The 57671-nt window shown below is 68.0% G+C and carries 53 protein-coding genes and 1 pseudogene (2 of these 54 cut by a window edge); 20 read left to right on the forward strand and 34 right to left on the reverse strand.

Going from position 1 to position 57671, the window contains the following annotated elements; all coding sequences use genetic code 11:
* From ACQ260_RS12400 to groES, 6 genes are all read right to left on the reverse strand, one after another.
* Positions 1 to 246, reverse strand: the 5' portion of a protein-coding gene (locus tag ACQ260_RS12400; protein WP_432559766.1) for a GuaB3 family IMP dehydrogenase-related protein. 858 nt of this gene lie to the left of the window's left edge; the window shows 246 of its 1104 coding nt (coding positions 1-246); the start codon lies at positions 244 to 246; the stop codon falls past the left edge of the window.
* A 28-nt stretch (positions 247 to 274) separates the two neighbouring features.
* Positions 275 to 1813, reverse strand: coding sequence for an IMP dehydrogenase (guaB, locus tag ACQ260_RS12405; protein WP_432559767.1), 1539 nt, complete (start codon positions 1811 to 1813; stop codon positions 275 to 277).
* 81 nt (positions 1814 to 1894) lie between these two features.
* A complete protein-coding gene (locus ACQ260_RS12410; RefSeq protein WP_432559768.1) occupies positions 1895 to 2782 on the reverse strand; it encodes a TIGR01777 family oxidoreductase in 888 nt (295 codons plus the stop codon).
* Positions 2779 to 4356: a polyprenol phosphomannose-dependent alpha 1,6 mannosyltransferase MptB gene (gene mptB, locus ACQ260_RS12415; protein WP_432559769.1), complete on the reverse strand. Its 1578-nt coding sequence runs from the start codon at positions 4354 to 4356 to the stop codon at positions 2779 to 2781. Before mptB ends, ACQ260_RS12410 begins: the two co-directional genes overlap by 4 nt.
* Positions 4357 to 4540: 184 nt before the next feature.
* Entirely contained in the window at positions 4541 to 6148 is a 1608-nt protein-coding gene (groL, locus tag ACQ260_RS12420; RefSeq protein ID WP_432559770.1) for a chaperonin GroEL, read from the reverse strand.
* A gap of 25 nt (positions 6149 to 6173) precedes the next feature.
* Positions 6174 to 6470, reverse strand: coding sequence for a co-chaperone GroES (groES, locus tag ACQ260_RS12425; RefSeq protein ID WP_432559771.1), 297 nt, complete (start codon positions 6468 to 6470; stop codon positions 6174 to 6176).
* A 407-nt stretch (positions 6471 to 6877) separates the two neighbouring features.
* Here groES and ACQ260_RS12430 point away from each other — a divergent pair, with 407 nt between their 5' ends.
* The 3 genes and pseudogenes from ACQ260_RS12430 to ACQ260_RS12440 all read left to right on the forward strand — a co-directional run bounded on the left by ACQ260_RS12430 (position 6878) and on the right by ACQ260_RS12440 (position 10127).
* Entirely contained in the window at positions 6878 to 8122 is a 1245-nt protein-coding gene (locus ACQ260_RS12430; RefSeq protein WP_432559772.1) for a quaternary amine ABC transporter ATP-binding protein, read from the forward strand.
* Positions 8119 to 8976 (forward strand): annotated as a pseudogene (locus tag ACQ260_RS12435) (ABC transporter permease); the annotation flags it as partial. The gene ACQ260_RS12430 and the pseudogene ACQ260_RS12435, both read left to right, overlap by 4 nt.
* 104 nt (positions 8977 to 9080) lie before the next feature.
* The gene (locus ACQ260_RS12440) at positions 9081 to 10127 is read left to right on the forward strand and encodes a glycine betaine ABC transporter substrate-binding protein (RefSeq protein ID WP_432559773.1); all 1047 of its coding nucleotides are present in this window, start codon (positions 9081 to 9083) and stop codon (positions 10125 to 10127) included.
* Positions 10128 to 10228: 101 nt separating this feature from the next.
* Here the strand turns inward: ACQ260_RS12440 and ACQ260_RS12445 are convergent, their stop codons facing one another.
* The 4 genes from ACQ260_RS12445 to ACQ260_RS12460 are packed head-to-tail and all read right to left on the reverse strand — an operon-like array spanning position 10229 to position 15072.
* A complete protein-coding gene (locus ACQ260_RS12445) occupies positions 10229 to 11266 on the reverse strand; it encodes an alcohol dehydrogenase catalytic domain-containing protein (RefSeq protein WP_432559774.1) in 1038 nt (345 codons plus the stop codon).
* 25 nt (positions 11267 to 11291) lie between these two features.
* Positions 11292 to 12503: a class I SAM-dependent methyltransferase gene (locus tag ACQ260_RS12450; RefSeq protein ID WP_432559775.1), complete on the reverse strand. Its 1212-nt coding sequence runs from the start codon at positions 12501 to 12503 to the stop codon at positions 11292 to 11294.
* A gap of 56 nt (positions 12504 to 12559) precedes the next feature.
* Positions 12560 to 14134: an ABC transporter permease gene (locus ACQ260_RS12455; protein ID WP_432559776.1), complete on the reverse strand. Its 1575-nt coding sequence runs from the start codon at positions 14132 to 14134 to the stop codon at positions 12560 to 12562.
* Positions 14131 to 15072, reverse strand: coding sequence for an ABC transporter ATP-binding protein (locus ACQ260_RS12460; protein ID WP_432559777.1), 942 nt, complete (start codon positions 15070 to 15072; stop codon positions 14131 to 14133). The genes ACQ260_RS12455 and ACQ260_RS12460 overlap by 4 nt, the downstream gene beginning before the upstream one ends.
* A gap of 52 nt (positions 15073 to 15124) precedes the next feature.
* Here ACQ260_RS12460 and ACQ260_RS12465 point away from each other — a divergent pair, with 52 nt between their 5' ends.
* Together ACQ260_RS12465 and ACQ260_RS12470 are read left to right on the forward strand one after the other, a co-directional pair.
* Positions 15125 to 15709 (forward strand): TetR/AcrR family transcriptional regulator, encoded by a 585-nt coding sequence (locus ACQ260_RS12465; RefSeq protein ID WP_432559778.1) that lies wholly within the window; start codon positions 15125 to 15127, stop codon positions 15707 to 15709.
* Positions 15710 to 15751: 42 nt separating this feature from the next.
* Positions 15752 to 16717, forward strand: a complete 966-nt coding sequence (locus ACQ260_RS12470; RefSeq protein ID WP_432559779.1) for a CE1 family esterase — start codon at positions 15752 to 15754, stop codon at positions 16715 to 16717.
* Between the two features lie 33 nt (positions 16718 to 16750).
* On the opposite strand, the gene tsaD is transcribed toward ACQ260_RS12470, so the two are convergent.
* From tsaD to ACQ260_RS12495, 5 genes are read right to left on the reverse strand one after another with little or no spacing between them, the layout of a single operon-like run.
* A complete protein-coding gene (gene tsaD / locus ACQ260_RS12475; RefSeq protein WP_432559780.1) occupies positions 16751 to 17800 on the reverse strand; it encodes a tRNA (adenosine(37)-N6)-threonylcarbamoyltransferase complex transferase subunit TsaD in 1050 nt (349 codons plus the stop codon).
* A complete protein-coding gene (locus tag ACQ260_RS12480; RefSeq protein WP_432559781.1) occupies positions 17793 to 18236 on the reverse strand; it encodes a GNAT family N-acetyltransferase in 444 nt (147 codons plus the stop codon). Before ACQ260_RS12480 ends, tsaD begins: the two co-directional genes overlap by 8 nt.
* Entirely contained in the window at positions 18233 to 18913 is a 681-nt protein-coding gene (tsaB, locus tag ACQ260_RS12485; protein ID WP_432559782.1) for a tRNA (adenosine(37)-N6)-threonylcarbamoyltransferase complex dimerization subunit type 1 TsaB, read from the reverse strand. The genes ACQ260_RS12480 and tsaB overlap by 4 nt, the downstream gene beginning before the upstream one ends.
* Positions 18910 to 19797 (reverse strand): tRNA (adenosine(37)-N6)-threonylcarbamoyltransferase complex ATPase subunit type 1 TsaE, encoded by an 888-nt coding sequence (gene tsaE / locus ACQ260_RS12490; RefSeq protein ID WP_432559783.1) that lies wholly within the window; start codon positions 19795 to 19797, stop codon positions 18910 to 18912. Before tsaE ends, tsaB begins: the two co-directional genes overlap by 4 nt.
* Entirely contained in the window at positions 19781 to 22048 is a 2268-nt protein-coding gene (locus ACQ260_RS12495) for a DEAD/DEAH box helicase (protein ID WP_432559784.1), read from the reverse strand. The genes tsaE and ACQ260_RS12495 overlap by 17 nt, the downstream gene beginning before the upstream one ends.
* A gap of 389 nt (positions 22049 to 22437) precedes the next feature.
* On the opposite strand from ACQ260_RS12495, the gene ACQ260_RS12500 reads away from it, so the two are divergent.
* The 6 genes from ACQ260_RS12500 to ACQ260_RS12525 all read left to right on the forward strand — a co-directional run bounded on the left by ACQ260_RS12500 (position 22438) and on the right by ACQ260_RS12525 (position 29342).
* Positions 22438 to 23568 carry a glycosyltransferase family 4 protein gene (locus tag ACQ260_RS12500; protein ID WP_432559785.1) on the forward strand — a complete coding sequence of 377 codons (1131 nt, stop codon included), beginning with the start codon at positions 22438 to 22440 and terminating at the stop codon, positions 23566 to 23568.
* 168 nt (positions 23569 to 23736) lie between these two features.
* Positions 23737 to 25035, forward strand: a complete 1299-nt coding sequence (locus ACQ260_RS12505; RefSeq protein WP_432559786.1) for an extracellular solute-binding protein — start codon at positions 23737 to 23739, stop codon at positions 25033 to 25035.
* The gene (locus ACQ260_RS12510) at positions 25032 to 26033 is read left to right on the forward strand and encodes a carbohydrate ABC transporter permease (RefSeq protein ID WP_432559787.1); all 1002 of its coding nucleotides are present in this window, start codon (positions 25032 to 25034) and stop codon (positions 26031 to 26033) included. Before ACQ260_RS12505 ends, ACQ260_RS12510 begins: the two co-directional genes overlap by 4 nt.
* Positions 26033 to 26875, forward strand: a complete 843-nt coding sequence (locus ACQ260_RS12515) for a carbohydrate ABC transporter permease (RefSeq protein WP_432559788.1) — start codon at positions 26033 to 26035, stop codon at positions 26873 to 26875. Before ACQ260_RS12510 ends, ACQ260_RS12515 begins: the two co-directional genes overlap by 1 nt.
* Before the next feature lie 21 nt (positions 26876 to 26896).
* The gene (locus ACQ260_RS12520; protein WP_432559789.1) at positions 26897 to 28159 is read left to right on the forward strand and encodes an ABC transporter ATP-binding protein; all 1263 of its coding nucleotides are present in this window, start codon (positions 26897 to 26899) and stop codon (positions 28157 to 28159) included.
* 118 nt (positions 28160 to 28277) lie between these two features.
* Positions 28278 to 29342 (forward strand): NAD/NADP octopine/nopaline dehydrogenase family protein, encoded by a 1065-nt coding sequence (locus tag ACQ260_RS12525; protein ID WP_432559790.1) that lies wholly within the window; start codon positions 28278 to 28280, stop codon positions 29340 to 29342.
* 10 nt (positions 29343 to 29352) lie between these two features.
* Here ACQ260_RS12525 and ACQ260_RS12530 read toward each other — a convergent pair whose 3' ends face one another.
* Genes ACQ260_RS12530 through glmS form a run of 6 tightly spaced genes read right to left on the reverse strand, consistent with a single transcriptional unit; the run spans position 29353 to position 36264 of the window.
* A complete protein-coding gene (locus ACQ260_RS12530) occupies positions 29353 to 30468 on the reverse strand; it encodes an alpha/beta fold hydrolase (RefSeq protein WP_432559791.1) in 1116 nt (371 codons plus the stop codon).
* A complete protein-coding gene (gene alr, locus ACQ260_RS12535; protein WP_432559792.1) occupies positions 30465 to 31640 on the reverse strand; it encodes an alanine racemase in 1176 nt (391 codons plus the stop codon). The genes ACQ260_RS12530 and alr overlap by 4 nt, the downstream gene beginning before the upstream one ends.
* Positions 31637 to 33070 (reverse strand): NAD(P)H-hydrate epimerase, encoded by a 1434-nt coding sequence (locus ACQ260_RS12540; protein WP_432559793.1) that lies wholly within the window; start codon positions 33068 to 33070, stop codon positions 31637 to 31639. Before ACQ260_RS12540 ends, alr begins: the two co-directional genes overlap by 4 nt.
* Entirely contained in the window at positions 33067 to 33417 is a 351-nt protein-coding gene (locus ACQ260_RS12545) for a holo-ACP synthase (RefSeq protein WP_432559794.1), read from the reverse strand. The genes ACQ260_RS12540 and ACQ260_RS12545 overlap by 4 nt, the downstream gene beginning before the upstream one ends.
* A gap of 46 nt (positions 33418 to 33463) precedes the next feature.
* A complete protein-coding gene (locus ACQ260_RS12550) occupies positions 33464 to 34423 on the reverse strand; it encodes an extracellular catalytic domain type 1 short-chain-length polyhydroxyalkanoate depolymerase (protein ID WP_432559795.1) in 960 nt (319 codons plus the stop codon).
* Positions 34420 to 36264, reverse strand: a complete 1845-nt coding sequence (gene glmS / locus ACQ260_RS12555) for a glutamine--fructose-6-phosphate transaminase (isomerizing) (RefSeq protein WP_432559796.1) — start codon at positions 36262 to 36264, stop codon at positions 34420 to 34422. Before glmS ends, ACQ260_RS12550 begins: the two co-directional genes overlap by 4 nt.
* A 45-nt stretch (positions 36265 to 36309) precedes the next feature.
* On the opposite strand from glmS, the gene coaA reads away from it, so the two are divergent.
* The 4 genes from coaA to ACQ260_RS12575 all read left to right on the forward strand — a co-directional run bounded on the left by coaA (position 36310) and on the right by ACQ260_RS12575 (position 39710).
* Positions 36310 to 37365 carry a type I pantothenate kinase gene (gene coaA, locus ACQ260_RS12560; RefSeq protein WP_432559797.1) on the forward strand — a complete coding sequence of 352 codons (1056 nt, stop codon included), beginning with the start codon at positions 36310 to 36312 and terminating at the stop codon, positions 37363 to 37365.
* A gap of 78 nt (positions 37366 to 37443) precedes the next feature.
* Entirely contained in the window at positions 37444 to 38712 is a 1269-nt protein-coding gene (gene sqr, locus ACQ260_RS12565) for a type III sulfide quinone reductase, selenoprotein subtype (RefSeq protein ID WP_432559798.1), read from the forward strand.
* Positions 38713 to 38741: 29 nt separating this feature from the next.
* Positions 38742 to 39059 carry a TusE/DsrC/DsvC family sulfur relay protein gene (locus ACQ260_RS12570; protein ID WP_432559799.1) on the forward strand — a complete coding sequence of 106 codons (318 nt, stop codon included), beginning with the start codon at positions 38742 to 38744 and terminating at the stop codon, positions 39057 to 39059.
* A 24-nt stretch (positions 39060 to 39083) separates the two neighbouring features.
* Positions 39084 to 39710 (forward strand): DsrE/DsrF/DrsH-like family protein, encoded by a 627-nt coding sequence (locus ACQ260_RS12575; protein ID WP_432559800.1) that lies wholly within the window; start codon positions 39084 to 39086, stop codon positions 39708 to 39710.
* A gap of 91 nt (positions 39711 to 39801) precedes the next feature.
* Here the strand turns inward: ACQ260_RS12575 and glmM are convergent, their stop codons facing one another.
* From glmM to ACQ260_RS12600, 5 genes are all read right to left on the reverse strand, one after another.
* Positions 39802 to 41151, reverse strand: a complete 1350-nt coding sequence (gene glmM / locus ACQ260_RS12580) for a phosphoglucosamine mutase (RefSeq protein WP_432559801.1) — start codon at positions 41149 to 41151, stop codon at positions 39802 to 39804.
* 4 nt (positions 41152 to 41155) lie between these two features.
* Complete coding sequence (gene rpsI / locus ACQ260_RS12585) at positions 41156 to 41686, reverse strand: 30S ribosomal protein S9 (RefSeq protein ID WP_432559802.1); 531 nt, start codon at positions 41684 to 41686, stop codon at positions 41156 to 41158.
* 17 nt (positions 41687 to 41703) lie between these two features.
* Complete coding sequence (gene rplM / locus ACQ260_RS12590; RefSeq protein ID WP_432559803.1) at positions 41704 to 42147, reverse strand: 50S ribosomal protein L13; 444 nt, start codon at positions 42145 to 42147, stop codon at positions 41704 to 41706.
* Between the two features lie 301 nt (positions 42148 to 42448).
* The gene (locus tag ACQ260_RS12595) at positions 42449 to 43732 is read right to left on the reverse strand and encodes a citrate synthase (RefSeq protein WP_432559804.1); all 1284 of its coding nucleotides are present in this window, start codon (positions 43730 to 43732) and stop codon (positions 42449 to 42451) included.
* Between the two features lie 240 nt (positions 43733 to 43972).
* Positions 43973 to 44386, reverse strand: coding sequence for a YccF domain-containing protein (locus ACQ260_RS12600; protein WP_432559805.1), 414 nt, complete (start codon positions 44384 to 44386; stop codon positions 43973 to 43975).
* Between the two features lie 164 nt (positions 44387 to 44550).
* On the opposite strand from ACQ260_RS12600, the gene trmB reads away from it, so the two are divergent.
* From trmB to ACQ260_RS12625, 5 genes are all read left to right on the forward strand, one after another.
* On the forward strand, positions 44551 to 45306 hold the full coding sequence (gene trmB, locus ACQ260_RS12605) for a tRNA (guanosine(46)-N7)-methyltransferase TrmB (protein WP_432559806.1): 756 nt from the start codon (positions 44551 to 44553) through the stop codon (positions 45304 to 45306).
* Complete coding sequence (gene truA, locus ACQ260_RS12610; protein WP_432559807.1) at positions 45303 to 46115, forward strand: tRNA pseudouridine(38-40) synthase TruA; 813 nt, start codon at positions 45303 to 45305, stop codon at positions 46113 to 46115. The genes trmB and truA overlap by 4 nt, the downstream gene beginning before the upstream one ends.
* Positions 46112 to 46708, forward strand: coding sequence for a class I SAM-dependent methyltransferase (locus ACQ260_RS12615; protein WP_432559808.1), 597 nt, complete (start codon positions 46112 to 46114; stop codon positions 46706 to 46708). Before truA ends, ACQ260_RS12615 begins: the two co-directional genes overlap by 4 nt.
* 94 nt (positions 46709 to 46802) lie before the next feature.
* Positions 46803 to 46985: a CsbD family protein gene (locus ACQ260_RS12620; RefSeq protein WP_432559809.1), complete on the forward strand. Its 183-nt coding sequence runs from the start codon at positions 46803 to 46805 to the stop codon at positions 46983 to 46985.
* Between the two features lie 227 nt (positions 46986 to 47212).
* Entirely contained in the window at positions 47213 to 47821 is a 609-nt protein-coding gene (locus tag ACQ260_RS12625; RefSeq protein ID WP_432559810.1) for a superoxide dismutase, read from the forward strand.
* A gap of 269 nt (positions 47822 to 48090) precedes the next feature.
* On the opposite strand, the gene ACQ260_RS12630 is transcribed toward ACQ260_RS12625, so the two are convergent.
* The 8 genes from ACQ260_RS12630 to ACQ260_RS12665 all read right to left on the reverse strand — a co-directional run.
* The gene (locus ACQ260_RS12630) at positions 48091 to 50097 is read right to left on the reverse strand and encodes an acetoacetate--CoA ligase (protein ID WP_432559811.1); all 2007 of its coding nucleotides are present in this window, start codon (positions 50095 to 50097) and stop codon (positions 48091 to 48093) included.
* Between the two features lie 37 nt (positions 50098 to 50134).
* Complete coding sequence (gene fahA / locus ACQ260_RS12635; protein ID WP_432559812.1) at positions 50135 to 51331, reverse strand: fumarylacetoacetase; 1197 nt, start codon at positions 51329 to 51331, stop codon at positions 50135 to 50137.
* Positions 51328 to 52203, reverse strand: coding sequence for a hypothetical protein (locus ACQ260_RS12640; protein WP_432559813.1), 876 nt, complete (start codon positions 52201 to 52203; stop codon positions 51328 to 51330). Before ACQ260_RS12640 ends, fahA begins: the two co-directional genes overlap by 4 nt.
* Complete coding sequence (locus ACQ260_RS12645; protein ID WP_432559814.1) at positions 52200 to 53465, reverse strand: homogentisate 1,2-dioxygenase; 1266 nt, start codon at positions 53463 to 53465, stop codon at positions 52200 to 52202. Before ACQ260_RS12645 ends, ACQ260_RS12640 begins: the two co-directional genes overlap by 4 nt.
* Positions 53466 to 53550: 85 nt before the next feature.
* The gene (locus ACQ260_RS12650) at positions 53551 to 54198 is read right to left on the reverse strand and encodes an arylamine N-acetyltransferase (RefSeq protein ID WP_432559815.1); all 648 of its coding nucleotides are present in this window, start codon (positions 54196 to 54198) and stop codon (positions 53551 to 53553) included.
* Positions 54199 to 54251: 53 nt separating this feature from the next.
* Complete coding sequence (locus ACQ260_RS12655) at positions 54252 to 55436, reverse strand: glycosyltransferase (protein WP_432559816.1); 1185 nt, start codon at positions 55434 to 55436, stop codon at positions 54252 to 54254.
* A 14-nt stretch (positions 55437 to 55450) separates the two neighbouring features.
* A complete protein-coding gene (locus ACQ260_RS12660) occupies positions 55451 to 56749 on the reverse strand; it encodes a glycosyltransferase family 4 protein (protein ID WP_432559817.1) in 1299 nt (432 codons plus the stop codon).
* A gap of 220 nt (positions 56750 to 56969) precedes the next feature.
* Positions 56970 to 57671, reverse strand: partial view of a glycoside hydrolase domain-containing protein gene (locus tag ACQ260_RS12665; RefSeq protein WP_432559818.1) — the 3' end only. The gene runs 1503 nt beyond the window's last position; the window shows 702 of its 2205 coding nt (coding positions 1504-2205); the start codon falls outside the window, past its right edge; the stop codon is at positions 56970 to 56972.

The raw sequence follows: 57671 nt of genomic DNA on the forward strand, positions 1-57671 counted from the left end.
GCGGGTCCACAGACCCTCGAGATTGAGCACGCCGAGGCCACCGCACCGACCGACGGTGATCGCGGTCTCGGGCGACATGATCGAGTCCATGGGTGCCGCCAGCATGGGGAAGTCGAACTCGACGGCGTCGATCTTCCAGGCCAGCGACACCTCTTCCTGGCCCCGGGTGCGTCGGGACGGAACGATCGTGATGTCGTCGAAGTTGAACGCCTGTTTGGCCCGCTTGCTGCGGCCGATGTCCTGCATGCTCAGCTCTCTCGCTCGGATCTCTCGCTCAGTCCTTGGCCGAATAGTTCGGCGCCTCGACGGTCATCTGGATGTCGTGCGGGTGGGATTCTCGCAGACCGGCCGAGGTGATGCGGACGAACCGGCCCTTCTCGTGCAGCTCGGGGATCGTCGCGGCTCCGGTATAGAACATCGACTGCCGCAGGCCGCCCACCAACTGATAGGCCACCGCGGCGAGTGGGCCGCGATAGGGCACCTGACCCTCGATGCCTTCGGGCACGAGCTTGTCGTCGGAGGTGACGTCGCCCTGGAAATAGCGGTCCTTGGAATAGGAGGCCTTGCGGCCGCGGGCCGCCATGGCACCCAGCGAGCCCATGCCGCGATAGGTCTTGAACTGCTTGCCGTTGATGAACGTGAGTTCACCGGGCGATTCCTCGCAGCCCGCGAGCAACGACCCGAGCATGACGGTGTCCGCGCCGGCAACGAGGGCCTTGGCGATGTCCCCGGAATACTGCAAACCGCCGTCACCGATGACCGGCACCCCGAATTCGCGGGCGGCCCGCGCGGCGTCGTGGATGGCGGTCACCTGCGGCACGCCAACGCCGGCGACCACCCGCGTCGTGCAGATCGAGCCCGGACCGACGCCGACCTTGACACCGTCGGCCCCGGCCTCGCACAGCGCCTTGGCGCCGGCGAAGGTCGCGACGTTGCCGCCGATGATGTCCACGCCGGCGGCGAGCGGTTCCGCCTTGAGCCGGCGGATCATGTCCATCACCCCGTGGGAGTGGCCGTGCGCGGTGTCGACCACCAGGCAGTCGACGTCCTGCTCGACGAGCGCCATCGCGCGCTCCCAGGAGTCGCCGAAGAAGCCGATCGCCGCGCCCACGCGGAGGCGGCCCTGGTCGTCCTTGCTGGCCATGGGGTATTTGTCGGACTTCACGAAGTCCTTGAGCGTGATCAGACCGGTGAGCCTGCCGTCGGAGTCGACCAGCGGGAGTTTCTCGATCTTGTTCTTCGCGAGCAGCGCGAGGGCCTCCTCGGGCGGGATTCCCACGCGGCCGGTCACCAGCGGCATCGGTGTCATGACGTCCTGGACCAGCCGGCCGGGGTCGGTCTCGAAGCGCATGTCCCGGTTGGTCACGATGCCGAGCAGCATCTGGTTCTCGTCGACCACCGGCACACCGGAGATGCGGAAGTGTCCACACATCTCGTCCACCTCGCCGATCGTGGCCTGGGGCCCGACGGTGATCGGATCGTCGATCATGCCCGCCTCGGACCGCTTGACCTGGTCGACCTGCGTGGCCTGTTCCTCGATCGGCATGTTGCGGTGCAGGATGCCCATGCCGCCCTCGCGCGCCATGGCAATCGCCATGCGGGCCTCGGTCACGGTGTCCATCGCGGACGACAGCAGCGGGACTCGGACCGAGATGCGCCGTGAGACCCGAGAGGTGGTGTCCGCGGACGACGGGATGACGTCCGATTCGTTGGGCTGCAACAGCACGTCATCGAACGTGAGCCCGATCTGCTCGAATTTCCACGGCACGCCCGCAGGTGAGATTTCGTTCGACACAGAGAGCCTTTCGCGCATGGACTTCCCGGGACAGACCGTCATGCTACTCGGGCACGCGAACCGCGGCGCCGCAGTGACCAGAACCGGACCGCGGCGGCGTCAGCGTTCGAGTGCTGCGGAGAGCGCCGAGGGCAGTGTCCAGTGCGAGAACTCGAAACCTGACTCGAGGAGCTTTCCCGGCACCATGCGGTTGCTCGCGAGCAACGCCTCCTCGACGAGTTGACCACCGAAGATCGCCCGCAACGCAGGCAGCGGCACCGGCAGTTTCGTCGGCCGGCCCAGCTGGCGGCCCAACTCCGCGGTGAACTCTGCGTTGGTCACGGGACTGGGCGCTGACAGGTTCACCGGTCCGCTGATGTCCTCGGTCAGCACATGCGCGACGGCATTGACCCAGTCCTCCAGCGCGATCCAAGGCAACCAGTGCTGTCCATCGCCCATGGGGCCGCCGAGGCCGAGCCGGAACAGCGGCAACTGCTTGCCCAGAAAGCCACCTGCCCGATCGAGGGGGAGGCCGGTGCGCAGGTGCACCGTGCGCACGCCCGCGTCCGCCGTCGCGGCCTCCCACTGGCGACACAGATCCGCGAGGAAACCGGTGCCCGCTGGAGCGGTCTCGTCGATGACATGGTCGCCCGTCGAGCCATAGAAACCGACGGCCGAGCCTGACAAGAACAGCGCGGGCCGGTCCTCGGCGGCGATGAGGCGCGCAAGCGTGCGGGTGGCACGGACGCGAGACGCGAGCAGTTCGCGGCGCCGTGCCTCCGACCACCGACGGTCCGCGATGCCCGCGCCCGACAGGTTGACAACCGCATCAATGTCAGTGAGACCCAGCGATTCGATGAACCCGGCTTCCGGGTCCCAGCGGCGCTCCAGAGGAGATCGCGCCGGGCGTCGCACCAACCTGATGATCTCGTGCTCGCCCTCGAGTCGCTCCACGAGAGCCGCACCGAGGAACCCGGACGAGCCACTGATCGCAATGCGCATGGTCATGCTGCCTGTGCCGCCTTCGCTTCCGCTGCATCGTCGGGTGCCGGCTCACGGACGATCTGAAGCCGGGATGAGTTGACCCAGAATATCCACGCCAAGGCGATGCCCAAGAGATAACCGGGGATGGGACGAAGCGAGAAATATTCCAGGCCGCCTTCGACCACGACGAAGGCGATCATCACGGCCACGAATCCTCGAAACATGCGATTGCCATAGCGCAGCAGACCGAGATAAATGCCTCCCCACAGCAGATACCACACATGATATCCCGCCCCACCGAACGCCAACGCGGTGAACGACCAAGCCAACCAGCGCAGCGGATAGTCCCGCCAGCCCCGATCGTCGTCCGGCACTTCTCCCCCGGGAACGACGTGCACCGACCGCGGCCGGATTTGCCGCCGACCGACTCGATCGGCGAAGAAATAGCGCCATGCGATCACGGCGCCCGCAAGCACGCTGGTGATGGTCGCGACCCGGGAGAGAAACGGCAGCAGGCCGTGCCGGATCCCGATCGCATTGATCACCGGGCCGATGAACTGTTCCACCATCGACGCCGGTGACATCCCCCACGTGCTCTCGTGAATGCTGGTCGCCTTGGCCCAACCGAGGAATTCGTAGCCGATCGCGAACGACACTCCCACGAAAACGCCGACCGCGATCGCGAGAGCGGCCACCGCATGCACCGCCATGGCGCCCACCCGGCGCCCCAGCGAAAGGTGCTTGAGCCGCCCGGCCACCGGCAGCAGACCGACCGCAATGGCGGCTGCGATGCCGGGCTGTTTGAAGGCGGCGCCGACACCGACGAGGGCCGCACCGACGAGCATGCCGGACACCCCGAAACGCAAGGCCAGGAAGACCGCGACCAGCACCAGGGCGACCATCCACGCGTCGTTGTGCACCCCGCCCACGAAGTGGAGGATCAAGAGCGGATTGAGGACCGCGAACCACTTGGCGAGCTCGGGATCGACTCTCAGCAACCGGGCGAGACGGGGCACGAACGCGACGATCACGACAACCGCCAGGACGGCCGGAATCCGCATCGCGATGACCGACCACCAGCTGTGGTATCCCGTCAATTCGACGACCAGATATTGCACCAGCAGCGCGGCCGGCGGATAGACGGCCGTGGTGTTCGACCACACCCAGTGCACATTGTCGGCGAACGGCCCGCCGGCCTCGGTCAACCCAACCTGATATGGGTCGAATCCCTGGCTGATGATCCAGCCCTGGTCGGCATAGAGAAATGCATCCGAGGAGAACACGGGTGGTGCCAGCAGGATCGGCAACGACCACAGCGCGAGGATCAACCCGTGGTTGAGCCGCAGGTGCAGGGCGGGGCGGAGCTTGAGCCAGGCCCAGAAGAGCAGTGCCAGACCGACGACCATCAGGACGCGGCCCACCTGGAACTGCAGCACCCAGCGCAGGGCACGCAGCGCGCCGACCCGGTCCAAATGGTGATTGGGCACGAAACCCGGAGTCATCACGGCGACCGCGATCAACAACATGGCCAGCATCCCGAGGAGGACCCCGGGTGTGCGCAGCGTCGTCCCGACGGCCCCCGATCCGGATCGCGCCACGTTGTCCTCCCTCACCATCGGCCCCGATGCTATCCACCCCGACCGACAACGGCCTGACCCAGCGGTTCACCGACGCGAACCGTAGCCGTAATGCAACCCCGAACCCTCGTGGTGGGCAGAGAAAACGGCCGAGGCCCCCGCCCGAAAAGGGCGGAGGCCTCGGTTTTTCGAAGCAGATTCAGCGTCAGTGGGCGTGGCCCGCGTGCGCGTCCTCTTCCTCCTCCGGCTTCTCGACGACCAAGGTCTCGGTCGTCAGGAGCAGCGCGGCGATCGACGCCGCGTTGGCGAGCGCGGACCGGGTGACCTTGACGGGGTCGAGGACACCGGCGGCGAAGAGATCGCCGTATTCACCCGTCGCGCCGTTGTAGCCCTGGCCCGGCTCGAGCTCGGCGACCTTGGCCACGACGACGTAGCCCTGCTCGCCGCCATTCTCGGCGATCCAGCGCAGGGGCTCCACGACGGACTTCTCGACGATGCGAACACCGACGCGCTCGTCACCCGAAAGCCCGAGTCCGTCCTTCAGGACCCGTGCGGCGTGGATGAGAGCGGAGCCGCCACCGGCGACGATGCCCTCCTCGATCGCAGCGCGGGTGGCCGAGACTGCATCCTCGATGCGGTGCTTCTTCTCCTTGAGCTCGACCTCGGTGGCCGCGCCCACGCGGATCACGCAGACTCCGCCGGCGAGCTTGGCAACCCGCTCCTGGAGCTTCTCGCGGTCCCAGTCGGAGTCGGTCCGCTCGATCTCCTGGCGGAGCTGAGCGACCCGGCCCTCGACCTCGGAGCTGTCGCCCGCACCGTCGACGATCGTGGTGTTGTCCTTGGTGACGACGACGCGCTGTGCGCGACCGAGCACTTCGAGCCCGACCTGGTCGAGCTTGAGGCCGACCTCGGGGGCGACGACCTGGCCGCCGGTGAGGATGGCCATGTCCTCGAGCATCGCCTTGCGACGGTCACCGAACGCCGGGGCCTTGACAGCCACGGAGGTGAAGGTGCCGCGGATCTTGTTGACGACCAGAGTGGACAGCGCCTCACCCTCGACGTCCTCGGCGACGATGAACAGGGTGCCGGAGGCACCGATGACCTTCTCGAGCAGGGGGAGCAGGTCGTTCATCGAGGAGATCTTGCCGGCGTGCAGCAGGATGTAGGGATTCTCGAGCACCGCTTCCATGCGCTCGGGATCGGTCACCATGTAGGGCGACAGATAACCCTTGTCGAACTGCATGCCCTCGGTGAACTCGAGCTCGGTGCCGAAGGTCTGGGACTCGTCGACGGTGATGACGCCGTCCTTGCCAACCTTGTCGAACGCGTCGGCGATGAGGGCGCCGATCTCCTCGTCGCGCGAGGAGATCGTGGCCACCTGGGCCATGTCGGAGGTGGTCTGCACCTCGCGCGCGGTCCGGGCGAGCTCGGTCTCCACGGCCTGGACGGCCGCCTCGATGCCCTTCTTCAGGGCGATCGGGTTGGACCCGGACGCGACCGCGCGCAGGCCCTCGTGGACGAGCGCCTGGGCCAGCACGGTGGCGGTGGTGGTGCCGTCACCGGCGACATCGTTGGTCTTGGTGGCGACTTCCTTGGCGAGCTGGGCGCCGAGGTTCTCATAGGGGTCATCCAACTCCACGTCGCGGGCGACCGTCACACCATCGTTGGTGATGGTGGGCGCACCCCACTTCTTGTCCAGCACGACGTAGCGGCCCTTCGGGCCGAGGGTGACCTTCACGGTGTTGGCGAGGATGTCGACACCGCGCTCCAGCGAGCGGCGGGCCTCCTCGTCGAACTGAAGGATCTTGGGCATAGGTGTCAGCTCTCCTTGGGGGTCGTCACTTGGAGACGACCGCGAGGATGTCGCGGGCGTTGAGGAGCAGGAGCTCCTTGCCGTCGTACTTCACCTCGGTGCCGCCATACTTCGAGAAGATCACGACATCGCCCTCGGCGACGTCCATGGGCACGCGGTTGCCGTTGTCATCCACGCGGCCGGGACCGGTGGCGACAACCTGACCCTCCTGCGGCTTCTCCTTGGCGGTGTCCGGGATGACCAGGCCGGAGGCGGTGGTCTGCTCGGCTTCGAGCGGCTGGACGAGGACGCGGTCCTCGAGCGGCTTGATCGTGACTGCCACGTCAAACACCTTTCATAGTTTCAAAGGTTTCAAAGTTCGTTTCCGAGCCCGGGGCGTCGTCGCGGGTGCCGTCCCAAGCGTTGGCACCCACCGGGGGCGAGTGCCAGACTCGACACTATCGCGCCGTTAGCACTCGATCAAGCGGAGTGCCAAGCACCTGTTTCGGAAGGCCTTTCCCAGTCTCGGCAGTAACGAAACAGCAACTTTCACGCCTTCCGCAAAACCCCTAGCCACGGGAGGGATCCGAAGCAGTGATCGCGCCCATTCCCGGCGGAATCGACTCATCGCCACCGAGTGGCCGGCCGGTCCGCCGTTATGGTCGACGAAACGGGACTCCTGCGCACTCCCGCCGCCGAGGGCGCCTGGGGGCCGTTTGAACGAGCCGGCACCCAGTGGAGGACCAACTGATGACAGACCAGCGCGTCGCAGTGCGCGCGAGCCACCTGCACAAGGTTTTCTCCCCGGACGAGGCCCGGATCGGTGCCCAGCTCGCACGCGGGGAAACGGTCGATTTCGACCGGGTCCGCGGGACCGCTGCCGTGATCGACGCGGACTTCGAGGTGCGCAAGGGCGAGTCCTTCGTCGTCATGGGACTCTCGGGTTCCGGCAAGTCGACTCTCATCCGGATGCTCAACGGGCTGAACAAACCCACCGCAGGCACGGTCGAGATCAACGGCACGAACCTGACGGACGCCTCGCCCCAGGACGTGCGGCGCATTCGTCGCGACCAGATCTCGATGGTCTTCCAGCACTTCGCGCTCCTTCCCCACCGGACGGTGGCAGCCAACGTGGCGTACGGCCTGGAGGTGAAGAACGCCCCGAAAGATGAACAGCACGAGCAGTCACGCCACTGGATGGAGCGGGTGGGGCTCGGCGACGTGGGCGACAAATATCCCGATGAGCTCTCCGGCGGCATGCGCCAGCGTGTGGGGCTGGCGCGGGCACTCGCCGCCGGCACCGACATCTTGTTGATGGACGAGGCGTTCTCCGCCCTGGACCCGCTGATCCGTTCGGATCTTCAGACCCAGTTGGTGGAGTTGCAGGCAGAGCTCGGCAAGACCGTGGTGTTCATCACCCACGACCTCAACGAGGCGATGAAGCTCGGCGACCGGGTGGCGGTCATGCGCAGCGGCCGGATCGTCCAGATCGGCACCGCGCCCCAGCTCATCACCGAACCCGCGGACGACTACGTGGCCCGATTCGTCGGCGACGTGGACCGCAGCCGGGTGCTCACCGCCGGCATGGTCGCCGACACGACGGCACCGCAGGTGACCGCCACTGACACGACCGGCGCCGAGCTCGCCCGCCTGATGACGGAGAGCGGCCACACCGTTGCGACAGTCCTGGGCGACCGACGGCCGCTGGGGGTCGTTCTGTTGCAGGACGCCGAGGCCGAGCCCGCGCGCACTGCACGCGACCTGATCCTGACCGAACCGACCGTGCCGCGCATCACGCCGATCGGCGACCTGTTCGGTCTCGCCGCGCACCGCCGCGGGCCGGTCGTCGTCGTCGACCGCGGGGGCGCCCTGGTCGGGTTGCTCACCCAGGACCGGCTCCTCGCAGCGATGTCCGACGAGGGCCTCCGCGATCCGGCCGCGACGTCGCGCCCCTCGACCGACACCCAGCTTCTTGGCGCCGGAGGTGCACGATGAACTTCGACCCGCTCAACCCACGGATCCGGTTCGGCCGCTGGGTCGCGGACGGGATCGACTGGCTGCAGGTGCAGCTCGGATGGCTGTTCGACGCCGTGCAGGCGGGTCTGCACGCGGTCTATCAGCTCTTCACCGACATCCTGTCGGCCCCGCCCTATTGGGTGATCATCCTCGTCTTCGCCGCGATCGCCTGGAAAGCCTCGTCCTGGCGGCTCGCCCTGTTCACGGCCATCGGCTTCTATGTGATCCGCAGCTTCGATCTGTGGCTCCACTCGATGCAGACCATCTCGCTGGTGGTCCTCGCGGTCCTGTGCGCTCTGCTGCTCGCAATCCCGCTGGGCATCTGGGCGGCCCGGTCGAACACGGTGTCCAAGATCGTCAAGCCGGTGCTCGACCTTATGCAGACGATGCCCGCCATGGTCTATCTGATCCCGGCGATCACCATCTTCGGCATCGGCCCGACCCCGGGCGCGATCGCAACCCTGATCTTCGCGATGCCGCCGGGCGTCCGGCTCACCGAGTTGGCCATCCGCCAGGTCGACAAGGAACTGGTCGAGGCGGGGCATGCCTTCGGGGACACCCCCGGCCGCATCCTCCGCCAGATCCAGTTGCCGGTCGCGCTGCCGACGATCATGGCCGGCGTCAACCAGGTGATCATGCTGGCGCTCTCCATGGTCGTGCTCGCGGGCATGGCCGGGGCAGGCGGCCTTGGCGGCGACGTCGTCGGCTCGCTCAGCTCGCTCAACGTGCCGCTCGGCATCGAGGCCGGCACCGCCGTCGTGATCATTGCGATCTTCCTCGACCGGGTGAGCGCCACCTTCGGTGAACGGCGCCGGCGCCGGCGAGCCACGCGTCGGCGCACCTCCGGCGACAAGACGACCGACAACCCGACCGCAGCCGAGCCGACCGACCAGACCACCCCGATCGATCCGACTATCACACCAGAACGGAGCAACGCATGACAACGAACGAACACGGGCTGGGGGGCCGCGGCAAGCGGGCCTCTCTCGCCGCACTCGCTCTTGCCGGCGCCCTGCTGCTGGCCGGCTGTGGCGCCTCGAACACGGGCACCGGTGCACAGCCGGGTAACGGCACCGACGGCGGCGGCACCCAGCCGACCGAGTCCGCAGCGTCCGCCTGGGCCGAGTGCAGCCCCGGCCAGCATGCCGAGGATGCGAGCGGCCTCCCCGAGGACGGCGACACGGAACTCACGGTCGGCGCGTTCAACGGCTGGGACGAGTCCTTCGCGACCGCGCACCTGCTGAAGGCCGTGCTGGAGCAGAACGGCTACACGGTCAAGGTCGACGCCTTCGAGGCCGCTCCGGCCTTCGCCGGCACCGCGCGCGGAGACATCGATGTGATTACCGACGTGTGGATGCCGGTAACGCACCCGCAGTACATCGAACAGTTCGGCGACCAGCTGACCCACCTGGGTTGCTGGTACGACAACGCCAAGCTCACCATCGCCGTCAATGACTCCTCGCCGGCCCGCACCATCGAAGACCTGGCGACGATGTCGCAGGACTACGGCGGCAAGCTCTTCGGCATCGAGGCGGGCGCCGGTCTGACCAAGCAGACGCGCGAGAAGGCGATCCCGGAATACGGCTTGGACGACTACGAGTTCGTCGTGTCCTCGACGCCCGCGATGCTCGCCCAGGTCGATCGCGCGACCAAGGCGAACGAGAACGTCGTGGTGACGCTGTGGCGTCCGCACTGGGCCTACAGCGCCTATCCGATGCGTGATCTGGAGGACCCGAAGGGCGCAATGGGTGGCGCCGAGGTGGTCTCCTCGGCCGGCAGCCAGGCGTTCGCGGAGAGCAGCCCGAAGGCGGCGCAGATCGTGAAGAACCTCGTCCTCACCGACGATGAGCTCGCCGAGCTCGAGAACTTCATGATGAGCCCCGAGCACCACGGCGGCAACGACCATGACGCGGCGGTTGCGCAGTGGCTCGAGCAGCATCCCGACTTTGCAGACCGCCTGGTCAAGGGCGAGTTGGGCAGCTGACACCTGACCGTGTGACACCAACCGCGCGACACCAACCGCGCGGAACAGGGCCGGCCCCCGAGTGTGGGTGCCGGCCCTGTCTCAATTCTGCGGGACGGAAGTCAGGCAGACATGTCACCGATCTCGAGATAGGCCTTCATCCCGGTCGCGGCGCGGGTTGGGTCGAGAGCCGAATCCAGTTGCTCGAGCGTGAAGCGGTCACCGATCAGACCCTCGGTGGGCACGCGGTCCGCCGCAATCATCGCGATCGCGATGGGGAACGTGTTGGCATAGCGAAATGATCCGTGGACGGCGAGCTCGCGGTTCTGCATCAGGGTGATCGGCAGCGCGACCTCGTCCGCCCCACGCCCGACGAGCACCACGTGCCCGGCCGGTCGGACGCCGGGAAAGCCCCGACGGATCGCGGCCGCCGATCCCGAGCATTCGATAAAGGCGTCGAAGTGGGCGGACGGGATGACGATGCCGGCCCGTGCCATGTTGAAGGTATCCGTGGCCCCCATCGCCTGCGCCCGCTGGAGCCGTTCGCCCGACAGGTCGCTGATCGCGACCTCGACAGCACCCAGAGCCTTGGCGACAGCCACCGTGATCAACCCGATGGGCCCGGCCCCGGCGACCAGCACCTTGGAGCCCGCCCCGATGTCCGCCTTGTGCAGCGCAGCGAGCGCGATCGCGGTGGGCTCGGACACCACGGCGGCAGGCACGGGCACGCCGTTCGGCACGGGGTGGGCGAAGTCCGCGGGGTGCGTCACATATTCCGCGAACACCCCGTCGCAGCCGGGTGTGCCGAGAAACGTCGCGGTCTGGCAGAGGTTGTATCGCCCTTGCCTGCACTGCGGACAATGCCGGCAGATCCGCAACGGTTCGAGGGCCACGAGCTCACCAATCCGGTCGGCGGGCACGCCTTCACCGACGGCCGCGATATGCCCGGCAGCCGTGCGGCCGAGCACCAGCGGTCCGCGCAACGGGGTGCCACGCAAACGGCCAGTGGCATACAGCTGGACGTCCGCGCCCGACACCGCGGCAGCGGCCACGCGGATCAGCACCTCTTCCGGCCCCGGCACGGGCACGTCCCGTTCTTCGACCGCAAGATTGCGGACGCCACGCAGGACGCTCGCACGCATCGTGCTCGGGATCTCCATCGGCTCCTCCTCAGTCGGAACCAGCCTAACCAGACCCGTCCCGGGCCGGGGCATCAACGCGTTCGACCACGAGCACCTGCGCCCTCCCGAGGGTCGGAGTTATCACGATCGTGGCCCGCCCGGGCCCCTTGGGGCGCAGACGTCGCCGGAGCGCCGCGGGGTCCACGTCGATGCCGCGCTTCTTGATCTCGAGCGTCCCGATCGCGTGCTCGCCCACCCAGCGCCGGAGATCCTTCTCCCGCCAGGGGAAGGAGTCACGGATCTCGAAGGTCGTCCAGAAGGGAGAGTCCACCGGCGTGTCGGTGGTCAGGTAGGCGATCTCGGGATGGACCCGCGCTGCCCCGGTCATGGCGGCGAGTGTCGGGAGCGCGCCCGAGGCGAGTACGCCCGGCTCGGGCTCGTGGAGATAGCGCTGCGGGTCGCCGACAGGAGGGTCGGGAGCCTCCGGGTCAACCCGGAGCTCGCCGCGGTTCGGAAGGAGCCGGGCAGCACGCCCGACGCGGCCGTCGGCGAGCGCCGACGACCAGATGCACGCCTCCACGAGGTCGCCATTGTGGGAGACCCACTCGGTGAGCGTGTTCGGCGGAATCAGTCGATGCGGCAAACCGGGTCCGAGCTTGAGGCACGCGCCCTCTGCGCGGGCCAGGAGGCCGGTCACGAACTCCCAAGGCGGGCTGAAATCCCCGATCTGCCACGTGCGCCCGGCTCCGGTCCTGCGTGCGGGGTCGCAGAACACGGTCCGGTCCTCGAGGTCCACCGCCGTCGCATCGGCGTGCCGAACCGTCGCCGGTCCGATGCCCTCACGGCGCTCACCGTGTCGGGCGAGGTTTGCGGCGGCCAGCACTGCGGCGGTCTCGTCCCGGTCGACTGCGACCACGTCGAGACCGACCGCAGCCATGGCCAGCGCATCCGTCCCAATGCCGCAGCCGAGGTCCAGGACCCGTCGCACTCCGGCTGCGACCATGCGCTCGGCGCGCCAGCGCGCGACGTCCGGTCGCGTGGCTTGCTCCAGCCCATCGGGGGTGAGGAACAGACGTCGCGCCGAGTCGCCGAATTTGGTGGCCGCCCGTCGACGCAGGGCCTCCTGCGCGAGCGCAGCCGCCGCGAGAGCCGGATCGAAGCGCTTCCGCAGGGCGGTTGCCGCGCTCAGAGAGCCAGGATCTGCCTGCGCGGCCGCGGCCGCCAGCGCCTGCGTACCCTCCTCCGAAACCAACCGACGCGCGACCTCCGGATCCATGACCCCCACTCTCCCAGCAGCCGGTGGAAGGCGACAGCCAGGGCTCAGCGGACCGATCACCCCGCCCGAAGGTCGCGGACCCAGCCCACCCCGGTGGCCGCGAGCAACACCAGACTCGCCGCACCGCCGGCGACGGCGACCGCCAGGGTGTCGACCGGATCAATCGGCACGCGACCCACCTGGTCCAGGACCGATAACCGACGCGACCACTCCGGCAATCGGAGAGTGTCGGCGAGCAACGCGACGACGGCCGTCCAGGCCAACAGCACCCAACCAACCGCGAGCCCGGCGGGCACGACCGTCCCGGCGAACGCGGCGAGGGACACGAGGGCGAGGATCGCGGGAAGGTACGCCCCCGCCGCCACCATCGCATCCCCCAGCGCCCCCGTCTGATCGGTGACCACGCCAGTGGTGACACCGAGACCGACCGAACCCGCCACCACCACCGCGGAGACCTGTGCCCCGATCGCGATCCACCAGGAGGCCCAGACCCGCGCCCGCGCCATCGGCGCCGCGGACAGCAGGGCCAGCCGGCCGGTCGCCTCTTCCGCCTGCAGCACCCCCAGCGCCTGGAGCCCGAACGCCCCGCCCCCCAGCGCAATCACGACGGCGGCCAGCGCGGTGACGATGTCCTCCGGCCTGCCCGTCCCGAGCAGCTGTGCGAGTCCCGGATTGGTGCGGACGAGATCCGCCATCTCTCCGGTGAGAGTGCCGATCGCAACGCCCCAGACGAGCAGGCCGAGCATCCATCCGAGAGCACCCCCACGGGTGAGCCGCCACGCCACCCCGAGGGGATGGCCCAGAAGGCGGGACCCTCGGGGCGGGCCGGGCGTGGGGGCCAGCACGCCGGAGCCGAGATCGCGTCGGGCCGCAATCAATCCGGCGGCCCCGACCAGGACCGCGCCGGTCACGGCGAATCCGGCCAGTGGCCACGGCGACGGAGTGCCCGAGAACGGCCGCACCTCCGGCAACCACCCCATCGGCGTGGCCCACGCAGCCTGGATCCCCCGGCCGTCGAGCACCGCACGCACAAGGAACATGCCAAGCGCCACCGCGAGACCGAGCCCCATCGCCGTGCGCGCAGTCCGCCCGACCTGGGCTACCACCAGCCCGAGTGCACCGAACCACCAGACGAACAGACCGAGCGACCCCGCGTACCATCCGGCACCCGCCCGGGGCAGCCCCACCAGCACCAGGCCGCCGAACGACAGCAGGGCGAAGACCGCCGCCGTCAGCGTCACGACCACCAGGCCGCCCGCCACGGGCGCGAGCCGGCCGATGCGGCCCGCGGTGAGGAGCTCGGCACGGCCGGAGTCCTCCTCGGTGCGCGTGCGCGAGATCGTGAGGTGGAGCGCGATCGGCGGCAGGAGCAGCAGCCCCATGAATCCGATCTCATAGGTGGCGATGCCCCCGAGCGTCATGAGGTCGTGCCAGCGCCCGTTGAAAGCGATGCCGGCGGGCGACGCGCCCATCGTCGCCGCATAGAGGTCACGGGCTTCCTGGGTGGGATAGAGGGAGGCGACGCCCGAGGCGATCGCTGTGACCAGCGCCGCCATCGCGCCCGCCCACATCAGCAGCCCGAGCCACCCGGTGCGCAGGTGCCCTCGGACCACGACCCAGGTCCCGGTCATGCCGCCGCCTCCGCATCTTGGCCCTTCTCGTCCACATAGTGCTCCAGGAACAATTCGTCCAGCGACGGGGGCCGCACCACCACGTGGACCGGCCGGGCCTGCGCGACGACGGTGAGTGCGTCCGGAAGGGCGGCGGGGTGGATGGTGAAGGTGGTGCGTACGCCGGTTGCGAGCGCCCGGGTGGTCACACTGCCGGCGCCGGGCGGCGCGGGGAACGGCGCCGGTGTGGTGACGTCGATGGTGGAACTCGTGTGGGCGCGGAGATCGGCGAGTGTGCCCGTGCTGACCGTCCGGCCACCGCGGATGATCGTGACCCGGTCACAGAGCGCCTCGACCTCGTCGAGGATGTGGCTGGAGAGCAGGACGGTGGCACCGTCATCCCGGGCGCGGCGCACCTCCGCCACGAACACCGATTCCATCACCGGGTCGAGTCCCGAGGTGGGTTCGTCCAGGAGCAGGAGCGGCGCGCGGGTGGCCAGCGCCGCGACCAGGGCGACCTTCTGACGGTTGCCCTTGGAATAGCTGCGGGCGCGCTTGGTCGGGTCTAGCTCGAATGCGTCGATCAGTTCGTCACGCCGGCGCCGGTCCTGTCGCCCGGAGAACCGGCCGATGAGGTCGATGCACTCCCCGCCGGTCAGGCCGGGCCAGAGAGCGGTGTCGCCCGGGACGTAGGCCAACTGCGCGTGAATCGCCACTGCGTCCCGGCGGGGATGCCGCCCGAACACGGACAGCGAGCCGGCATCGAGCCGCAGTTGCCCGAGGATCGCCCGGATCGTCGTGGACTTGCCCGCGCCATTGGAGCCCAGGAAGCCATGGGATTCCCCCTTTTCGACCGTCAGGTCGAGCCCATCCAGGGCCCGGGCGCGCCCGAACCGCTTGACCAGTCCTCGCGCTGCGACAACTTGGGATTCACTTTCTTTTGAGAGTGACTGTCTCATGACAGTGACTATAACAGCTAAGGTGAGAGTCACTGTCAGAAATGAGGGATCCATGGCCGAATCGCTCCGGGACCGCAAGAAGGCCGCAACGATGCGACACGTCCAACTGGTTGCGATCGACCTGTTCGAGGAACGCGGTTTCAACGCGGTGCGGGTGGAGGAGATCGCGGCGGCGGCGGACGTCTCGCCGAGCACGGTCTATCGCTATTTCGGCACCAAGGAGGGGCTCGTCATCCACGACGAGCACGACGATCTGCTCTTCGAGGCCGTCGAGGAGGCACTGGCCGAACACTCCCTCCAGGAGGTCGCCGACCAAGCGCTGGCATTGATCGACCACGACCACTTCCGCCGCGATGCCGAGTTGACGCTTCGCCGCACGAAGTTGTGGTTCGACGTTCCCACCGTCCGAGCCGCAGCGCTGGTGTCGGTGGATCGCTGGGTGGACGACCTCACGGGCATGGTGCTGGCGTCTCCACACCACGACTATGCGCCGGACGAAGCACGAATCCGCGTGGCGAGCCTTCTATGGGGCCTGATCGCAGCCATCGAATGCTGGTATCGGGCGGGCGCCGAGGGCTCGCTCGGCGACTATCTCCGCGCGCGGCTGACACTGGTGAGCCCGGCGACCGCGGGCTGAGCCGCGACCACGGGTGCTGGCGGGCTTGGCATGGTGGTGGCCATGGACGACGCCCGCCGCCGCCCTCGCGCGCTCGCTGCCCTGACCGCTTCGCTCACGCTCGTGTTCCTGACTGCCTGCACGACCCTGTCCGGGATCTCACCGTCACCCCGCACCTCACCGGGGATCAATGAGGTCGCCCGGCAGGGGGCGCTCAGCTCGCACACCGCGTCGCTGAACGAGTTGGACCGCACGTGGCTGACCTATGTCCCGGCGCGGCTCGACGGGCCGGCCGCGGTGATCGTGCTGTTCCACGGGTCCGGCGACACCGCGCAGGGCATCCGCGCTTGGGTGGGGTCATATTTCGAGCGGATCGCCGACGAGAACGGGGTGATCATCGCCTATCCGGATGGTTATGAGCACAACTGGAACGAGTGCCGTCGAGAGGGCCGCTGGGCGGCCAAGGAGCGGGAACTGGACGACGTCGGGTTCGCCCGGACCATCATCGATCGGCTGGAGGGCGACCTGGGCCGCGGGGCAATCGACAGGGAGCGAGTGTTCGCCGCGGGCTATTCCAGTGGCGGGCACATGGCGATGCGCCTGGGGCGCGAAGCCGATGATCTCGTCAGCGCCATCACGATCGTGGCGGCGAATCCGCCCGCTCCCCACAACCAGAGCTGTGACGACCAGAACTCCCCCATGCCGGCCCTCTTCATTCAGGGGATGCAGGATAGCGTTAACCCCTTTGAGGGCGGGGAGGTGCGGGTCTTCGGCCCGGGCGGGAGCCGGGGCGAGGTGATGTCGGCTGAGGCGGGCGCGCAGTGGTACGCGGATGTCAACCACGCCGGCCCGCCCACGCCCATCGCCGGCCCGGACCGCGTGCACATCACCGAGTGGGCCGGCGAGCATCCAGTCCGTCTGGTTGCCGTCGAGAACGAGACCCACAACTTCCCGTTGAGCAGTTTCCACGGGCCCAATGCCATGTGGGAATTCCTGGCGCAGATCAACGCACCCATCGGGTCGCGCTGACAGCACTGCCGCCTCGCGCGGGGACCGCTTGGCTCAGACGAGCACCCGTGACACGGGCAGCCCGGATTCCGCGCCGAACTCCAGTCCCGACTCGGACCGCCCGGCTTTCATCAACTCGGCCCCGAGCACCGCGATCATCGCTCCGTTGTCGGTGCACAGTCCGGGACGGGGACGCCGGAGCGTGATGCCGTGCTCGGCACACCGCTCCCTCAGCAGCCCACGCAGCCGGGAGTTCGCTGCGACACCCCCACCGAGCAGCAGTGTCGGGATCCCGTGCTCACGACATGCATCGACGGCCTTCGCCGACAGCACATCGCACACGGCCTCCTGGAACGAGGCGCAGACGTCGGCGACCGGAATGTCGCGGCCTGCCAACTCGGCGGTCTCGACCCACCGCGCGACCGCGGTCTTGAGCCCGGAGAACGAGAAGTCGAAGCGGTGTTTCTCGAGGTCGTGGCGCGCGGTCAGGCCGCGCGGGAACCTGATGGCCTTCGGGTCCCCGTCGGCTGCGAGCCGGTCGATGATCGGGCCGCCCGGATAGCCGAGTCCGAGCAGACGCGCCACCTTGTCGTAGGCCTCTCCCGCAGCATCGTCGATCGTCGCACCCAACTCGGTGATGCCACCCGCATCGGTCAGATGGTCGACCTTCAGCAGCGAGGTGTGCCCACCGGAGACCAGCAGCGCGATCGCCGGCACCGGCAGTTCGCCGGCTTCCAGCAGATCCACCGCCACGTGGGCGGCCAAGTGGTTCACGCCATAGAGCGGCTTGTCCAGCGCAAGCGCCAGCGCCTTCGCGGCCGAGACGCCGACCACGAGTGCGCCCATCAACCCGGGACCGGCCGTCACGGCGATCGCGTCGATGTCGTCGAGTCTGACATCGGCGGCCGCGCAGGCGCGCTCGAGGGTGGGGACCATGGCCTCCAGATGGGCGCGGCTGGCGACCTCGGGCACCACACCGCCGAATCGCGCGTGCTGGTCGACCGACGACGCGACGTCGTTGGCCAGCAACTCGCGCCCCCGCACGAGGGCGACCCCGGTCTCGTCACACGAGGACTCGATCCCGAGGATCAACGGTTCACTCATCGTCCGCCTCCAGTTCCAACCGCATGATCACCGCGTCGATCCCGGCACCGTAATAGTTGGTCCGGCGCGCGATCTCCTCGAACCCGTTCGCGCCATAGAGAGCGAGTGCGGGCGCGTTGTCGTGGCGCACCTCCAACAACATCTCCTCGCACTCCACCTCCCGGGCGGCGGTGATCCCGGCCACGAGCAGGGCCCGGCCCAGTCCGGCGCCGCGCGCGTCGGACGCCACGATGATGCGGTTCAGTTCGGCGACCCCGCCGACATGCTGAACGCTCGCCACACCCGTCACCGCATCGCTGCCCTCGACCAGCACGATCCGGTTGTCGGCCTCGAGCTCGCTTGCCCACGACGCCCGGCTCCAGCGTTCGCGTGGCGGGAAGCCGCTGTGCTCCAGCGCCAGGATCGGGTTGAGGTCGTCCGGTTGCGCGGGCCTCATGCGCGGGGCCTCTTGATGCGTCGCACGGGGGTGCGCGCCAAGGCGGACTTGCGCCGCGTCGGCTCCGCGGCATCGGGTCGCCGCAGATAGAGGGGTTGGCTTCCGGCGGACGGCAGTGCGGTGCCCAGGGCGGCCAGGAGGCCCGCATCCACCGTCTCGTCCCCGGGGCCGGGTTGGGCGTGGGCGGGGAGGCGATCGGCGTACGCGGCCACGCCGGGACCGACCACCGGCAGGGGTGGCAGGTCCTCCGGGGCCGTCACGTGGGGGCCGTCGATCCTCTGTGCGAGGGGCGTGCCCACCACATAGCGGGCCCAATAGAGCTCCTTGCGCCGGGCATCCGTAGCCACGACGAACTCGGCGGGACCGGTGGTCGCGGCGGCAATCACGTCGAGGCTGCAGACGCCGTGCAACGGGATCCCGCGGACAGAGGCCAGCGTCTGCGCCGCGACGATGCCGACACGCAGTCCGGTGAAGGGACCGGGCCCGAGCCCGACGCAGATGAGATCCACGTCCGCGAGCCCGGCCCCGGCGTCGGTCAGTGCCGCCCGCGTCAGCGGAATGAGCTGTTCGACGTGCTGCCGGGTGTCGGCGACGTGTCGACGGGAGAGGATCTCACCGTCGCGGGCGACGCCGACGCGCACGTCGGTCGACGTGTCGATGCCGAGGACGAGGGTCACTGCTCGGTTCCTTCCAAGGGCACGAGACGGACGCCCGCCCAGCGCTCCCCCACCGGCCGCAGGATCACGAGCCTGCTCTCGTCGGCGGGGTTCTCGCTGCGGCGGATGTCGATCTCCAAGCGGTGATCGACCAGCTGCTCGGCCAGTCCGGCGCCCCATTCGATGACTGTGACGCTGCGGTCGAGGTCGTGATCGAGGTCGATGTCGTCGACCTCGTCGGAATCGGCGAGGCGATAGGCGTCGACGTGCACCAGGTCGGGCGCGCCGTCGGCGCCGGGGTGGATGCGGGACAGGACGAACGTCGGCGACGTGACGGGCTCGTCGACGCCCAGCCCCGCACCGATGCCCTGGGTGAGGGTCGTCTTGCCGGCCCCCAAATCGCCGGTGGCGATCACGAGATCGCCGGCCCGAAGCAGCCCGGCCAGGTGACGCCCGAGCGCGCGCATGGCCTCCGCGGTGGGCACGGCCAGCAGGTCGGGCAAGCGGCGACACAGCACCGGAACCTCGCCGCGATAGCCGAGCGACCGCAGCCGGTCCACGGTCAGCGGGCCCCGGGCATTGGCTTCGATCACCGGAATGTCTGCTGTGGTCGGATGCTGGGAGAGCGCCGCTTCCTCGGCGGCGATCTCCTCGACCGCACCGATCAGTGCGTCCTCGAACGCCTGATCGCGCATGCCGGTGTCGATGACCGGTCCGAGGAGTCGCACGCCGTGGTCGGTGGCCAGCCACCCGGCCGCAGCCACCAGTTGCTCGGCGAACTTCACGCCGACCCAGCGCGACTCCGCCGCCGGCCGCTCCCCCAGCAGGGCAGTGACCGACGGCAGGTCCTCGGGACCGAGCTCGACGAGTTCCGGCTCCGCCACGACGTCAGTCCCGCGGGCCACGCCGGTGGAAGGAACGCCCGCCGCGGCCACCACGACCGCCGCGCTCGTTGTCCCAGGAGTCCCGACCCCAGCCCTTCTTGCGGGGCCCGCGCTTGCGGACCGGGCGCGGGGGCGCGATGAGCGCCTGATAGGTCTCCTCGGCGATCGGCTCGCCTTCCGGGAGACGGGCACCGGTCAGGTCGCTCAGCAGGGCATCGCCCGGACGGACCTGAACCGGCTCGACCTTGACCCCGGCCTGGCCGGTGAGGCGGCGCATCAGCTTGCGCTGGTGCGGCAGCGTGATCGTCGCGACATGACCCTCCTGCCCGGCGCGCGCCGTGCGGCCCGCGCGGTGGAGATAGTCCTTCGGGCCCATCGGCGGATCGACCTGGAGGACCATCGAGACCTCGTCGACGTGGATGCCGCGCGCGGCGACATCGGTCGCGACGAGGACCGGGACCGTGCCCTCCTTGAACGCCTTGAGGATGCGGGCACGGGCGCCCTGAGTCAGGCCACCGTGCAACGCGCCCGCCATCACCCCGGCCTCCCGCAACTGATCCGCGACGCGATCAGCACCGCGCTGAGTGCGGACGAACACGACCGTGCGGCCCTCGCGGTTGGCGATAGCGGCAGTGGCGGCGTTCTTGTCGTGGGGCAGGACGTGCAGCAGGTGGTGGTGCATGGTCGTGACGGAGGCCTTGGCCTCATCGACCTGATGGGTGACGGGATCGGTCAGGTATTTCTCCACCAACCGGTCCACCCCGCGGTCCAACGTGGCAGAGAACAGCAGTCGCTGGCCGCCAACGGGGATCGCATCGAGAATCGTGGTCACCTCGGTCATGAACCCGAGATCTGCCATGTGGTCGGCCTCGTCCAGCACCGCGACCTGAACCTGCGACAGGTCCGCGACACCCTGCTCCATGAGGTCGATGAGCCGGCCGGGGGTGGCCACCACGACATCCACGCCACGGTCGAATGCCTTGATCTGGGGGCCGAACGCCATGCCGCCGGCCACGAGCGTCGTGCTCAGACCGATGACCTTGGCCAGCGGCGCCAGCACGTCCGCGACCTGAAGGGCGAGTTCCCGGGTGGGCACGAGCACGACGCCGCCCGGGGCGCCGCTCGGGGCGGCCTCGCCGTTCGCGAGCCGGGCCAACATCGGCAGACCGAAGCCCAGGGTCTTGCCCGAGCCGGTGCGGCCGCGGCCCAGCACGTCCTTGCCGGCCAGCGCATCCGGGATGGTGGCGGCCTGGATCGGGAACGGGGTGGTGATCCCCTGCTGCTCGAGCGCGGCCACAAGGGCCTTGGGCACACCCAGTTCCGCGAAGCCGGCGTCGTCGGCCACCGCATCGGCGTCCACGTCCACCAGCTCGGTCGCGGTCCAGCTCATCTGGTCGGATGAAGCGCTGTCGAATTCGTCGCGGTCCTGCTCGGGGCGGCCGAACCCGCGGCGCTCTCCGCGATCACGGTCGAATCCACCGCCTCGGCGCTCGTCCCGCCCACGGAATGATCCCCGGTCATCCCGACCCCGATAATCGTCGCGGTCACCACGGAAGCCGCGATCATCGGACCGCTCGGTGCGAAAGCCACGGTCGTCGCGATCTCGCCGTTCCTCGCGCCGGCGGTCGCGGACCTCCCAGGACGGGTTGTGCCGCGGTCGGTTGTCCGGGCCGCGGTGTTCACGACGCTCCTCGCCGCGGAAGCGGCGGTCGTCACGGTCGCCACGGTCCTCCCAGCGATCGCGTCGCTCGAAGTCTCGTCGGCCGCGGTCACCCCGGTTGCGATCGTCCCGGTTGCGATCGTCCCGGTTGCGATCGTCACGGTCCTGCCAGCGGGACTCGCGCCGGACGCCGCGGTCCTCCCAGCGGCCTCCGCGGGAGTCGCCCCGCCCGCCCGAGCGGTCGTCGCGCCGGTCATTGCTCGATCGATTGTCGTCCCAGCGCCGGCCGCGGTCGCCCCGCGGCGCCTCGCGCCAGTCCCGGCCACCACGGTCGTCGCGGCTGCGTTCGTCACGGGCGCGGTCACCGCGACGCTGGTCACGGTCGTTCCCCTCGAAGCGATCGCGCTCGAACCGGTCACCCCGGTCGAACCGGTCGCTGCGCTGGCCGCGGAAGCCCTCGCCGTCCCGCTCGTTGCGCGGACGCCCACCGCTCTTGCGCGGAGGCAGACCTTTGGCGGCGCGCTCCGCCGCGCTCCAGCGCTTCTTGGGCGTACCGTCCGCCTTGAAGCTCTTCGCCTTGCCTCTGATCTTGGTCACGGGTCGTTTGGACACGTCTTCACCATCTTCTGGACCACTCGGTCCGCTGCAGGAATACGTCAGCGGCCGAGCCCATGGAAGACAGACCCGCATCAAGGTCGGTCGTGGCGGCGGGAGCGCACGTGGCGATCCGCACCATCATTGAAGAGTGGGCTTGGGAGACGATCCCCAGGGCCCCCGGTCGAACCGGGCTGACCCAACTTCCCGCACTGCGCTGCGCAGAGGGGTGTCGTATTGAGACAGAGCGAGTTTACCAGCGCTATGACGGGTGACAGAAATCCTGTGCCGCATGACGGATTCTCCAACGTCAGGGGCGATTTCGCGCCCGAACGTTCACCCTGCGTTCAGTCACAGGTCGGCACGCCGACCCCCAACGTCCTCGAAGTGGCGGTTACGTTGGAGAGGTGCGGGTAGCGATTGTCACAGAGTCGTTCCTCCCCCAGGTCAACGGAGTCACGCATTCAGTCATGCGGATCCTGGAACACCTGCGGGACAACGGCCACGAAGCCATGGTTATCGCTCCGGCGACCGCTGGGTTGCCGGAGGAGTACGCGGGCTTTCCGGTCATCGGCGTCCTCTCGGTCGCACTCCCCGGCTATGCCGAAGTGCGGGTCGCCACGACACCGCAGTGGCGCTTCGAGCGCATCTTCACCGATTTCCGTCCCGATGTCGTGCATCTGGCGGCCCCGATCGGCATGGGCCATCAGGCGGCCCTCGCCTGCCAGCGCCTCGGCCTGCCGAGCGTCGCCATCTATCAGACCGATGTGCCGTCCTATGCGTCGCGCTATGGCCTGCCCGCCGTCGAGCCGCTCCTGTGGAAGTGGTTCCGGACCGTGCACGAGCTGGCGACCATGACACTGGCCCCGTCGACCTATGCGCGGCAGCAGTTGCTGTCGGCAGGCGTACGCCGGGTGGGCCTGTGGGGACGGGGCGTGGATTCCGCCCGTTTCCACCCGTCGAAGCGGGACGAGGCCCTGCGTCGTGAGCTCGCGCCGAACGGCGAGAAGCTCATCGGCTATGTCGGGCGTCTCGCGCCGGAGAAGCAGGTGGAGGACCTCGAGGTGTTGGCGGACCTGCCCGGCACCCGCACCGTGGTCGTGGGCAAGGGGCCCAAGGCGGACGAATTGCGCCAGATCCTTCCCCACGCCGTCTTCGTGGGCCAACTCACCGGAGACGAACTGCCGCGGATGCTGGCCTCGATGGATCTCTTCGTGGCGCCGGGCGAACTCGAGACCTTCTGTCAGACCATCCAGGAGGCTCAGGCCTCGGGTGTGCCACCGATCGCCCCCGCACGCGGTGGACCCATCGACCTCATCGACGCATCCCACACCGGCTGGCTCTATGCGCCCGGCGACCTGGCCGGCATGCGGGGACACGTGCGGGACCTGCTGGGTGATGACTTCAAGCGCGCGGAGTTCGGCCGCAAGGCTCGGGAAGCCGTCGAGAACCGCACGTGGGAGACGACCTGCGAGCAGTTGCTGGGCCATTACCAAGAAGCGATCTTGGCCCACCGCCGACTGGCCCGCGTGGCCTGACTGCCTCCGGACTAGGACCTTTTCGCCCTCGGGCGGTGCAGACGCCCGCGGTCTGACCGCAGTGTCACGATGCGGTTGCGATGCCCTATTCAGTGCCCCCTAGTGCCCTTCCCCAGCAGATCCATGGATATGTTGCCCGCATAGGATCACTAGGAAGTGAGCTCAACCATGCACCCTGAGCGTGACCACCGACGGTCAAGACGCCGCGTTGGGGCAGGTCTGCTCGCCGCCTCGTTCTTGGCAGTCGCTGCATTGAGCGGCTGCGCAAGCGACGACGGCGGCGCCCCCACGCTGACTTGGTACATCAACCCCGACGATGGCGGCCAAGCCGAGATCGCCAAGCGCTGCACCGAGGCATCGGGCGGCCGCTATGCGATCTCCACCTCTCTCTTGCCCCGAGATGCTTCGTCCCAGCGCGAGCAGCTCGCCCGGCGTCTCGCAGCCGGCGACTCCTCGATGGACATCATGAGCCTGGACCCCCCGTTCGTGCCCGAGTTGGCCGAACCGGGATTCCTTGCCCCCGTTCCCCAGAACGTGATCGACGAGACGACGAAGGACGTCGTGGAGGGCGCCCTTGCCGGCGCCACCTGGAAGGACCAAGTCGTCGCAGTCCCGTTCTGGGCCAACACCCAGTTGTTGTGGTATCGGAAGTCGGTCGCCGAGAAAGCCGGCCTCGACATGACCCAGCCCGTGACCTGGGACCAGATCATGGACGCAGCCCGCGAGACGGAGACCCAACTGGGTGTCCAGGGCGTCCGCAGCGAATCCATGACTGTGTGGGTCAACGCGCTCTACGAATCCCAGGGGCAGGGCATCATCGAGAACCCGGGCGCCGGCAAGGACGAGGTGGAGCTCGGCATCGACACCCCCGCGGGTCAGGAGGCCGCTCGCATCATCGGCACGATCGGTCGCGACGGTCTGGGCGGTCCCGGTCTCAGCACCGCCGACGAGAGCGCCTCCATGGCGACCTTCCAGAGCGACAAGGGATCCTTCATGGTGAACTGGCCGTTCGTGTGGCCGGCCACGGAGTCGTCCAAACCCGAGTTGATGGACGACATCGGCTGGGCGCTCTATCCGCGGGTGACGGCCGATCAGGAGACCGCTCCGCCGCTCGGCGGCATCATGCTCGGTGTGGGCTCGGAGAGCCAGCATCCCGAGCTTGCCTATGAGGCGATCACCTGCATCGCATCGGTCGACAACCAGGCTTTCTATTTCGAGAGCAACGGCAACCCGGCCGCGAAGACCGCGGCCTATGACGATGCTGCGGTCAAGGAGAAGTTCCCGATGGCCCCGGAGATCCGCGAATCGCTGGAGATGGCCAAGCCGCGTCCGCAGACGCAGTACTACAACGAGGTCTCGACCGCTGTGCAGCAGCGCTGGACCCCGGCCGAGGCCGTCGGCGAGAACACCCCCGCGGCCACCGAGTCCTTCATCTCCGAAGTCCTCCGAGGGGAGAGATTGCTGTGACTGAGAGCGTGGAATCCCGCCCCGCACGCGCGGCGGATTCACCGGAAACCGAACGGTCCGGCGCGTTGGAGAAGCGCGGCCGTGCCGGCAAGCCCGTGAAGAGTGAACGGGCGAAGGCGGAAACCCGGCTGGGGTGGATCCTCGCCGGGCCCGCGTTCGTGCTGATGCTGCTGGTGACGATGTATCCGATCCTGCAGGCGATCTATGACTCGCTGTTCTCATTCCGACTGACCGCTCCCGGAGACCGGGAGTTCGTCGGGCTGGGCAACTACGGCGTGATCCTGACCGACTCGGTGTTCTGGTATGACCTCGGCATCACCATCCTGATCACGGTGATCACGGTGGCCGTCGAGTTGGTGCTCGGCTTCGCCCTGGCCCTGGTGATGAACAACGCGATCAAGTCCCTGCGCGGCCCGCTGCGCACCGCGATCCTGGTGCCCTACGGCACGATCACGGTCGTGTCGGCGTTCGCCTGGTTCTATGCGTTCGACATCAACACCGGCTATATCAACAACTGGTTCTCGTGGCTGCCGTTCGTGGCCGAGGACACCGCTTGGTTCGGCTCCACCGGACCGGCGTTGTTCGTCATCATGGCCTCCGAGATCTGGAAGACGACCCCGTTCATCTCGCTGCTGCTCCTGGCCGGCCTGGCCCAGGTGCCCGGGGAGCTCACCGAGGCCGCCAAGGTCGACGGCGCGACCTGGTGGGAGCGGATGTCGAAGGTCGTCCTGCCGAACATGAAGGCGGCCATCATGGTGGCCGTGCTCTTCCGTGCGCTCGACGCGTTCCGGATCTTCGACAACATCTTCATCATGACCAACGGCGCCTATGGCACCGAGACGTTGTCGTTGCTGGCCTATCGAACGTCGATCGGCCGTTTGGAGATCGGCATGGGTTCCGCCGTGTCGGTCGTGCTGTTCCTCTGCGTCATCCTGATCAGCTTCATCGCGATCAAGGGCTTCAAGGTTGACCTGGCCGGTCGAGGAGGGGGTCGGTGATGAAGGATTCCACCAAGAACAGACTCGTGTGGGGCGTCATCGCGGTCGTCGTGCTGATCTATGCGCTCGGGCCGGTGCTGTCGATCCTCGCCAACTCGTTCAAGCCGTCGTCGGAGTTCGCGGGCGGCGGGTCGTTCCTGCCCAAGGCGCCGACCCTGGAGAACTATCAGTCCATCTTCGCCGGCGACGCCAAGGACTTGTTCCTGCCGGCGCTCGTCAACTCGTTGGGCATCACGCTTATCTCCACGGCGATCGCGGTCGTGCTCGCGACCTTCGCGGCGTACGCCATCGCCCGGCTCGACTTCCCCGGGAAACGCCTGATCCTGACCTCCGCGCTGGCGGTCTCGATCTTCCCGGTGATCTCGATCGTCACCCCGTTGTTCAACCTGTGGCGTCAGATCGGGCTGTATGACACGTGGCCCGGCCTGATCATCCCCTACCTGTCGCTGACGTTGCCGATCTCGATCTATACCTTGACCGCGTTCTTCCAGCAGATCCCCTGGGACCTGGAGCGGGCCGCACAGGTCGACGGCGCAACCAACTGGCAGGCCTTCACCAAGGTGATCGTTCCGCTGGCGCTCCCGGGTGTGTTCACCACGGCGATCATCGCCTTCTTCATCGCCTGGAACGATTTCGTGTACGGCATCTCGCTGACGTCCACGTCGGCGGCCCGTCCGGTGCCGGCAGCACTCGCCTTCTTCACCGGCGCCTCGCAGTTCGAGGAACCGGCCGGCGCGATCTCCGCTGCCGCCATCATCGTCACCATTCCCGTCGTCATCATCGTGCTGCTGTTCCAGCGTCAGATCGTGTCCGGTCTGACACAGGGTGCAGTCAAGGGCTGAGCCCAGGAGGATCGAACCAACATGGCAACCATCGAATGCAAGAACCTGGTCAAGAAATACGACGACGGTTTCCCCGCGATCAACGACGTCAGCATCGACATCGCGGATGGGGAGTTCATCATCCTCGTCGGGCCGTCCGGCTGCGGGAAGTCAACGCTGCTGCGCATGATCGTCGGCCTTGAGGACATCACGTCCGGCGACCTGCTCATCGACGGCAAGCGCGTGAACGAGGTCGCCCCGCGCGACCGGAACCTGTCCATGGTGTTCCAGAACTACGCGCTCTATCCGCACCTGACCGTCTATGAGAACATCGCGTTCCCGCTGCGGCTCAACAAGAACAAGGGCGACCAGAAGGACCTGGACGCTCGGGTGCGCCGGGCCGCAGACATGCTCGACCTGAACGAGCATCTGGAGCGCAAGCCGGGCAACCTGTCCGGTGGTCAGCGGCAGCGCGTGGCGATGGGCCGGGCGATCGTCCGGGAGGCCGACGCGTTCCTGTTCGACGAGCCGCTGTCCAACCTGGACGCCAAACTGCGTGGCCAGATGCGCACGCAGATCGCCCAGTTGCAGCGCACGCTCGGCACGACCTCCGTCTATGTCACGCACGATCAGACCGAGGCAATGACGCTGGGTGACCGGGTCGCGGTGCTCAAGCGCGGTGTGCTGCAGCAGATCGCGAGCCCGCGCGAGCTCTATGAACAGCCGATCAACCTCTTCGTGGCGGGCTTCATCGGGTCTCCGGAGATGAACTTCCTGCCGGCCCATGCGGAGAACGGCAGGCTCCGCACGCCGCTCGGTGACCTGGAGGTCCCCGAGGGGCACTATCGGGCCGCCGAGGGCAAGAACATCGTGCTCCTCGGTGTCCGGCCGGAACACTTCGAGGACGCGAGGCTGGTCGACGACGGTGTGCGGGACAAGGGCACGGTCTTCCAGGCCGACCTGACCCACACCGAGTGGCTCGGCAACGAGCAGTACGGCTATATCCGCTATCAGCCCGACGAGACCGTCAAGGGCAAGCTCGACGAGCTCGCCAAGGACCTCGACGGTGACGAGATGCAGCCGCAGGTCGTCGTCGCGCTCGACTCGACCAGCCGCATCCGCGGCGGCGACTCCGCCGAGATCTGGATGGACACCCGCAAACTGCACGTGTTCGACCCCGAGACCGGCGAAAACCTGACCCGGGACGCCGAAGCCGGTGCACGGCTCACCGAGGAGGCTGCGAAGGAACGGGCCGCCGAGATCGAGCGTGCCAAGGAGAACGCGGCGCAGCACGAGCAGCGTTGATCACAGCAGATAGTCAGAACGGCCCCGGCACCTGCGTGCCGGGGCCGTTGTGCATCTGCCGCCGGAAGTGAACAGCCACTGACTAGGCTGCTGCTGACCATGCGGCAAGGGAGGCGTCATGAAAGTTGCAGTGCTCGGATCGGGCAACGGTGGGTTGGCCTGTGCATTCGAATTGGCGATGAAGGGGCGAGAGGTCGCGCTGTTCGATCTGCCCGAGTTCGGCGCGCAGATCGCGGCGGTGGCCGCTGCCGGCGGCATCACTTCGACCGGGGCCCTCGAAGGCTTCGCCCCCGTGTCCGCGAGCCATGACATCGCTGCCACCTTGGCCGGCGCCGACCTCGTGATGGTGGTCGGGCCCGCCTTCGCCACCCCGCCCATGGCCGAGGTGTGCCGCGATCATCTCCAGCCCGGCATGGCGGTCCTCGTGTGCCCGAGCTCGTGCGCCGGAGCGCTCACGTTCCGCCAGTTCGCCGGGTTGGGCCCGGACAGCGGCGTCATCGTCGGCGAGACCAGCACCCTGCCCTACGCCGTGCGCATCTCCGGTCCCGCGCAGATCAATATCTTCCACCGGCTGGACCGCGCCACCTATCTGGCGGCCACGCCGCAGACCGACACTGACGCACTGTTCGCCATGGTCGAGGACGTCTGGCCGCTCGAGAAGGCCGACTCGGTCCTCCAGACGACACTGCAGAACGGCAACCCCGTCATCCATCCCGCGGTCAGCCTCCTCAACGCCGGCCCGATCGATCGGGGCGGTGACTTCCTGTTCTATGAAGAGGGCGTGACCGAGGGCGTGGGCCGTCTGATCGAAGCGGTCGACCGCGAGCGGCTTGCCATCGCGGCGGCCCTGGAGGTGCCCGTGCTGTCGGAGCCGGCGCTCGGGGTGCGTCAGGGATATATGTCCCTCGAGAACTATTCGACCGGCTATTCCACAGCGCCGGGCTTTCTCGGCATCGGAGCCCAGGGCCAACTCGATCACCGCTATCTGACCGAGGACGTCGGCTACGGTCTCGTCTTCCTCACGGATCTGGCGGTGCGTCTGGGCGTCCCGACACCCGTGATGGATGCCGTCATCCAGATCACCGACGTGGTTCTCGGGCGTGATTTCCGCGCCGAGCAGGCGAGGACGCTCGAGTCCCTCGGGCTCGGCGACCTCAGCGCAGCAGAGCTGCGGGCGCTCTGAACGAGGCGCCTCAGCCGCCGTTTCGCTGCCGCAGCGTCCGTTCGGCGCGGTCCACCAGCCGCTGCAGGACGTCGTTGTATTGCACGTGATGCTCGATCATCCCCATATGCCCCGAATCGGGGACGATCAGCGACTCGGCTCCCGGAAGCGCCTCGAGGATCTTGTACGCATGCTCAACGGGGATGATCTGATCCGTCTCCCCGGCGAGCACCGCGGTTTCAACAGCGGTGAGCCGCTCAAGACCCTTGCCACCGTCGAATTCGGCAAACGCCGGATAATAATCGGCGACCACATCGAGTGGTGTCAGCGAGATCATCTCGCTGAGGAAATCGACGTGCTCCCCCGGCACCTGCGATCCGAAGCCACCCCGCCTGGTGACGACATACGCCACATCGGAGCTCGCCTTCCGACTCTTCTCCACGACGGTCGGGATCCGGTTGAGCCCTGCCATCAACGGCTCGACCAGCCGTGGGAACAACTCACCGGGGATGCCCTTCACGATCGAGTGGTTCTTCATGTTGCCGCCGGAGGTGTTGAGCAGCGCGACCCCGACGACCTTGGTGCCGATCAGATCCGGATAGCGCGCGGCGAATTCCATGATCGTCATGCCGCCCATGGAATGCCCCATCAGCACCACGGGCTCGTTCTGGGCGGTCGTCTCGTCGAGGATCAGCTTGAGGTCGCGGGCGAGGTGGCGTACGCGGCACCGCTTGGCCGCCGACCGTCCCGACCGCCCGTGCGACCGCTGGTCGTAGAGGACGATCTTGTGTCGCCCGCGGAAGTGTTTGCGCATGAAATGCCAGCAGTGCAGAGACAGGACATAGCCGTGCACCATCACGATCGTCACGCCGCGCTCGGCGAGCGGAAGGCGGACATCGGGCTGGTCGACCTCCACATGCAGCCTGACCCCGTCGCGCGTGACGACGTCGGGCCCCGGCGCCCGGAGGGTGAAGAATGGCTCCCGTTCGGGAAGCGCCTCCCGGTCCTTCTTGAAGATCTGCCCGACGACACGCCGCTCGATCTCGAAGCCGGCCGCGACCGCACCGGCGGCGAGTGCCGCAATGCCGGTCACCAAGCCGGCCCCCTGGGCGAGCCGGGACGGGTTTCTGGATCGGCGGGTGCTCACTGTGCGCCTCCGGAATACCTCCGCGGGACCCGGTTGCCGATTCGCGTCACGATCTCATAGCCGATCGTGCGGCAAACCCGAGCCCAGTCGGACGCACTCGGCGAATCAGCACCCCCGAACAGGGTGACCTCGTCGCCCGCCTCCTCGCGCGCGTCCGGCCCGAGATCGACCACGAACTGGTCCATGCACACGGTGCCCGCGATCGGCGCGCGGCGTCCGGCGACGGCCACCGAAGCACCCGGTTCGGTGCCCCAGCCGGAGGCTGCGCGTGGGATGCCATCGGCGTACCCCAAGGGCACCAACCCCAGCACCGTCGCATCGTCGGCCGCCCAGCGATGGCCATAAGACACCGCGGTCCCCGGCGCTACCGCGCGAGTCGCGATGAGGTGGGCGCGGAGGCGCATGACGGGATCGAGTGGTACGCCGGCCTGCTCGGCCAGCTCCCCGTCCGCGGGATCCACCCCATAGGCGGCGATCCCGACCCTGACCAGCTCGAACCGCGCATCCGGCATGCCGAGCGCCGCTGCCGAATTGGCCAAGTGCCGGATCGGCACCGCCAACCCGGCAGCGCGGGCCCGGTCGACCGCGGCATGGAAGGCAGCGATCTGCATCGGGTTGGCAGGATGCTCGGGTTCATCGGCCGCCGCGAAGTGCGACCAGACCGCGACGACCTCGACGGCACCCGCTTCCTGCGCGGCCCGGGCGTCACTGCACAGGTCGTCCCAGAGCACCGGCGGGCAACCGTTGCGGGACAGCCCGGTGTCGATCTTGAGGTGGACCCGCGCGATCCGGCCCGCCGCGGCCGCGGCCGCGACGACGCGCGACAGCTGCGCCGGATGGTGCACCCCGAGATCGATGTCGAGCGCGATCGGCGCGACCAGATCCTCGTCCTCCCCGAACAGCCAGCAGAACAGTCGGCCGGTGTCGCCGGCCTCGCGCAGAACGCGAGCCTCACCGGGAGTCGCAACCCCCAGCCAGCTGGCCCCGGCCGCCCTGGCGGTCCGGGCGCACGGCATCATGCCGTGGCCGTAGGCGTCGGCCTTGACCACGACCATCAGCTCCGCCGGCGCCACATGCCCGGCGAGGGCGCGGACATTGCGGCTGAACGCGGCAAGGTCGATCTCTGCGGAGGCGGTCGCCGGGTCGATCACGGCCGTCACGGGGTTGGTCACAGCGGGGCCTCCTGGGCGAGCCATTCGAGCTCGGCAATCGTGTCGGGCAGGCGACGGGCGATCACCTGCGGCGGGTGCGGTCCGGGATGGCTGCGGGCAGTGATCGCCTGCACCGAGGCGCCGGCGACGGCCGCGGTCCGGGTGTCCAGGCCGGCAGCGAGCAGTGCCGCGCACACGCCCGCGAGCGTGTCGCCCGAGCCGGCCTGACCCGTCCACGCAGGTCCCTGCACGGGGACGTGCACGCAGAACTCGCCCGGCTGGGCGACATATTGCGTCGCGCCCTTCAACAGCACGGTGGCACCGGTCCGGTCGGCCGCTTCCCGGACGTGACCGACAGGATCATCCTCCACATCGGCCCGCTCAACGCCCAGGAGCCGTGCCAATTCGCCCGCGTGCGGGGTGAGCAGCACATGCTCGTCCACACGATCAGGCAGCATCCCGATCGCGTCGGCGTCGATGACACTCGGCGCACCGGTCTCGAGCACCCGCGCGAGCGCCGCCGGCCCGTCGTTGCGGGGTCCCCAGCCTGGTCCCGCAAGGTACGCCTGACACCGTCCCGGCCCATGCACAACGTTGGGAAACTGCGCGACGACGGTGTCCCGCAACGCCTCCGACCCGAGGAACCGCACCATGCCGGCGCCTGCGTGCACGGCGCCGCCGAGCGCCAGCAGACCGGCGCCGGGATAGTCCGCCGACCCGGCGTCGAGGCCGACGACCCCGCGCGCATATTTGTCCGTCCGGCTCGTCGGGAACGGCCACACCCCCGCGACGTCGGCGGCCTCCCACTGGGCGAGCAGGGGGTCGCGCGGCTCGAGTCCGATGTCGACGAAGGTCACACGGCCCGCGACCTCGCGGGCAGGGGTCACGAGGAGGCTCGGCTTCCACGCGCCGAACGTGACGGTCTCGTCGGCCTCGAACACCGCGGCAGCCGGGCGTACTGTCTCGACGCCCAACCCCGACGGCAGATCCACCGCAATGACATCCGCCACCCCGCGGCAGGCCGCCGCCACCTCGGCGAGAGGGCCGCTCACGCCATCGCGCCCGCCGATGCCGAACGCCGCATCGACGACCAGATCCGTGTCGGGAATCGCGCGCACGGCAGCCTCGAGGTCGAGCTCCCGCGCCCCGGCCGCGACGGCCGCTCGCCAGCCGTCGGGATGAGCACGATCAGTGATTCTCAGCAGGAGCACGCCGGCTCCCCGTCGCGCCAGGTGGGCGCCCGCGAACAGCCCGTCGCCGCCGTTGTTGCCGGGCCCGACGACGATCAGCACCCGAGCGCCCGTGACCCGACCCAGGCGCCTGCGCAGCCGCTGCGCACACGCGACGGCAAGCCCGCGGGCAGCGATCTGCATCAGGGCGTGATCGCCGACGACCGCCATGACCTCCTGCTCGGCGGCGCGGATCGCGTCGGTGGAGAAGGCGTACTTCATGCTTCACACACTACGAACGCTGTGGCGATGCCCGCGTCGTGGGAGAGCGACACATGGATGCGGGTGACGCCGAGTGCATCGGCGCGTGCCTGGACCGAGCCCTTGATGACGAACGACGGCCGGCCGAATTCGTCGAAGACCACCTCCGCGTCGTGCCAGCCGAGACCGCGTTCGATGCGGAGCGCTTTGGCGAGCGCCTCCTTCGCCGCATAGCGGGCGGCCTGCGAGTGCATCGGCATGGACGCTTCCGCGTCGGTCAGCCAGCGGCGGGCGAATCCCGGCCGGCGCTCGCAGGCGCGAGCGAAGCGGGCTACTTCACATACATCGACGCCAATCCCGGTGATCACGTGTCCAACTTAGTACGCGGCTCGCGGGCTCCGAACGCGCACGGCGTCAGACCGGCAGGGAGTGCTTGCTCAGAAAGCGCCACATCTCGGTGCTCGCGCGCGGGCCGCGCCGGTCGCTGAACGCGAAGTCCCCGGCGCCGCCGCACCATGCGTGCCCGAGGCCGTCGACGAGCCACAGCTCGAGCATCCGCTCGCGGCCGGCCTGCCACCGGCGCACCGAATAGCCGCGCCGGCTGGTCCGGGTGTGCGGGCTCGCCATGGGCCGTCGCACCGCCCGGGGGTCGCCGACCCTTCGGCGCATCCCGATCCCGGCCGCCTGGTCATGATGGGCGAGCCACTGGTCGGCGATCCGTTGGGCGTTCTTGGGCCACACAGTGCCGTCCAGCGTGCCCTGGAAGACAACCGTCGGCGGCAGGACCTGCGTCTGCGGAAGCCGCGGCGGTGGCGGCGGGAGCAGGAGCCCCTGCATGGCGCTCAGGGCGTGGGCGGGCGTGGCGGCGGACTTGAAGGGCGGCGCGGAATGGACACCGACGCCGGCGAACAGGTCCGGATAGGTCGCTCCGAGCGTCATCGCCATCGTGCCGCCTGCGGACATCCCCACCGCATAGACGCGGGCAGGATCGACCCGCCACCGGGTGCGGTCCTTGATCATCCGCTGCACGATGCCCGCGAGGCTGCCGGGTTCACCGCCATAGCGCGTCTGGTTCTGGGCCTGCGCCCAGTTCCAGCACCGCTGAGCGTTGTTGATGCGCGCCTGCTCCGGATAGACCACCAGGAACTGGTGGCGGTCGGCGAGCTGGTTGAAGCGCGTGATGGCGGCGAAATCCTCGGCGGTCTGATTGCAGCCGTGCAGCGCCATCAGCAACGGGGCCGGCGATGTGCGGCGCAGGCCATAGGGGACGTAGACCGTGAATCCCCGCGACCACGGAAGCCCCGTGTGCGGCTGTCGATGGATGGTTCCCCAGCCCCCACCGAACGAGACCTGGGTGCGACGCCGGGCGCTCACTCCACGGTCACGGACTTGGCCAGGTTCCGCGGCTGGTCGACGTCGTGCCCCTTCACGGTGGCAAGTTCGCAGGCGAAGATCTGCAGCGGAACGGTCGCGACGAGCGGCTGCAGCAAAGTGGACACCTTGGGCAGACCGATGAGCACGTCGGCGTAGGGCGCGACGGTCTGGTCGTCCGCCTCGGCCAGCACGATGGTCCGGGCCCCGCGGGCGCGGATCTCCTGGATGTTGGAGACCGTCTTGTCGTGCAGCATGTCGCGGCCTCGCGGCGGGACGACCACGAAGACCGGCAGGTCCTGGTCGATCACGGCGATCGGGCCGTGCTTGAGCTCACCGGCGGCGAAGCCCTCGGCGTGGATGTACGCCAGTTCCTTGAGCTTGAGCGCGCCCTCCAGCGCGACCGGATAACCCGCATGCCGGCCGAGGAACAGCACCGACGGGTTGTCGGAGAACTCGGCGGCCAGGCCGAGCACCTGCTGCTGGGCATCCAGGACCTGCTGGACCTTGTCCGGCATGCTTTCCAGCTCGCTCATGACCGCGGCGATCTCGTCGCCGAACTTGGTGTTCTTGACCTGGGCCAGATAGAGCCCGAGCAGATAGCAGGCGAGCACCTGCGTGAGGAAGCCCTTGGTGGAGGCCACGCCGATCTCGGGGCCGGCGTGCGTATAGATCACCGCGTTCGACTCCCGCGGGATGGTCGAGCCGTTGGTGTTGCAGATGGCGAGGACCTTGGAGCCCTGCTCCTGGGCGTACCGGATCGCCATGAGAGTGTCCGCGGTCTCGCCCGACTGCGAAATAGCGACCACGAGGGTCTGCGGGCCGACAATCGGGTCGCGATAGCGGAACTCGCTTGCGAGCTCGACCTCGCAGGGGATGCGGGTCCAGTGCTCGATGGCGTATTTCGCGACCATGCCCGCGTAGTGCGCCGTGCCGCAGCCGATGATCACGATGCGCTGGATGCTGCGCAGCTCGGAGACCGCGATGCGGATCTCGTCGAGGGTGAGGGAGCCGTCCTCGGCATATCGACCGAGGAGCGTGTCGGCCAGCGCCCGCGGTTGTTCGTGGATCTCCTTGCGCATGAACCAGTCGAAGCCGTCCTTCTGTGCGGCCGAGAGATCCCAGTCCACGTGATAGCGCTTCGTCGTCGCGGGGTTGCCGTCGAAGTCGGTGACCTGCCAGTCGTCGGCGGTGATCTCGACCATCTGGTCCTGCCCGAGCTCGACCGCTTCGCGAGTGTGGGAGATGAACGCGGCGACGTCGGAGCCGAGGAAGTTCTCGCCCTCGCCCAAGCCGACCACCAGCGGCGAGTTGCGACGGGCGGCGACGACGCGACCGGGTGCCTGCGCATCGACCGCGACGATCGTGAAGGCACCTTCGAGGCGGCGGCAGACGGTGCGCAACGCCTCCGCGATGTCTGCTCCCCCGTCGACCTCACGCCCGAGGAGCTGCGCCACGACCTCTGTGTCGGTCTCCGAGGTCATTGTGAGGCCGTCGGCCTCGAGCTCGGTGCGAAGCGCGGCGAAGTTCTCGATGATCCCGTTGTGGACCAGCGCGACCCGTCCGCTGCGGGACACGTGCGGGTGGGCGTTGATGTCGTTGGGCGCGCCATGCGTGGCCCAGCGGGTGTGCCCGATGCCGGTGCCGGAGGCGGGCAGCGGGAGGGCGGCGAGCTCGTTCTCCAGGTTGGCGAGCTTGCCCGCTTTCTTGGCCGAGGCGATGGCGCCGTCCGCGACGAGTGCGACGCCGGCGGAGTCATAACCGCGGTATTCCAACCGCCGGAGACCATCGACCACCACCTCCTGAGCCGACTTGGTGCCGACATATCCCACGATTCCACACATGCCGGAAAGGCTAGCGCCACGGAGCCGGTGGGGCAGAATGCAACCATGTCTGACGCAGACACCGAGGCATCTCCCCCGTCCCCCGTGCGCACCGACGCCGCGCCGCCGGGCAACAACGGCACCGCCCCAAGGCCCGTCGACGTCCCGACGCCCGTGCACAGTGGCGAGCTGACAGGCCCCTATGTGCAGCGCAGCCGCGCGGACTGGGCAGCCATGGCACCGCGGGTGCCGATGACCCTGGATGAGCCGCTCCTGCGCCAACTGCGAGGCACGGGCGACCCGACCGACCTGAGTGAGGTCGAGGCGGTCTATCTGCCGCTCACCCGGCTGCTGTCGATGTATGTCCATCACACCGGCGAGCTCTATCGCTCCACCAACCACTTCCTGCGGATCAACTCCCACCGCACGCCGTTCGTGATCGGGGTGGCCGGGTCCGTCGCGGTGGGCAAGTCCACCACGGCCCGCATCCTGCAGGCACTGTTGGCGCGATGGCCCGAGCACCCCCGGGTGGAGCTGATCACAACCGACGGGTTCCTGTGGCCGAACGCCGAGCTGGAGCGACGCAACATCCTGCACCGCAAGGGCTTCCCGGAGTCCTATGACCGGCGGTCGCTGCAGCGGTTCGTGATGGACGTGAAGTCAGGGCTCGCCGAGGTGCAGGCGCCGGTCTATTCGCACATGGTCTATGACATCGTCCAGGGCGAGAAGATCGTCGTGCGCCGGCCGGACATCCTGATTGTCGAAGGCCTCAACGTGCTGCAGCCCGCGCGGATCCGGTCCGACGGGACGACCGGTCTCGCGCTGAGCGACTTCTTCGACTTCTCGGTCTATGTCGATGCCGCCGACGCCGATATTCGGCGCTGGTACCTCAACCGGTTCATGTCCCTCCGCGAGACCGCCTTCCGCGATCCGCGGTCGTTCTTCCGGCGGTACGCCGAGATGACCGACCGCGAGGCCCGACACCGCGCGGAGGAGATCTGGGACACCATCAACGGGCCGAATCTGGCCATGAACATCCGCCCGACCCGAGGTCGGGCGACGGCGATCCTGCGCAAGGGCGAGAATCACGAGGTGAAGTGGGTGCGGATCCGCAAGATCTAGCGCGACGCTTGGTCCTGTGACCAGTGGCACATGATCGATCTCTTTCCCGGATATACCCACATGGGTATCGTCGAGGGCATGACTGACTTGCTCATCCTGGGCGCCGGCACAGCAGGGACGATGGTCGCCAACCGGTTGCGGGCCCAGTTGGATGCGTCCTGGCAGGTGACGGTGGTCGACGTGGATGACCGCCACCACTATCAGCCGGGTTATCTGTTCGTGCCCTTCGGCAGTTATGCACCCCAGCGGGTGGAGAAGTCCCGCCGGGCACAGTTGGCCGACGGCGTGATCTTCGTCGAGGGCGAGATCTCGCGCGTCGATTCCGCCGCCCGCAGCGTGCTCCTGACCGACGGCCGCGCTCTCGCGTACGACTGGCTTGTGATCGCCTCGGGCACTCGACCGCGCCCGGAGCAGGTGCGGGGCCTGACGGATCCGTCGATCTGGTACGCAGAGTCGGCGGAGCCCCGGCAGGCGTCCGCGTTCGATTTCTATACGCTCGAGGGCGCGACCGCGCTGCGCGATGCCCTGGCGGCGTTCGAGGGTGGACGTCTGCTGGTCCACGTGAGCGAGCTGCCGATCAAATGCCCGGTCGCTCCGTTGGAGTTCGCGTTCCTGGCCGATGACTTCTTCCGCAGGCGTGGAATCCGGCACAAGGTCGACATCACCTATGTCACCCCACTCGACGGAGCGTTCACCAAACCGGTCGCTTCGGCGGCGCTGGGTGGGCTCCTCGACGACCGCAGCGTGCGGTTGGCCGCCGACTTCGCGGTCGAACGGGTGAATCCGGAATCGAAGCGTCTGGTCGCCTTCGACGGCCGTGAGCTGCCGTTCGATCTGCTCGTCACCGTGCCGCCCAACATGGGGCAGCAGTTCGTGATCGACTCCGGCCTCGGCGATGACATGGGGTTCGTGCCGGTCGACAAGCACACCATGCGCAGCGAGGCCGACGAGCGGATCTTCGTGATCGGCGATGCCAGCAACGTGCCCACCTCCAAGGCCGGTTCGGTCGCCCACTTCCAGGTCGACCACTTCGCGGAGAATTTCGAGTTGGCCGTCGAGGGAAAGCCGCTCACAAGCCTGTTCGACGGGCACGCCAACTGCTTCGTCGAGACCGGCCGGGGCAAGGGGCTGCTCCTGGACTTCAACTATGAGACCGAGCCGCTGACGGGCGTCTTCCCCTATCCCGGGGTGGGCCCGCTGCGGCTTCTGGGTGAGTCTCGCCTCAATCACCTGGGGAAGCTCGCGTTCGAGCAGATCTATTGGCACCTGCTGCTGCCCGGGCGACCGCTGCCGGTGCCGACGGTGATGTCCATGCGCGGCAAGCGACTGCCCGCCCTCACCAGCTGACCGACACCGCATCACAAAAGGAGATCACCGTGCCCACCAACACCATCGACGGGCGCAGCTTCGAGGTCGACTCGGAGGGCTTTTTCGTCAACCGCGACGAATGGGACGAAGAGCTCGCCGCCCTGCTCGCCCCCCTTCTCGGGATCGAGGAATTGACGGAAGCCCACTGGGCGCCGCTGCGCTTCATGCGCGAGGACTCCGCGGAGACCGGGGTCACCCCGACACTGCGGCGGATGCAGGCGGTCGGCGGGTTCGACGTCAAGGACCTGTTCGCCCTGTTCCCGGTGAAGCCCGCCAAGAAGATGTCCTATCTGGCCGGCCTGCGCAAGCCCGTCGGCTGCGTCTGAGCCCGCCGCAGCAAGGAGACCACTGTGCGAACCATCCCCGACGATTTCATCCTTCCCGACTTCGGCCCCGACCCGGCTGCCCGCCGTCCCGCGGCGAGCACCGATGCCGATCAGGCCGAACAGGCGGACCGGGCCGGAGCGCCCGCCGGCCCCCGCAAGATGGCGCTGATCTGCTCGAAGGGCAACCTGGACATGGCCTATCCCGGGTTGATCCTCGGCAACTCGGCCGCCGGCGAGGGCGTCGAGACCCACATCTTCTTCACGTTCTGGGGCCTCGACATCATCAACCGCAAAACCAACAAGAACCTCAAGTTCACGATGCTCGGCAACACCGCCATGCACATGCCCGAGCTCGGTCGCCTGCGGCCGGGCCTGGAGCATGTGTCGATGCCTCAGGTCATGGGGCAACTGCCGGGCATGACTGGGTTCGCCACGCGCATGATGAAGAAGCAGATGGCCGATCTCGACATCCCGGACGTGCCCGAGTTCTTGGATCTGATGGCCGCGGCCGGGGTGCACATGTATGCCTGCCGCCTCACCTTCGACATGATGAAGATCATCGAGGCGGACCTGCACCCGGCCGTCGAGGGCGTCATCAGCGCCGCTGACTTCATCGACATCAGCGCCGGCGCGCAGACGATCTTCATCTGACTCCTGCGTCGACCGGCGTGCTTGGTGTGCAGCCAACGAAAAGGGACCGCCCCGGCTGGGACGGTCCCTTTTCAGTGCACGGTTCGCTCGCTCAGAGCGCCAGATGCATCTTCACAGCATCCGCGAGGCGCTCAGCGACCTCGCGGGCGCGCTGATCGGTCTCGGCCTCGACCATGACCCGCACGAGCTGCTCGGTGCCCGAAGGGCGCAGCAGCACGCGGCCGGTCCGGCCGAGTTCCCGGGACTCCGCCTGCACGGCTCGCACCAGGTTGGGTTCGATCCCGGCTCGGTGCTTGTCGACGTCCGGCACGTTGATCAGCACCTGCGGCAGCCGCTGCATGACACCGGCGAGTTCCCGCAGGGACTGGCGCGTGACGGCCATCCGGCCCATGAGGTGCAGACCGGTGAGGACGCCGTCGCCGGTGGTCGCGTACTCGCTCATGACCACGTGACCCGACTGCTCCCCGCCGAGGGTGAACCCGTTGGCCTTCATGGACTCGAGCACATAGCGATCCCCGACCTTCGTCTGGTCGACCCGGATGCCCGCCTCGGTCATCGCGTTCACGAAACCGAGGTTGCTCATCACCGTCGCCACGACGGTGTCGTTGACGAGCTTGCCGGCCTCCCGCATGGAGAGCGCCAGCACCGCCAGCACCTGATCGCCGTCGACGATCTCGCCGGTCGCGTCCACGGCCAGGCATCGGTCGGCATCCCCGTCGAGCGCGATGCCGAGATCGGCCCGGTGCTCGAGCACCGCCGCCTGCAGGCTTGCCATGTGGGTGGATCCGCAGTCGGCATTGATGTTGTGCCCGTCCGGGTCTGCGTGGATCGCGACCACGTCCGCGCCAGCCTGGGAGAAGGCCTGGACCGCGGTCTGGCAGGCCGCACCGTTCGCGCAGTCCACCACGACCTTGATCCCCTTCAGCCGGACATCACCGAGGCTGTTGACGAGGTGATCGACATAGGAGTCCACCAGGTCGTGGTCCTGCCGAATGCGCCCGACATCGGCGCCCTGCGGCAACTGCCACTCCTGACCCAGGTGCTCCTCGATCGCGTCCTCCACGGCGTCGTCGAGCTTGCTGCCGCCGCGCGCGAAGAACTTGATCCCGTTGTCCGGTGCCGGGTTGTGGCTCGCCGAGAGCATGACGCCGAGGTCGGCGCCGGTGTTGCCGACCAAGTACGCCACACCCGGCGTCGGCACCACACCGAGCTGGATGACGTCGACCCCGGCCGACGCCAGACCCGCAACGACCGCGGCCTCGAGGAATTCCCCCGAGGCTCGCGGGTCCCTGCCGACCACGGCGGTCGGCCGGTGCCCGGCGAAGGCTCCCGCCTCGCCGAGCACATGCGCAGCGGCCACCGACAGATCGAGCGCCAACTCCGCCGTCAGGTCCTTGTTGGCCCGACCCCGGACACCATCGGTCCCGAAATAGCGGCCCACGGGATCAGCGCTTGCTGTACTGCGGAGCCTTGCGCGCCTTCTTGAGGCCCGCCTTCTTGCGTTCCTTGATCCGCGCATCGCGGGTCAGCATGCCGGCCTTCTTGAGCGCCGGACGGGACGCCTCGGCGTCCACCGCGTTGAGCGCGCGGGCCACGCCGAGACGCATGGCGCCGGCCTGGCCGCTGATGCCGCCACCATGGATCAGCGCGATGACGTCATAGGAACCCTCGACGGCAGCGGTCGCGAAGGGCTCGGACACGAGCTGCTGGTGCACCTTGTTGGGGAAATAGTCCTCCAGGGTGCGGCCGTTGATGGTCCACTGGCCATTGCCGGGGATGATCCGGACACGGGCCACGGCCTGCTTGCGACGGCCGGTGGCAGCACCGGGGGCGACGACGGCGGGGCGGGCGCCCGGCTCGGCCTGACCGGCGGCGGCACCGGACTCGGAGCGATAGGCGATCTCGCGGTCGCCCTCGGTGAACGAAGCCACCTCTTCGCCCAGGTTTTCAGTCTCTTCTGCAACGTTTTCGGACATGGTGTTCTCTCCCGGCTTCACTGGGCGATCTGGGTGATCTGATAGGGCTCCGGCTGCTGGGCAGCATGCGGATGCTCGGGGCCCGAATAGACCTTCAGCTTCTTCAGGAGCTGACGCGACAGGCGGTTCTTGGGCAGCATGCCCCAGACCGCGAGCTCAACGGCCTTGCGCGGGTCATTGTCCAGCAGTTCGCCATAGGGGGTGGACCGCAGTCCGCCCGGGCGACCGGTGTGACGATAGGCCTGCTTGGTGGTCCGCTTGTTGCCCGACAGGGCGATCTTGGAGGCGTTCACGATGACGACGAAGTCGCCACCGTCGACGTGCGGGGCAAAGGTGGGCTTGTGCTTGCCGCGCAGCAGCGTGGCAGCGGTGACGGCGAGCCGTCCCAACACGACATCCTCGGCGTCGATAACGACCCACTTGCGGTCGATCTCGCCGGGCTTGGGGCTATACGTGGACACGCTAACCTTCTTCTCTCGAATTCCGACAGAGGTTGGCGTTCGGTGCCTGCTCAACAGCGGGTGAGAACCACGCCGGAGACCGGCACCGCTTCTCGAAACCCGTGGTTTCGGACAGACGGAGCGATTCGCGGTGAATCCACTCCCGTTTGCGACCGAGCGCAACAGCGAGAGACTCTACCTGCAGACTCTGCGTACCGCCAAATCGTCCGGGAAACAGCGAAACGGGACCGCCCGAAGAGGACGGCCCCGTTTCGACGAGGTGTTTGATCAGCCGGTCAGGCGCTCAGGCCCTGGCCGGTTCTCAGCCCTTGACCGGATAGTCGCGCTCGGTCTCACCGATATAGACCTGACGCGGGCGACCGATCTTGCGGCCCGGCTCGGCCATCTGCTCGCGCCACTGGGCAATCCAGCCCGGAAGGCGGCCGAGGGCGAAGAGCGCGGTGAAGTAGGACGACGGGAAGCCCATGGCCTCATAGATCAGGCCGGTGTAGAAGTCGACGTTCGGATAGAGCTTGCGCTCGACGAAGTACTCGTCCTCCAGCGCGATCTCCTCGAGATCCTTGGCGATCTGGAGCAGCGCGTTGTCCTTGCCGGTGGAGGTCAGGATCTCATCGGCGTGCTTCTTGATGATGACCGCGCGCGGGTCGAAGTTCTTGTAGACCCGGTGGCCGAAGCCCATGAGCTTGACGCCGGATTCCTTGTCCTTGACCTTCGACACGAAGGACTTGGCGTCGAGGCCCTGGTCCCGGATCTGACCGAGCATCTCGAGCACGGCCTGATTGGCGCCGCCGTGCAGCGGGCCGGACAGAGCGTTGACGCCGGCAGCCACCGAAGCATAGATGTTGGCCTCGGCCGAGCCGACCAGTCGCACGGTCGAGGTGGAGCAGTTCTGCTCGTGGTCGGCGTGCAGGATGAACAGGGTGTCGAACGCGCGGGCGACGGCGGGGTCGACCTCGTATTCCTCCAGCGGGCTGCCGAACGACATCCGCAGGAAGTTGGCGACATAGCCGATGTTCTTCTTCGGATAGAGGAAGGGCTCGCCGAGGCTGCTCTTGAAAGCGTACGCGGCCAGGGTCGGGAACTGCCCGAGGAGACGGATGGTCGCCGCCTCGATCTGCTCCTCATCGGTCACCGAGAGGTGGCTGGAGTTGAACGCGGCGAGCGCGTTCACACCGGAGGCCAGCACGCTCATCGGGTGCGACTTGCGCGGGAAGCAGCGGAACAGGTCGCGCATGCGCTCGTCCAGCATGGCGGCACCGAGCACCTTGCCCTCGAACTCGGCCATCTCCTGCTCGGTCGGCAGTTCGCCGTAGATGAGCAGATAGGCCGTCTCACCGAAGGTCGAGTGCTCGGCGAGCTGCTCGATCGGATAACCCCGATAGCGCAGGATGCCCTTGTCACCGTCGATGAAGGTGATCTTGGAAACACAGCTGGCGGTGTTGGTGTAGCCCGGATCGAGGGTGGTGTTTCCGGTCGTGGACATCAGCTTGCCGATGCCATAACCACTGTTTCCCTCGGTTGCCTGGGTGAGCGGAAGCTCGAGGGTATTGTCCCCGGCGGTCAGGACTGCGGCGTCGTTGGACATATCTCTCCTTGGGTTCACGGGCTGATCCATTCACCTTGTACGCGGCACAACCTAACCCGTCACACGCACCCCCCGCCCCCTGCCCAGGAAAGGGCACGGTGATGTGGGTCACGTCATCGTGGGAGCACGCACAGAAGCCGGCTGGCTCACTTACTCGCGCACATACCTTAGTAGCGCACAGGCCTTGCGTCCCAATTGAACAGCATCGCGGACACAGCCGGGACGGGCGGTGAACTGCGGTCAAATCGACAACAGCGGCTGGCTGCCCGGCTGCACGCTGCGGGCATCGACGATTTTCTTGCCAAACGGGAACATCGTCACGGGCAACATTTTGATGTTCGCGATCGCCAGCGGAATGCCGATGATCGTGGCCGCCTGTGCCGCGGCGGTCGTGATGTGGGTGACGGCGATGCCGAGCCCGGCCACGACGAACCAGATCACGTTCGCCACGGCCGAGACCGCACCGGATCGGGGGGTCTCGACCACCGTGCGACCGAACGGCCACAGCGCATAGGACGCCATGCGGAAGGAGGCCACGCCGATGGGGATGGTGATGATGAAGATGCAGGCCAGCAGGCCGAACAGGAGATAGCTGAGCGACAGCCAGATCCCACCTGTGACGAGCCAGATGATGTTGAGCAGGAACCGGAGCATCGCAAAGTCCTTTCGGCGAAATGCAGTGCCTCTACTTCACCAGATGCGCCCAAACCATTGCGCGGGCCCCGGTGGAGTCCGTCCGGTCGGCACAGTTCCAGGCGTCCTGACCGGCGATCTTGACCGCGGAGCCGCCCCATGACACGGCGCTAGGCTGCGGATCCATGGAACAACCAGCCCAGGCTGGCGGAGCGAGGCCGACGCGCGAGGTCGTGTCGTTCGTCCGTCGCAGCACCCGGATGAATCCCGGTCAGGAGAAGGCTTGGGCCGCCCGGGAGCGCTATCTCGTGGACGTCGCACGGAACGAGACATCGACGTCGATCGCGCCGGGAACTGTCATCGACTGGACTGCGGCATTCGGCAGGGTAGCCCCCCTGGTGGTCGAGATCGGCTCGGGCACGGGGGACTCGCTGGTTGCCATGGCCGCGGCAGATCCGGGCCGGGATCACGTCGCATTCGAGGTGTTCCGCCCGGCCCTCGCCTCGACGATGATCAAGCTCAACGCGGCGGGGCTCACGAACGTGCGGTTGCTCGACGCGAACGGCGTCGAAGGGCTGCGGGAATTGTTCGCCCCGGGCAGCGTCAGCGAACTCTGGACGTTCTTCCCAGATCCGTGGCACAAGGCCCGACACCACAAGCGTCGCCTGGTGGACGCGGGGTTCGGCGCGCTCGTGGCATCCCGGTTGGGCATCGATGGCATCTGGCGCATCGCCACCGACTGGGCCGACTATGCCGAGCATTGCCGTGAGGTATTGGACGATCATCCGGACCTGGTGAATGTGTACGCCGGCACCGGCGGTTTCGCACCGCGGTTGACGGCTCGCCCGGTGACGAAGTACGAACGCCGTGGGCTCGCTGCGGGCCGCAAAGTGTTCGACCTGGCCTATCGACGCCGGGCAGCCCAGCAGGGGCATGCATGACCACCCGTTGGCGCCTGGCGGTCGCCTATGACGGCACGGACTTCTCCGGGTGGGCGACGCAACCGGGGCTGCGTACCGTCCAGGGCACCCTCGAGGAATGGATCCGCCAGGTGCTCCGCCTGCCCGACCCGGTCCAGGTCGTGTGCGCGGGGCGGACCGACGCGGGGGTTCATGCCCGCGGACAGGTCATCCACGTCGATCTGCCCACCGACGCCCCGGTCGACACGCTCGAACGACGGCTGCGTCGGGTCCTGCCGCCCGACGTGGTCATCCACGACGTGCGTCCGGCTCCCGCGGGTTTCGACGCGCGGTTCGCCGCGATCTGGCGGCGGTATGTCTATCGGCTCAACGACGGCGCCGCGCCCATGGACCCGTTGCTGCGTGGACACATCGTCCGCGCCCGCCGCCCGCTCGACGTCGACGCCATGAACGACGCCGCTCCCCTGCTGATCGGGCTCAAGGACTTCGCCCCGTTCTGCCGCCGACACGACGGTGCGACCACGATCCGCACGCTGCTGGAGCTCCGGGCGGAGCGGGACGAGCGCGGGGATATTGCGTGCACCGTGCGGGCGGACGCCTTCTGCCATTCCATGGTCCGCTCACTGATGGGCGCGATGACGGCCATCGGGACAGGGAAACGCGACCGCGCCTGGCTCGCCGAGGTGATGACCTCGTCCGGGCGACACCCCGAGGTGGAGGTCATGCCCGCGCGAGGCCTGTGCCTGGAGGAAGTCGGTTATCCTCCGGAGGCGGAACTGGCCGCACGGGTCGTGCAGGCCCGGGCGAAGCGGGAGGTCGACGAGCTGTGAGCCACTATTTCCACACCCCCGCCGACGCAGGCAAGCGACGGATCGTCAAGGCCCGGATCTGGGACGTCGACCATGAGTTCGTGACAGCCCCCGGCGTGTTTTCCGCCGACGGCCTCGACCTCGGCACCGGCGTGCTCCTGAGGGAGAACTGGCCGCCGGACACAGCGAACCGTCTGCTCGACCTGGGTTGCGGCTGGGGACCGATCGCCGTCGCGTTGGCGACCGAGTGCACCGACGCAATCGTCGACGCCGTCGACACCAACGAGCTCGCCCTTGAGCTCACCGCAGCCAATGCGCAGCGGGCGGGCGTCGCGGACCGGGTGCGTACGCTCCTCCCCGAGGACGCGGACCCCGGCGCACGATATGACGAGATCTGGTCCAACCCACCCATTCGCATCGGCAAGGACGCGCTGCACGAACTGTTGCTCACCTGGCTGCCGCGGCTGGCACCGAACGGTGTCGCCCGCCTCGTCGTGGGCCGCAACCTGGGTGCGGATTCGCTGCAACGATGGCTGGTCGGGCAGGGGTACCGATGTGCGCGCATCGGCTCCGCCAAGGGTTTCCGGGTGTTCGAGGTAACCCGCGCTTCGTGAGCCGAACCCACCCCCCGTCTTGATTTGTCGACTCTCGGGCGTACTGTTTTCCCATCACGAGCGGCTGCCAGCCGCCCCGGAGCAAGGAGGCCCCATGGGTATCGGTGACAAGATGGACAACGCCGCACAGGATGTCGGCGGCAAGGCCAAGGAAGCCGCTGGCAAGGTGACGGACAACGAGCGCCTCGAGGCCGAGGGCAAGGGCGAGCAGGCCGGAGCCAAGGCCAAGAAGGCCGGCGAGAACATCAAGGACGGCGTGAAGGACATCACCCGCTGAGGTTGTCGCCACGAGATTCGAAGGGGGTACGCAGGGTCTGCGTACCCCCTGACTCATTCCCACTCATTTGTCCCCGAGGGGGCCCCGGCGAGGCCTTGGGACCCTGTTGTTAGGCTCACTCATGGAGCGGCCTGTCCGTCACCACGACGTGACCGACCAAGCCGATCGCAGGACGCTCACCCGGTGTGCGTCACTCGAACCACTTCGTAGACCTGGAGGAATACGGCATGACCTACTCACTGCCCGATCTCGACTATGACTACAACGCGCTGGCCCCCCACATTGCGCCCGAGATCATGGAGCTGCACCACAGCAAGCACCACGCGACCTACGTCGCCGGCGCCAACACCGCCGTCGAGAAGCTCGCTGAGGTCAGCAAGTCCGGCGACCTGGGCACGATCAACAAGCTCGAGAAGGACCTCGCCTTCAACCTCGGTGGTCACATCAACCACTCCGTGTTCTGGAAGAACATGTCTCCGGACGGCGGCGGCGAGGCCACCGGCGATCTGGCAGACGCCCTCGGCGAGACCTTCGGCGGTTTCGAGCAGTTCAAGAAGGCCTTCAACGCCAACGCTCTCGGCGTCCAGGGCTCCGGCTGGGGTGTGCTCGCCTATGACACCTTCGGTCAGCGTCTGAACCTGCTGCAGGTCTTCGACCACCAGGGCAACCTCCCCGCGGGCCAGGTCCCTGTCCTGCTGCTCGACATGTGGGAGCACGCGTTCTATCTGCAGTACAAGAACGTCAAGCCCGACTTCGTCAGCGCTTGGTGGAACGTCATCAACTGGAATGACGCCAACGAGCGTCTGGCCAAGGCCAAGGCCGCGCAGGTCTTCTGAGCCGCCGCGCAGGTCTTCTGAGCCGCCGCGCAGGTCTTCTGAGCCTGAGCACCAGCACCACAGCGCCCAGCAACACAGCGCCGCTGGAAGGGGCCGATCCCGTTGGGGTCGGCCCCTTTGCTGTCCCCACTTGGGTGCCTGAAGCCCACAAATGGGTGCTTGAACCCACAAATGGGTGCTTGAAACCCCACAAAGCAGCGTGAAACACCCGGTGCAGCGGGGGTTTCAGTGAGGTTTCGGGGGTTTCAGGCCGAAGCCCGATGTTGGCTCTAGTCCGACCTAGTCCGCGCGTGCGCGGCGAACACCTCCAGCAGCGCCGCGTCGTCGACGGATTTCGGATCGACAACGTCGCCCACCGGCTGGCCCTGCAGGATCCGCTTGATCGGCACCTCGAGTTTCTTGCCCGTCCGCGTGTGCGGGATGGCCGGGACAGCGATGATGTCGTCCGGGACATGCCTGGGTGAGGCGGTGGTGCGGATCGCCGAGCGGATCTTGTCGGCGAGTGCGTCATCGAGCTCGATGCCCTCGGCCAGCACCACGAACAGTGGCATCCAATAGTTGCCGTCCAGCAATTCCAGCCCGACAACCAGCGCTTCGGCGACCTCCTCAAGCGGTTCCACTGCCGCATAGATGTCCGCGCTGCCCATCCGCACGCCTTGGCGATTGAGGGTGGAGTCGGACCGGCCGTGGATGACGACCGAGCCGTGGTCAGTGATAGTGATCCAGTCACCGTGCCGCCAGATGCCCGGGAAAAGATCGAAATAGGCCTCCGCATAACGGGTGCCGTCCTCGTCACGCCAGAAATACAACGGCATCGACGGCATGGGCTTGGTGACGACGAGCTCCCCCACTTCGCCCTGCACCGGACGACCGCGGTGGTCAAACGCCGCCAGAGCTGTGCCCAGACAGACCACGGACAGCTCGCCGCGCCAGACGGGTGCCGTCGGCACCCACCCGACGAACGCGGACACGACATCGGTGCCCCCGCTGATCGGGGCGACCGCGACCTGATCACCCACATGCTCGAGCACCCACCCGAACGACGCAGGTGGCAGAACGGAGCCCGTCACCCCGAGCACTCGCAGCGCGCTCAGATCGTGATCGGTGCCCGGGTTGAGATTGTTGCGTTCGCAGGCCTGCAGATAGGCGGGACTGGTGCCCAGGACCTTCACCTGCAGCTCCGCCGCCAACTGCCACAGCTGGTCCCGATCGGGGTGCCCGGGGCTGCCGTCGTAACAGACGATCGTCGCCCCGACGAGGAGCCCAGCGACCTGATAGTTCCACATCATCCAGGAGGGCGATGTGTACCAGAAGAACACATCCCCGGGCCCCAGATCCGAGTGCAGAGCGATCTGCTTGAGGTGCTCCAGCAGCACTCCTCCGTGGCCGTGGACGATGCCCTTGGGCTTGCCGGTGGTGCCCGAGGAGAACAGCACCCACAGCGGATGGTCAAACGGCACCTGGACGGGGTCCGTGGCGGCGTCACCGGTTCCGGCCGCAGCGTCCTCGAACGGTGTCACACCGTCCTGCGCGAGCAGGTCATCGAGGTCCAGACCGAGCCTGGAGACGACGAGTGTCGCGGGGTTTCCGAGGCCTTCCCGGAGGCTGGCGATCGCCGGGCGCCGGTCGTGGTCTTTGCTGGCATAGCGATAGCCGTCAGCGGCGATGAGCACTCGCGGCTCGAGCTGACCGAGCCGATCCACCGCCGCTTGGGCGGAATAGTCCTGTCCGCAGCCGGACCAGATGGCGCCGATGCTTGCGGCGGCGAGGAAGCCGACGACCGCTTCGGCGATGTTGGGGAGATAGCCGACCACGCGGTCGCCCTCGCGTACTCCCATCGACTGCAACCAGCCCGCCAGGCCGGCGACTTGAGCTTGCAGTTCCGCATAGGTGAGATCCCGGGATGCGGGACCGCCGGGTTCGGCGCGCTCGTGGATGGCGACGGTGCCCTCCGCGTCACCGGACTCCGTGCCGGCATGCACGCGGAAGACCTGGTCGACGAAGTTCGTTGTGGTGCCCGGGAACCACTCCGCACCGGGCATCCCCGACTCCCCGAGCACTCGGTCACCACGCTCACCCAGCACATCGAAATAGCGCCAGATCGCGTCCCAGAAATCCTCGAGCCGATCGACGGACCAGCTCAGCAGCGCGGGGTAGTCGGGGACGTCGGCGTCGTATTCATCGTTGACCCACCGGCGGAAGTCCTCCACACGTGAGGCCGACACGAATTCCTCGGTCGGGCTCCAGATCGGTTCAATGGTCTCGTGCGACGTCATCGTCGTCCCTTCGTCGGTTCCGTGCTTGTTGGGGGGCTCAGCAGGCCGCGGGCAGAATCCTCGTGGTGACCTGACCAAAGTCAATCAGTTCACCCGACGCCGTGTGGGCTGTGGCCCGAATCGTCACCACATCACCATCGGCCAGGAAGGTGCGCTCAGCACCACCGACGACAACCGGCTCAGCCCCACCCCACGTCAGTTCGATGAACGCCCCGCGCTGATCCTTGGCGGGGCCGGAGATCGTGCCGGAGGCGAAGATGTCGCCCGGTCGGGTGGCGGCGCCGTTGCTGGTGGTGTGCGCGAGCATCTGGGCGGGTGACCAGTACATCTCTCGATAGGGCGGACGGCTCACCACCTCGCCGTTCCACTCGACCTCGAGCGCGATGTCCAGCCCCCACGGCTCGGCCATCCGCAGGTGGGAAAGCGGGGTCGGATCCTGACCCGGCAACGGGCACTTAACGGTCTCGAGCGCGAGCATCGGCACCACCCACGGCGACACCGACGACGCGAAGCTCTTGCCGAGGTTGGGTCCGAGGGGGACGTATTCCCAGGCCTGGATGTCCCGCGCCGACCAGTCGTTGAAGATGACGACGCCGAAGATATGGCGCTCGGCGTCGGCCGGCGTGATCATCGTGCCCATCTTGTTGCCGGTCCCCACGATGAAGCCCAGCTCGGCCTCGATGTCGAGGCGCGTGCTGGGCCCGAAGACCGGCGCGGGATCGTCGGGTCCCTTTCGCTGCCCACAGGGCCGGACGAGGTCTGCGCCGGATTCGACGATCGTGGCTGTGCGGCCGTGATAGCTGACCGGCAGGTGTTTCCAGTTCGGCAGCAACGGCTCGGGATTGTCGGGGCGGAACAGGCGGCCGAGGTTCGCCGCGTGGTGTTCGCTGGCATAAAAGTCGACGTAGTCGGCGAAGTCGACCGGGAGGTGCAGCAGCACCTCCGCGACCGGGTGGAGCGCTTCCGCGGGCACGTCGCCGGTCACGGCGTCGGCGAGCGCCGCACGCACCTCCACCCACCGCTCATGCCCCTCGGCCAGGAATGCGTTCAGCGTCTGCGAGGCGAACAGTCTTTCCGAGTCGGGGATGCGGTCGCGGAGCACGATGGCGAGATCGACGACGGTGTCACCGACGCGGGTCGCGGCGCGACGGGAACCCCCGTCCCGGGAATAGATCCCGTAGGGCAGATTGGCGGGCCCGAAGCCGGACCCGTCGGGGATGTCGATGGTGGTCAACGCGCGCTTCCTTCCCTGGTGAGCAGGCCGAGCGCCTGCAACTCGGTGAGTGGATCGGCGATGGAGCACGTGCCGAAGGAGACGAACGCGGCGCGAGCCCTGTCGACCCTCTCCTCGCCCAAGTCAGCGATCGCTGCCGCGATCACGGCACCGTCCCGTTCCTCGAGGATCCTGCCGAGACCGGCGACGTCAGCGGCGCACTGCGCGGTGTGGCTCGCGAGCAGGAGGTTGAGGAACCCGTGTTGCTCGAACCCGGTCTCGGGGTCGGTGTTGCGGATCGCATGATGCAGTCCGGCGGTCGCCTTGAACGGGACGTTGAGCACCGCGCACGCGGCAATGGCCGCAGCAAGCTCCTGGGCATCTGGATAGAGGTGGGCTTCCGTTCCTCCGGTGCGGAACTTCGCCCGGTGTCGGGTGCCCACCAGTGCTTCGAGCGCTGCGGGCCGACGGTCGTCGCGAGGGATCTCGAGATAGACGACCGGACCGTCCTCACCCCCCACCGCACGCTCGATCACCGCGAGGCTCGCCACGACGTCGGCCGACCCCGGCGGCAATGGCACCTCGACGGAGACGACCGTGACGGCCGGAATCTCGGCAGCCTTCGCGAGCGCGCCGGCCAATGCGCCTGGCCCGGGCACCGTCAGGGAGACCCGCAAATCCCCGGGCCCCAAGTCCGCCACCAGGGCCGGCAGCGCCGCCAGGCTTGCCACGCTGAGGACGAGGGGGCCGACCAGCGCCGAGTGCTCGCTCCGCTCGTGCGCACGATGTGCCCGCACCGCGTCCGCGAGTGGGACCAGACCCGGTGGGAAGATCGCGGCATCATCGCAGAGTGCCCGGAGGATCCTGGGGATGTGCAGTGCTTCCGACGTCATCGAGCACCCTGTCGGTCGGTAAGGCCGCCCTCCTCGCCACCGCTCCAGGACCAGCGATAGACCCCGTCATCGCAGGCCTGCCCGCCCTCGCCCAAGTCAAGTGGGCGGAACGTGTCCACCATCACTGCGGTTTCGTCGAACGACTCCTTGCCGATCGCGGCGTCCATGGCACCCGGCTGCGGGCCGTGCGCATGTCCGCCGGGATGCAGCGAGATCGATCCCCGACCGATGCCCGACCCTTTGCGCGCCTCGTAGTCGCCGTCGACGTAGAACATCACCTCATCGGAGTCGACGTTCGAGTGGTAGTAGGGCACCGGGATCGCCAGCGGGTGATAGTCGACCTTGCGCGGCACGAAGTTGCAGACAACGAAGTTGTGGCCCTCGAACACCTGATGAGCCGGCGGCGGCTGATGGACGCGGCCGGTGATCGGCTCGAAGTCGGAAATGTGGAACAGATAGGGATACAGACAACCGTCCCAGCCCACCACGTCGAGCGGATGGAACGGCAGGACGTGCACGCTGCCGCCGATCCCTCCGGGCCCGCCGCCCCGATGCTTGATGAAGACCTCCGTGCTGGCATCGGGGTCTTCGCCGATGTCCTCCGCCAGCAGCGGCTCGGTCGGCACCACGAGATCGCGCTCGCAATAGGGGCTGTGCTCCAGCAGTTGCCCATAACGGCTCAGATAGCGCCGGGGCGGGGTGATGTGGCTGTTCGCCTCGATGAAATAGGCCCGGAACGGCTCCGCATAGCCATCGGCGTCGCGCGCGGTCGGCACCCAGCGGTGCGTCGTGGCCCGGGGGACGATCGCATAGTGCCCCTCCCTGACCTCGAAAGCACCGAACACCGTTTCGAGCCGTGCGCTGCCGCGCTCGATATAGACGCATTCGTCGCCGAGGGCATTGCGATACCAAGGACTCACGGCGTCCGCTGCGACGTAGGCGAGCCGGACGTCAGCGTTGCCCAACACCAGCCGACGCCCGCGCACGGCATCCACGCCCTGTTCGTCCCCCGCCGCGAACAACGTGTGCAACCGCAGGTGTCGCGGCAGCAGCGGGTCGTTCGGGGTCAGCGTGAGGTCGCCGGGGGTCCAGGAGCGGACCTCGTGCAACGCTGACGGAATGTTGCGGTGATAGAGCAGCGAGGAGTCCGACGAGAATCCCTCCGCCCCCATCAGCTCCTCGAAATAGAGCGCACCCTCGGCATCCCGGTGCTGCGTGTGCCGCTTCGGCGGCACGTTGCCGACGGCTCGGTAATAGGCCACGATGGCTCCCTTCTGCGCCGCACTGGGTCGGCTAACGCAGACCGATCGGGCTGAACCGGTCCACGCGCTCATCTTCCATGGTGGCTCAGACAGTTTCGCCGGCCGCGTCCGGGCCGGGTTGATGGACCCGCGTGCCGAACTCCCGCTCCACCCAGCGCGGCAGCTCACGACGGCTGAGCAGCGAGCGCCAGACAGTGCCGATGGTGAACACGATCATCCCGTTGTTGGTGTTCCAATAGGTGAAGGTCCCGAACGGCAGCACCTCGGTGACCGGGATGAACGACACGTTGCCGGGCCGGTTGTCCGGCATCCCTGCGCACACATCGAGCGTGCGGCCGTCGATCGTCACCTGCACCCACGAGTGGCCCATGCGCCACCACGGATTGCTGTCCTGACGGACGCGGGTGGCGAACACCCGCTGGGCGTCGAATCCCAGCTCGCGGAGGATGTGCCACAGAGCACCGTTGTATTGATTGCAATAGCCCCGCGAGTTCCGGAACGCCAGCGCCGGCGGTTCCCAGAGGCTCAGGATCGAATAGCGCGTGAACTTCCGATGGACGAGCTCCTGCGCATAACGCACCAGATCCCAGTCCCTCAGCCCGATATCGCGGCACACCGCCACGGCATCGGCGAGCGAACGCACACCCTCGGGATGGACCGGCCGCGGCCGAGGGGTCCCCGCGACGACTGGAGCGACCGCGGCGGCAGCCAGGGCCACCGGGGCCCACCGCATGAGCTTTCTGCGTGTGAATGGCCGGCTCTTTTCAACTGTCCGGGGTGAATCCGTCATCGCTGCTCGCCCTCCTTGGGTGTCCGGGGACGCAACCTGCCGCGCAGCCTGTCCCGCCATTTCGATTGATACGGCTCATGGCGCGCGAGTTCTCGGTGCAGATCGAGCATCAGCTCGGTGCTGCGGCTCCAGGCGAACTGCTCGGCCCGCGCCCGAGCCGCCCGGCGCGTCTCGGGTCGGGGGCGTGCCGCCAGGCGCTCGACGGCATCGGCGAGGTGCACCGCGTCCGGTCGGCCCCATTCGCCGCAGGTCTCATCCACCAATTCCCGGGCGCCACCTCGGTCGGCGGTCACCACGGGGGTGCCACTGGCAAGCGCCTCGAGCACCGCCAGCCCGAAGGTCTCGGCCGGACAGACGCTGAGGGACGCGTCCGCTGCGGCGTACGCCTTCGCGACCTCCTCGCGCCCCGACAGATAGCCGTGGAAAATCACTGGCGCATCGCCCGCGATCTCGACCAGCTCGTCGCGGTGCGGGCCGTCCCCATAGACGTCCAGGCGCATCGGCACTCCCCGCCGATGGACCTCGACCGCCGCCTCGACCGCCAGGTGCGGGCTCTTCTCCCGGGACAGCCGCCCGACATAGCAGAGCTTGAGGACGCCGTCGTCGACCGGTGACCCGAGGTCGGGCCGGAAGGTCGCCAGATCGACGCCGAGCGGCACCATTGCGAGCCGGGCGCGGGTGTCGAGGAACTCGTCCGCCGCGTACTGCGACGTCACCACCACCCGATCAAATGACTGCGCCAGCCGCCGATTGAGCGCGCCGACCGCGGTCTCCACGCCGAACGCGCGGCGCAGCCACAGCGCGAGCATGTCGTCGAGTCGTTCATGGCTGAAGAGGATCGATCCGACGTTGCGCCGCCTGGCCCATCCGGCGACCGGGGACAGCGTCCACTTGTCCGACACCTCGACGGTGGTCGGCCGGAAGCGATCGAGCGCGATGAGGGCGCGCCAGGGTTGGGCGATCATGCGGTACGCAGAGTTGGGCAGGTGCGGACTCGCGACCGTGACGACGATTCCGGCGTCGGTTTCGACCGTGGCATCATGCTCGCCCGGCACCACCAGGATTCGCTCATGCCCCGCATCGACATAGCCCTCTCCGAGCCGTTCGATCGCCTGCCGCATCCCGCCGGACACGGGCCCGACGAAGTTGGCCAACTGGGCGATGCGCAGGCGGTCCGTCACATCGCCCAGCCTAGTCAGCCGATCAGATCGACCAATTCCGCCTCGGCCGCATCAATGCGGGCAAGGATGCGGTCCAGGATCGTCAGGCGGTCGAACTGCAGCGCATAGGTCCGCGCCCGCACCTCCCAGGCCGTCCGCTCCTCGGTGCTGAGATCGCAGACCGCATGGTCGAGATGCGCCCGGAGCTGATCGACGTCACCGGGCTCGTGGATGAGCGCGCAGTGGCCGACCGCCTCCCCGATGCCCCCGGTCAGGGTGGTGATCACCGGGCCGCCACCCGCCAGCATCTTCTCGGCCAGCGCGATCCCGAAGGTCTCGACGAACTCCTCCAGCGGCTTGCTCGGCAGGGAATAGGCCGCGGCGCCCGCCATCAGGAACGGCTTCTCGGCATCGTCGACGTCATCGAGAAAGGTGATCCGGTCGGCGGCCGAGGAGGCCGCGGCGAGCGCCCGGAGGTCGTTCTCGGCCGGGCCTCGGCCGGCGATGACGAGGCGGACTCGGTCCTTGGCGCGAGAGCCTGCGAACGCCTCGATCAGGTCATCCACGCCCTTCGCCGGGCTGAGCCGCGACAGGAAAAGGATGTAGCCATCCCGCACCAGGCCCCGCGCCGCGAGCCGCTCCTCGATCTCGACCGGATCGAGGTTGACATAGGCGGCGGTGTCGATCGCCGGATAGGAGATCCCGACCCGCTCGATGCACCGCTCGGCAAAGTTGGTTCCGTGCAGTCGGTCCACCTCTGTGGCTGCGTCGACGATGATCTCCTTGGTGTACTCCGACACCGCAAGGCAGTGGTCCGAGGACAGATAGGTCGTGAGCAGGTGCGCAGCCGCCCCGAAGCGGTCCTGCGCGACACAGTTGCGGACCACGTTCGTGACGTCGGAGCCCACAGCCTCGGCGACGGTGGTCACGTTGACCGGCAGACCGGTCTGGCGAGCGACGTGCAGCGCATCGTTGACCGCGATCGTGTGCGGGCTCAGATAGAGCGAGAGCGCCACGGTCTCGACGCCGTCGGTGAACAGCTCGATGAGGCGTCCGGTGATGCCGCACAGATAGCGCCCGTCCGGGAGCTTGTAGTCGCCCACCGGGTCCGGCCGCTCCACCGTGATGCCGGCGCTATAGGGCAGCATCGTGTCCAGCGGCTTGAGCGGGAGCCCAGTGGCCTGGAGACGGTCGATCGGCCACGTGACAATGCGCACGTCCGTGAAGCCGCGGGCCATGGCGGCCTCGGCCAGGTTGCGGGCCTCAACCGAGTGTCCGCAGATGACGGGATCTGCACGGACAACGATGACGAGTCGGCGATCGGGTCGAGACATGGTGCACCTCCAAGGTGGGTTGAGTCGGCTCGGTCGGCTTCGAGTGAGGCCAAGGGATTGGTCGGCTTCAGGATGGAGCCAAGTGGGGTCGGACGGAAGCAAGATTCGCTGAGAATTCGCTGGGGCATTCTGGTTCGGACTTCTGTGGTGGCCACCGCTGGCCCAGCGAGGTCCGGGACATCAAAGGCCAGTCAGGTGACCGATTGGGAAACGGTGGGCGTCAGGTGGGAAACGAAGGCGGCCGCTGCCGGGTGGCCCAGTCGGTGGGCCGGTCCGCGAGCTGCACCACCAGATGGCCGCCGCGCCGGAACTCGTCCCCGCTGAGCCACGCCCGGTCGATCGGGTGGCCGTCGAGGGTCGCCCCGGCGACGAACTGTGGGGGTGCGTCCGACGCGGGCGCCCGATAGCCGATCGTGTCGATCGTGAGGTCGCGCTCCCCCGTCGACATACGGCCGTGCTCGTGGGCCGGAGCATTCAGCAAGTACACGTCCTGCCCGATCACGGGGAACAGCCCGAGGGCGGCCCAGACGTACCAGGAACTGAGACCCCCCGAGTCGTCGTTCCCCGGCAGCCCACCCCGCGTCGCGCGGAACTGGTTGGTGACGACTCCGTGCACGATCTCGGCAGTGCGGTCGGGGCGGCCGGCATAGGTGTACGCCCAGGGTGCATCCATGTCCGGCTCATTGTTCATGCCTTGGAAGCGACCGAGCTCATAGCCACGCAGCAGTTCGTCGGCGTCGGGGGCCACACCGGGCTGGAGCTCCGGCTCGGCACCGAACCCGAAGAAGTCGTCAAGCAGGTCGACGAAGGGTTCGTCGCCGCCGGCCAGCTCGATGCGGCCCGCCATGTCGTGGAGGATCCGGAACGAATAGTTCCAACGCGTGCCCTCATAGAAGGTGGACGCACGGAGCAGGCGCCCGTC

Origin of the sequence: Ammonicoccus luteus, assembly GCF_050880385.1 — a bacterium.
Taxonomy (GTDB): Bacteria; Actinomycetota; Actinomycetes; order Propionibacteriales; family Propionibacteriaceae; genus Enemella.

Bases quoted from the DNA above. Each gene is read 5' to 3' on its own strand.
- guaB (WP_432559767.1), bottom strand. From the start codon at position 1,813: ATGCGCGAAAGGCTCTCTGTGTCGAACGAAATCTCACCTGCGGGCGTG.
- ACQ260_RS12410 (WP_432559768.1), bottom strand. From the start codon at position 2,782: ATGACCATGCGCATTGCGATCAGTGGCTCGTCCGGGTTCCTCGGTGCG.
- groL (WP_432559770.1), bottom strand. From the start codon at position 6,148: ATGCCCAAGATCCTTCAGTTCGACGAGGAGGCCCGCCGCTCGCTGGAG.
- ACQ260_RS12430 (WP_432559772.1), top strand. From the start codon at position 6,878: ATGACAGACCAGCGCGTCGCAGTGCGCGCGAGCCACCTGCACAAGGTT.
- ACQ260_RS12440 (WP_432559773.1), top strand. From the start codon at position 9,081: ATGACAACGAACGAACACGGGCTGGGGGGCCGCGGCAAGCGGGCCTCT.
- ACQ260_RS12445 (WP_432559774.1), bottom strand. From the start codon at position 11,266: ATGGAGATCCCGAGCACGATGCGTGCGAGCGTCCTGCGTGGCGTCCGC.
- ACQ260_RS12450 (WP_432559775.1), bottom strand. From the start codon at position 12,503: ATGGATCCGGAGGTCGCGCGTCGGTTGGTTTCGGAGGAGGGTACGCAG.
- ACQ260_RS12455 (WP_432559776.1), bottom strand. From the start codon at position 14,134: ATGACCGGGACCTGGGTCGTGGTCCGAGGGCACCTGCGCACCGGGTGG.
- ACQ260_RS12460 (WP_432559777.1), bottom strand. From the start codon at position 15,072: ATGAGACAGTCACTCTCAAAAGAAAGTGAATCCCAAGTTGTCGCAGCG.
- ACQ260_RS12465 (WP_432559778.1), top strand. From the start codon at position 15,125: ATGGCCGAATCGCTCCGGGACCGCAAGAAGGCCGCAACGATGCGACAC.
- ACQ260_RS12470 (WP_432559779.1), top strand. From the start codon at position 15,752: ATGGACGACGCCCGCCGCCGCCCTCGCGCGCTCGCTGCCCTGACCGCT.
- tsaD (WP_432559780.1), bottom strand. From the start codon at position 17,800: ATGAGTGAACCGTTGATCCTCGGGATCGAGTCCTCGTGTGACGAGACC.
- ACQ260_RS12480 (WP_432559781.1), bottom strand. From the start codon at position 18,236: ATGAGGCCCGCGCAACCGGACGACCTCAACCCGATCCTGGCGCTGGAG.
- ACQ260_RS12505 (WP_432559786.1), top strand. From the start codon at position 23,737: ATGCACCCTGAGCGTGACCACCGACGGTCAAGACGCCGCGTTGGGGCA.
- ACQ260_RS12515 (WP_432559788.1), top strand. From the start codon at position 26,033: ATGAAGGATTCCACCAAGAACAGACTCGTGTGGGGCGTCATCGCGGTC.
- ACQ260_RS12520 (WP_432559789.1), top strand. From the start codon at position 26,897: ATGGCAACCATCGAATGCAAGAACCTGGTCAAGAAATACGACGACGGT.
- ACQ260_RS12525 (WP_432559790.1), top strand. From the start codon at position 28,278: ATGAAAGTTGCAGTGCTCGGATCGGGCAACGGTGGGTTGGCCTGTGCA.
- ACQ260_RS12540 (WP_432559793.1), bottom strand. From the start codon at position 33,070: ATGAAGTACGCCTTCTCCACCGACGCGATCCGCGCCGCCGAGCAGGAG.
- glmS (WP_432559796.1), bottom strand. From the start codon at position 36,264: ATGTGTGGAATCGTGGGATATGTCGGCACCAAGTCGGCTCAGGAGGTG.
- coaA (WP_432559797.1), top strand. From the start codon at position 36,310: ATGTCTGACGCAGACACCGAGGCATCTCCCCCGTCCCCCGTGCGCACC.
- sqr (WP_432559798.1), top strand. From the start codon at position 37,444: ATGACTGACTTGCTCATCCTGGGCGCCGGCACAGCAGGGACGATGGTC.
- rpsI (WP_432559802.1), bottom strand. From the start codon at position 41,686: ATGTCCGAAAACGTTGCAGAAGAGACTGAAAACCTGGGCGAAGAGGTG.
- ACQ260_RS12595 (WP_432559804.1), bottom strand. From the start codon at position 43,732: ATGTCCAACGACGCCGCAGTCCTGACCGCCGGGGACAATACCCTCGAG.
- ACQ260_RS12600 (WP_432559805.1), bottom strand. From the start codon at position 44,386: ATGCTCCGGTTCCTGCTCAACATCATCTGGCTCGTCACAGGTGGGATC.
- trmB (WP_432559806.1), top strand. From the start codon at position 44,551: ATGGAACAACCAGCCCAGGCTGGCGGAGCGAGGCCGACGCGCGAGGTC.
- truA (WP_432559807.1), top strand. From the start codon at position 45,303: ATGACCACCCGTTGGCGCCTGGCGGTCGCCTATGACGGCACGGACTTC.
- ACQ260_RS12620 (WP_432559809.1), top strand. From the start codon at position 46,803: ATGGGTATCGGTGACAAGATGGACAACGCCGCACAGGATGTCGGCGGC.
- ACQ260_RS12625 (WP_432559810.1), top strand. From the start codon at position 47,213: ATGACCTACTCACTGCCCGATCTCGACTATGACTACAACGCGCTGGCC.
- ACQ260_RS12630 (WP_432559811.1), bottom strand. From the start codon at position 50,097: ATGACGTCGCACGAGACCATTGAACCGATCTGGAGCCCGACCGAGGAA.
- ACQ260_RS12640 (WP_432559813.1), bottom strand. From the start codon at position 52,203: ATGACGTCGGAAGCACTGCACATCCCCAGGATCCTCCGGGCACTCTGC.
- ACQ260_RS12650 (WP_432559815.1), bottom strand. From the start codon at position 54,198: ATGCGGTGGGCCCCGGTGGCCCTGGCTGCCGCCGCGGTCGCTCCAGTC.
- ACQ260_RS12660 (WP_432559817.1), bottom strand. From the start codon at position 56,749: ATGTCTCGACCCGATCGCCGACTCGTCATCGTTGTCCGTGCAGATCCC.